This is a genomic window from Variovorax beijingensis (assembly GCF_003951285.1).
GTDB lineage: Bacteria > Pseudomonadota > Gammaproteobacteria > Burkholderiales > Burkholderiaceae_C > Variovorax > Variovorax beijingensis.
In genome coordinates this window covers 1-55,545 of record NZ_RXFQ01000015.1, presented here as the reverse complement: position 1 = coordinate 55,545, position 55,545 = coordinate 1, and the positions used below count along the sequence as shown (strand labels likewise).

Annotated in this window: 54 protein-coding genes and 2 pseudogenes (1 of these 56 only partly in view); 31 read left to right on the top strand and 25 right to left on the bottom strand. The window is 64.6% G+C overall.

Annotation, left to right across the window (positions count from 1 at the left end; all coding sequences use genetic code 11):
* The 3 genes in view from EJO66_RS23175 to EJO66_RS23165 are tightly spaced (at most 53 nt apart) and all read right to left on the bottom strand, a layout consistent with a single transcriptional unit that may run on beyond the window.
* Nucleotides 1-55, bottom strand: partial view of a VOC family protein gene (locus EJO66_RS23175; protein WP_125966293.1) — the start only. The gene continues 365 nt to the left of window position 1, outside the view; only the first 55 of its 420 coding nucleotides appear in the window; its start codon is at nt 53-55; its stop codon lies off the left edge, out of view.
* 18 nt (nt 56-73) lie between these two features.
* The gene (locus tag EJO66_RS23170; RefSeq protein ID WP_124960161.1) at nt 74-601 is read right to left on the bottom strand and encodes an SRPBCC family protein; all 528 of its coding nucleotides are present in this window, start codon (nt 599-601) and stop codon (nt 74-76) included.
* A gap of 53 nt (nt 602-654) precedes the next feature.
* Entirely contained in the window at nt 655-1,092 is a 438-nt protein-coding gene (locus EJO66_RS23165) for a VOC family protein (RefSeq protein ID WP_125966292.1), read from the bottom strand.
* Nucleotides 1,093-1,221: 129 nt separating this feature from the next.
* Between EJO66_RS23165 and EJO66_RS23160 the strand changes: the two genes are divergently transcribed.
* Complete coding sequence (locus tag EJO66_RS23160; protein WP_124960159.1) at nt 1,222-1,884, top strand: TetR/AcrR family transcriptional regulator; 663 nt, start codon at nt 1,222-1,224, stop codon at nt 1,882-1,884.
* 41 nt (nt 1,885-1,925) lie between these two features.
* Here EJO66_RS23160 and EJO66_RS23155 read toward each other — a convergent pair whose 3' ends face one another.
* Genes EJO66_RS23155 through EJO66_RS23120 form a run of 8 tightly spaced genes read right to left on the bottom strand, consistent with a single transcriptional unit; the run spans nt 1,926 to nt 9,335 of the window.
* The gene (locus EJO66_RS23155; RefSeq protein WP_125966291.1) at nt 1,926-2,243 is read right to left on the bottom strand and encodes a CcdB family protein; all 318 of its coding nucleotides are present in this window, start codon (nt 2,241-2,243) and stop codon (nt 1,926-1,928) included.
* 12 nt (nt 2,244-2,255) lie between these two features.
* Nucleotides 2,256-2,525, bottom strand: a complete 270-nt coding sequence (locus tag EJO66_RS23150; protein WP_124960157.1) for a type II toxin-antitoxin system prevent-host-death family antitoxin — start codon at nt 2,523-2,525, stop codon at nt 2,256-2,258.
* Nucleotides 2,526-2,584: 59 nt separating this feature from the next.
* Nucleotides 2,585-3,076 (bottom strand): MarR family winged helix-turn-helix transcriptional regulator, encoded by a 492-nt coding sequence (locus EJO66_RS23145; RefSeq protein WP_124960156.1) that lies wholly within the window; start codon nt 3,074-3,076, stop codon nt 2,585-2,587.
* A 40-nt stretch (nt 3,077-3,116) separates the two neighbouring features.
* Nucleotides 3,117-4,877, bottom strand: coding sequence for an acyl-CoA dehydrogenase family protein (locus tag EJO66_RS23140; protein WP_125966290.1), 1,761 nt, complete (start codon nt 4,875-4,877; stop codon nt 3,117-3,119).
* Between the two features lie 7 nt (nt 4,878-4,884).
* The gene (locus EJO66_RS23135) at nt 4,885-5,874 is read right to left on the bottom strand and encodes a Bug family tripartite tricarboxylate transporter substrate binding protein (RefSeq protein ID WP_125966289.1); all 990 of its coding nucleotides are present in this window, start codon (nt 5,872-5,874) and stop codon (nt 4,885-4,887) included.
* Between the two features lie 47 nt (nt 5,875-5,921).
* Entirely contained in the window at nt 5,922-6,686 is a 765-nt protein-coding gene (locus tag EJO66_RS23130; protein WP_125966288.1) for an SDR family NAD(P)-dependent oxidoreductase, read from the bottom strand.
* A gap of 25 nt (nt 6,687-6,711) precedes the next feature.
* Nucleotides 6,712-8,565, bottom strand: coding sequence for a feruloyl-CoA synthase (locus tag EJO66_RS23125; protein WP_125966287.1), 1,854 nt, complete (start codon nt 8,563-8,565; stop codon nt 6,712-6,714).
* Complete coding sequence (locus tag EJO66_RS23120; protein ID WP_125966286.1) at nt 8,562-9,335, bottom strand: crotonase/enoyl-CoA hydratase family protein; 774 nt, start codon at nt 9,333-9,335, stop codon at nt 8,562-8,564. Before EJO66_RS23120 ends, EJO66_RS23125 begins: the two co-directional genes overlap by 4 nt.
* A 104-nt stretch (nt 9,336-9,439) precedes the next feature.
* Between EJO66_RS23120 and EJO66_RS23115 the strand changes: the two genes are divergently transcribed.
* On the top strand, nt 9,440-10,306 hold the full coding sequence (locus EJO66_RS23115) for an amidohydrolase family protein (protein ID WP_124960150.1): 867 nt from the start codon (nt 9,440-9,442) through the stop codon (nt 10,304-10,306).
* Between the two features lie 27 nt (nt 10,307-10,333).
* Here the strand turns inward: EJO66_RS23115 and kefC are convergent, their stop codons facing one another.
* Together kefC and kefF are read right to left on the bottom strand one after the other, a co-directional pair.
* Nucleotides 10,334-12,184: a glutathione-regulated potassium-efflux system protein KefC gene (gene kefC / locus EJO66_RS23110; protein ID WP_125966285.1), complete on the bottom strand. Its 1,851-nt coding sequence runs from the start codon at nt 12,182-12,184 to the stop codon at nt 10,334-10,336.
* Between the two features lie 2 nt (nt 12,185-12,186).
* Nucleotides 12,187-12,882, bottom strand: a complete 696-nt coding sequence (kefF, locus tag EJO66_RS23105) for a glutathione-regulated potassium-efflux system oxidoreductase KefF (protein ID WP_124960148.1) — start codon at nt 12,880-12,882, stop codon at nt 12,187-12,189.
* 92 nt (nt 12,883-12,974) lie between these two features.
* Here kefF and EJO66_RS23100 point away from each other — a divergent pair, with 92 nt between their 5' ends.
* The gene (locus EJO66_RS23100) at nt 12,975-13,595 is read left to right on the top strand and encodes a ParA family protein (RefSeq protein ID WP_124960147.1); all 621 of its coding nucleotides are present in this window, start codon (nt 12,975-12,977) and stop codon (nt 13,593-13,595) included.
* A gap of 52 nt (nt 13,596-13,647) precedes the next feature.
* Entirely contained in the window at nt 13,648-14,118 is a 471-nt protein-coding gene (locus EJO66_RS23095) for a MaoC family dehydratase (RefSeq protein WP_124960146.1), read from the top strand.
* Between the two features lie 9 nt (nt 14,119-14,127).
* On the opposite strand, the gene trmL is transcribed toward EJO66_RS23095, so the two are convergent.
* A complete protein-coding gene (gene trmL, locus EJO66_RS23090) occupies nt 14,128-14,589 on the bottom strand; it encodes a tRNA (uridine(34)/cytosine(34)/5-carboxymethylaminomethyluridine(34)-2'-O)-methyltransferase TrmL (protein WP_124960145.1) in 462 nt (153 codons plus the stop codon).
* 19 nt (nt 14,590-14,608) lie between these two features.
* Nucleotides 14,609-15,287: pseudogene (locus EJO66_RS23085) on the bottom strand (ComF family protein).
* A gap of 23 nt (nt 15,288-15,310) precedes the next feature.
* On the opposite strand from EJO66_RS23085, the gene EJO66_RS23080 reads away from it, so the two are divergent.
* The 8 genes from EJO66_RS23080 to EJO66_RS23050 all read left to right on the top strand — a co-directional run bounded on the left by EJO66_RS23080 (nt 15,311) and on the right by EJO66_RS23050 (nt 21,748).
* Nucleotides 15,311-16,225 carry a class I SAM-dependent methyltransferase gene (locus tag EJO66_RS23080; protein WP_018906707.1) on the top strand — a complete coding sequence of 305 codons (915 nt, stop codon included), beginning with the start codon at nt 15,311-15,313 and terminating at the stop codon, nt 16,223-16,225.
* A gap of 168 nt (nt 16,226-16,393) precedes the next feature.
* Nucleotides 16,394-16,870 (top strand): DUF2244 domain-containing protein, encoded by a 477-nt coding sequence (locus tag EJO66_RS23075; RefSeq protein ID WP_124960143.1) that lies wholly within the window; start codon nt 16,394-16,396, stop codon nt 16,868-16,870.
* Between the two features lie 59 nt (nt 16,871-16,929).
* The gene (gene coxB / locus EJO66_RS23070; protein ID WP_124960142.1) at nt 16,930-18,108 is read left to right on the top strand and encodes a cytochrome c oxidase subunit II; all 1,179 of its coding nucleotides are present in this window, start codon (nt 16,930-16,932) and stop codon (nt 18,106-18,108) included.
* A gap of 46 nt (nt 18,109-18,154) precedes the next feature.
* Entirely contained in the window at nt 18,155-19,786 is a 1,632-nt protein-coding gene (gene ctaD / locus EJO66_RS23065) for a cytochrome c oxidase subunit I (RefSeq protein WP_124960141.1), read from the top strand.
* Between the two features lie 32 nt (nt 19,787-19,818).
* A complete protein-coding gene (locus tag EJO66_RS33080; RefSeq protein ID WP_223262351.1) occupies nt 19,819-19,935 on the top strand; it encodes a cytochrome oxidase small assembly protein in 117 nt (38 codons plus the stop codon).
* Nucleotides 19,936-19,963: 28 nt separating this feature from the next.
* Nucleotides 19,964-20,590, top strand: a complete 627-nt coding sequence (locus EJO66_RS23060; protein ID WP_124960140.1) for a cytochrome c oxidase assembly protein — start codon at nt 19,964-19,966, stop codon at nt 20,588-20,590.
* Nucleotides 20,587-20,796: a DUF2970 domain-containing protein gene (locus EJO66_RS23055; RefSeq protein ID WP_015867158.1), complete on the top strand. Its 210-nt coding sequence runs from the start codon at nt 20,587-20,589 to the stop codon at nt 20,794-20,796. The genes EJO66_RS23060 and EJO66_RS23055 overlap by 4 nt, the downstream gene beginning before the upstream one ends.
* A 70-nt stretch (nt 20,797-20,866) precedes the next feature.
* The gene (locus tag EJO66_RS23050) at nt 20,867-21,748 is read left to right on the top strand and encodes a cytochrome c oxidase subunit 3 (protein WP_124960139.1); all 882 of its coding nucleotides are present in this window, start codon (nt 20,867-20,869) and stop codon (nt 21,746-21,748) included.
* A gap of 74 nt (nt 21,749-21,822) precedes the next feature.
* Here the strand turns inward: EJO66_RS23050 and EJO66_RS23045 are convergent, their stop codons facing one another.
* The gene (locus EJO66_RS23045; RefSeq protein WP_124960138.1) at nt 21,823-22,053 is read right to left on the bottom strand and encodes a twin transmembrane helix small protein; all 231 of its coding nucleotides are present in this window, start codon (nt 22,051-22,053) and stop codon (nt 21,823-21,825) included.
* Nucleotides 22,054-22,080: 27 nt separating this feature from the next.
* On the opposite strand from EJO66_RS23045, the gene EJO66_RS23040 reads away from it, so the two are divergent.
* From EJO66_RS23040 to EJO66_RS23015, 6 genes are read left to right on the top strand one after another with little or no spacing between them, the layout of a single operon-like run.
* Nucleotides 22,081-22,890 carry an SURF1 family protein gene (locus EJO66_RS23040; RefSeq protein WP_125966284.1) on the top strand — a complete coding sequence of 270 codons (810 nt, stop codon included), beginning with the start codon at nt 22,081-22,083 and terminating at the stop codon, nt 22,888-22,890.
* Entirely contained in the window at nt 22,874-23,557 is a 684-nt protein-coding gene (locus tag EJO66_RS23035) for a hypothetical protein (protein WP_124960136.1), read from the top strand. The genes EJO66_RS23040 and EJO66_RS23035 overlap by 17 nt, the downstream gene beginning before the upstream one ends.
* Nucleotides 23,558-23,563: 6 nt before the next feature.
* The gene (locus EJO66_RS23030) at nt 23,564-24,781 is read left to right on the top strand and encodes a COX15/CtaA family protein (protein WP_125966283.1); all 1,218 of its coding nucleotides are present in this window, start codon (nt 23,564-23,566) and stop codon (nt 24,779-24,781) included.
* Nucleotides 24,778-25,683, top strand: a complete 906-nt coding sequence (cyoE, locus tag EJO66_RS23025; RefSeq protein ID WP_015867152.1) for a heme o synthase — start codon at nt 24,778-24,780, stop codon at nt 25,681-25,683. The genes EJO66_RS23030 and cyoE overlap by 4 nt, the downstream gene beginning before the upstream one ends.
* Before the next feature lie 28 nt (nt 25,684-25,711).
* On the top strand, nt 25,712-26,329 hold the full coding sequence (locus EJO66_RS23020; RefSeq protein ID WP_185738363.1) for an SCO family protein: 618 nt from the start codon (nt 25,712-25,714) through the stop codon (nt 26,327-26,329).
* Nucleotides 26,330-26,337: 8 nt separating this feature from the next.
* A complete protein-coding gene (locus tag EJO66_RS23015; protein ID WP_124960133.1) occupies nt 26,338-27,177 on the top strand; it encodes a DNA alkylation repair protein in 840 nt (279 codons plus the stop codon).
* Between the two features lie 51 nt (nt 27,178-27,228).
* Here the strand turns inward: EJO66_RS23015 and rpoH are convergent, their stop codons facing one another.
* Nucleotides 27,229-28,170, bottom strand: coding sequence for an RNA polymerase sigma factor RpoH (gene rpoH / locus EJO66_RS23010; RefSeq protein WP_124960132.1), 942 nt, complete (start codon nt 28,168-28,170; stop codon nt 27,229-27,231).
* A gap of 381 nt (nt 28,171-28,551) precedes the next feature.
* Entirely contained in the window at nt 28,552-29,433 is an 882-nt protein-coding gene (locus tag EJO66_RS23005) for a competence protein CoiA family protein (protein WP_125966282.1), read from the bottom strand.
* A gap of 33 nt (nt 29,434-29,466) precedes the next feature.
* Here EJO66_RS23005 and EJO66_RS23000 point away from each other — a divergent pair, with 33 nt between their 5' ends.
* Entirely contained in the window at nt 29,467-30,510 is a 1,044-nt protein-coding gene (locus EJO66_RS23000; RefSeq protein ID WP_164547887.1) for a hypothetical protein, read from the top strand.
* Between the two features lie 489 nt (nt 30,511-30,999).
* Here the strand turns inward: EJO66_RS23000 and EJO66_RS22995 are convergent, their stop codons facing one another.
* On the bottom strand, nt 31,000-33,351 hold the full coding sequence (locus tag EJO66_RS22995) for a hypothetical protein (protein WP_125966280.1): 2,352 nt from the start codon (nt 33,349-33,351) through the stop codon (nt 31,000-31,002).
* A gap of 630 nt (nt 33,352-33,981) precedes the next feature.
* Here EJO66_RS22995 and EJO66_RS22990 point away from each other — a divergent pair.
* Complete coding sequence (locus tag EJO66_RS22990; protein ID WP_307651175.1) at nt 33,982-34,917, top strand: sigma-70 family RNA polymerase sigma factor; 936 nt, start codon at nt 33,982-33,984, stop codon at nt 34,915-34,917.
* 149 nt (nt 34,918-35,066) lie between these two features.
* Entirely contained in the window at nt 35,067-35,516 is a 450-nt protein-coding gene (locus EJO66_RS22985; RefSeq protein ID WP_125966279.1) for a carboxymuconolactone decarboxylase family protein, read from the top strand.
* Nucleotides 35,517-35,653: 137 nt separating this feature from the next.
* Here EJO66_RS22985 and tnpC read toward each other — a convergent pair whose 3' ends face one another.
* The 6 genes from tnpC to EJO66_RS22955 form a co-directional block, all read right to left on the bottom strand.
* A complete protein-coding gene (tnpC, locus tag EJO66_RS22980) occupies nt 35,654-37,222 on the bottom strand; it encodes an IS66 family transposase (RefSeq protein ID WP_373423985.1) in 1,569 nt (522 codons plus the stop codon).
* A 64-nt stretch (nt 37,223-37,286) separates the two neighbouring features.
* Nucleotides 37,287-37,670, bottom strand: coding sequence for an IS66 family insertion sequence element accessory protein TnpB (gene tnpB / locus EJO66_RS22975; protein ID WP_132756102.1), 384 nt, complete (start codon nt 37,668-37,670; stop codon nt 37,287-37,289).
* Nucleotides 37,613-37,960, bottom strand: coding sequence for an IS66-like element accessory protein TnpA (gene tnpA, locus EJO66_RS22970; protein ID WP_125966278.1), 348 nt, complete (start codon nt 37,958-37,960; stop codon nt 37,613-37,615). Before tnpA ends, tnpB begins: the two co-directional genes overlap by 58 nt.
* A 202-nt stretch (nt 37,961-38,162) precedes the next feature.
* Nucleotides 38,163-40,772: a S8 family peptidase gene (locus EJO66_RS22965; protein ID WP_240648704.1), complete on the bottom strand. Its 2,610-nt coding sequence runs from the start codon at nt 40,770-40,772 to the stop codon at nt 38,163-38,165.
* Nucleotides 40,765-41,787, bottom strand: a complete 1,023-nt coding sequence (locus EJO66_RS22960) for an AAA family ATPase (protein ID WP_125966276.1) — start codon at nt 41,785-41,787, stop codon at nt 40,765-40,767. Before EJO66_RS22960 ends, EJO66_RS22965 begins: the two co-directional genes overlap by 8 nt.
* A 13-nt stretch (nt 41,788-41,800) precedes the next feature.
* A complete protein-coding gene (locus EJO66_RS22955; protein ID WP_125966275.1) occupies nt 41,801-42,121 on the bottom strand; it encodes a transcriptional regulator in 321 nt (106 codons plus the stop codon).
* Between the two features lie 867 nt (nt 42,122-42,988).
* On the opposite strand from EJO66_RS22955, the gene EJO66_RS22950 reads away from it, so the two are divergent.
* The 10 genes and pseudogenes from EJO66_RS22950 to EJO66_RS33230 all read left to right on the top strand — a co-directional run.
* Nucleotides 42,989-43,669 carry a hypothetical protein gene (locus EJO66_RS22950; RefSeq protein WP_125966274.1) on the top strand — a complete coding sequence of 227 codons (681 nt, stop codon included), beginning with the start codon at nt 42,989-42,991 and terminating at the stop codon, nt 43,667-43,669.
* Nucleotides 43,626-45,599 carry an integrase catalytic domain-containing protein gene (locus tag EJO66_RS22945; RefSeq protein ID WP_164547886.1) on the top strand — a complete coding sequence of 658 codons (1,974 nt, stop codon included), beginning with the start codon at nt 43,626-43,628 and terminating at the stop codon, nt 45,597-45,599. The genes EJO66_RS22950 and EJO66_RS22945 overlap by 44 nt, the downstream gene beginning before the upstream one ends.
* Nucleotides 45,596-46,552 carry a TniB family NTP-binding protein gene (locus tag EJO66_RS22940; protein WP_125966272.1) on the top strand — a complete coding sequence of 319 codons (957 nt, stop codon included), beginning with the start codon at nt 45,596-45,598 and terminating at the stop codon, nt 46,550-46,552. The genes EJO66_RS22945 and EJO66_RS22940 overlap by 4 nt, the downstream gene beginning before the upstream one ends.
* A complete protein-coding gene (locus tag EJO66_RS22935) occupies nt 46,542-47,543 on the top strand; it encodes a TniQ family protein (protein ID WP_164547885.1) in 1,002 nt (333 codons plus the stop codon). The genes EJO66_RS22940 and EJO66_RS22935 overlap by 11 nt, the downstream gene beginning before the upstream one ends.
* Nucleotides 47,530-48,417 carry a TniQ family protein gene (locus EJO66_RS22930; RefSeq protein ID WP_125966270.1) on the top strand — a complete coding sequence of 296 codons (888 nt, stop codon included), beginning with the start codon at nt 47,530-47,532 and terminating at the stop codon, nt 48,415-48,417. The genes EJO66_RS22935 and EJO66_RS22930 overlap by 14 nt, the downstream gene beginning before the upstream one ends.
* Nucleotides 48,418-48,477: 60 nt before the next feature.
* Nucleotides 48,478-48,663: a hypothetical protein gene (locus EJO66_RS22925; RefSeq protein WP_125966269.1), complete on the top strand. Its 186-nt coding sequence runs from the start codon at nt 48,478-48,480 to the stop codon at nt 48,661-48,663.
* Nucleotides 48,664-48,696: 33 nt separating this feature from the next.
* Nucleotides 48,697-48,993: pseudogene (locus tag EJO66_RS22920) on the top strand (transposase); the annotation flags it as partial.
* A gap of 340 nt (nt 48,994-49,333) precedes the next feature.
* Nucleotides 49,334-51,571 carry a type I secretion system permease/ATPase gene (locus EJO66_RS22915; protein ID WP_125966268.1) on the top strand — a complete coding sequence of 746 codons (2,238 nt, stop codon included), beginning with the start codon at nt 49,334-49,336 and terminating at the stop codon, nt 51,569-51,571.
* On the top strand, nt 51,568-53,043 hold the full coding sequence (locus tag EJO66_RS22910) for an HlyD family type I secretion periplasmic adaptor subunit (protein ID WP_125966267.1): 1,476 nt from the start codon (nt 51,568-51,570) through the stop codon (nt 53,041-53,043). Before EJO66_RS22915 ends, EJO66_RS22910 begins: the two co-directional genes overlap by 4 nt.
* Nucleotides 53,044-53,461: 418 nt before the next feature.
* Nucleotides 53,462-55,545, top strand: a 2,084-nt coding sequence (locus EJO66_RS33230; protein WP_164547884.1) for a calcium-binding protein, incomplete at its 3' end; no start/stop codon positions are given.

The window sequence follows — 55,545 nt, the reverse complement described above, 5'->3', positions numbered from 1 at the left end:
GCATGGCCTCGGCCGCGTTGCCGTCGAACGTGAGGTAGGCGTGGATGGGAGACATGGTGTTTCCTTTCGGTGGTTACTTTTCGGAGGCCGTCTTGAGGTTGGCAAGGCCGGTTTCGAAGTCCTTGCCGATCATCTGGTCCATGTTGAAGAAGATGCCCATGAGCTTTGCGACGTAGGGGCTCGGGCCGTGCATCGCCCAGGTCACCTGTGTCGCGCCGCCCTGCGGCTGCAGCGTGAACTCGGCCATGTTGCGGGCTTCGAAGGGCTTGACGAAGTCGAGCCTGATCGCGATCTTCGAAGAGGGCGTGGACTCGGCAATTTCCATGCGGCCCGCGCCCGCTTTGTCGTTGCCTTCCCATGCGTAGGTCGCGCCCTGGCCGGCGGGTGCGCCGCCGAAGCTGCGCTTCATTCCCGGGTCCAGCTTCTCGTAGGGCGACCACTCGGCCCAGCGGTGGAAGTCGTTGATCAGCGGAAAGATCTTCTCGGCCGGCGCCGCGATGCGCGCCGTGCGCTCAACGCGAAAGGTGCCGGGCCGGACGGCGGCGTAGATGAGCACGATCGCGATCAGCGCGAGGATGGCGAGGACGATTTTCTTGAGCATGAAGGTATTCCTGGAGCGGGGACGGGGGACGGGCGGAGCGTCGCGGCGATGGATTACTGGCCGGCGTGCACCACCAGCAGCCAGCCCACACCGAAGCGGTCCGTGAGCATGCCGAAGCTGGAGCTGAAGAAGGTCGGCGTGAGCGGCTGCATCACCTGGCCGCCATCGGCCAGCGCGTCGAACCACTGGCGTGCCTGGGCATCGGTGGAGGCGGTGAGGGCGAGCATGATGCCCTTGAACTCCGGCTGGCCCGAGCACCGGCCGTCGGAGGCCATCAGCTCGGTTTCGCCGATGCGCACCACCGCGTGCATCACCTTGTCGGCCGCCGGCGCGCCGCCGCCGCAGCTGGCGTCGGCATCGGACGAGGGCGGCATTTCCGGCGCCTCGCTGTAGCGCATGAGCTGCACGACTTCGGCACCGAGCGCCTTCTTGTAGAACGCGAGCGCTTCGTCGCAGCGGCCTTCGAAGGACAGATAGGACTGGACTTTCATGGCGTTTCCTTTGGACTGAGGATGAAAGGATGCGCAGAGACCTGCGCGCATACGGAATAACTAAGTTTGTGTACACCGTCCACAAAGAATAGCAGACATAATGGACACTGTCCACATGGAGATTTTTTGATGAGCCCCCGCGTCGTCCCGCCAGCCCCCAGCCCGCCCGCGGCCCGCAGCACCTACCGCCACGGCGATCTGCGCCGTGCGCTGCTCGATGCGGGCATCGAACTGGCGCGCGACGGCGGCCCCGATGCGGTGGCGCTGCGCGAAGTGACGCGGCGGGCGGGTGTGGTGCCTAACGCGGCGTACCGGCATTTCGCGAGCCGGCGGGAGCTGCTGCTGGCGGTGCGCGCGGCCGCGTTGTCGGCGGCGGCCAGCGCCATGGAAAAGGAGCTGGCGGTGCTGCCCTGCGACCAGCCGCCCGTCGACTTCGCGCGGGCGCAGGTGCGGGCGATTGGTACCGCCTATTTGCGCTTTGCCCAGGCCGAGCCGGGGCTGTTCCGCACCGCCTTCGTGGTGTCGTCGGAAGACGCCGAAGGCGAGGTGGGGCCGGGAAAGGCGGGGGCCGGCGGCAAGGACCCGTTCCAGCTGCTGGGCGCCGCGATCGACCGGCTCGTGGAAGCGGGTGCGCTCGACCCTTCGCACCGCCCGAACGCCGAATACCTGGCCTGGTCGGCCGTGCACGGCCTGGCGCTGCTGATCATCGAAGGGCCGCTCAAGGGCATGGATGCGCAGTCCAGCCATGCACTGGGGCAGCGGCTGATCGACATGGTGGAGCGGGGGCTCTAGCTCCGGGGGGGCGTCCTCGGCGGGGGCAGCGCCCGTGCAATTCAAATTCCGCTGATGACGGCGTCCAGCGCCCCGACGAGCTCGCTTGCCTGCGAACGCAGGCTGCCTTGCGAGGTGCCGAGATCTTTCACGCGAAACGGTGCGGCCAGATGCGGCAAAGCGACCAGGGCATCACCTTCCCATTGCACCTGCGGGCATAGCGCGCGAGGCAAGGCGGCAGGCATGTGCTTGCGCAAAGCGAGTGGAACGATCAGGCGCGTCGGCAATGCCGAAAGGAGATCGCTCTGGATGTCGACCATCCAGGGAATGTCTGGACGTTGAAGCTTCGAGGGATTGGGGTAGACGTCGAACTGGGCCACCGCGTGCTGTTCTCACCAGGGCCTGAACTCTTCGCCGAAGACGCCGATGCGATCGACAAGATCGTTTTGTGCGGCAATCCAGTCCTTGTACGTCTCACTGAACTCCCGCTTGCGCTGGGCCATCGACTTTTTCTGTTCCAGGGCCTCCAGCTCGGCAAAGCGCGCGGCGGACACGATCACACCGGCCACGCGATCGTTCTTCATCACGTGAACAGGCTCGCGCTCGGCTTGGCCGAGGTAGTAGCCGAATCGATTCTTGGCTTCCGTGGCGCTGATCTGCATGGGTGAATCCTCAAAGGATTAGCCATTTTAGCCATTCCTCGATGCATGCGTGGCCGGGGCTACAGATAGATCTTCTGCAGCAGCCGGATCAGCGTTTCGCGTTCGCGTACCGTGAGCCGGGCGCTGGCGTCGGCCTCGAGTTGCGTCACGGTCTGCTCGGCCTCGCGAATCAGCTTTTCGCCCGCTTCGGTGAGGTGCAGGCCCACCGCCCGGCCGTCGTGCGGATGCGGGCGGCGCTCGATGAGCCCGCGGCTGTCCAGCGTGGCGACCAGGCTCACCAGGTTGGGCGGCAGGATGTCGAGCGTGTTGCACAGCTGGCGCGAGGTGGCGCCCGGGTTGTGCGCCAGCAGCGACAGCACCGAGAAGTCGATCTGCTTGAGGCCGTACGGCGCCATGCGCTCGGCGAACACGCCGCTCACGATGAGCCAGGCGCGGCGCGCGTTGTAGCCGACCAGGGCTTCCAGCATGCGGGCGTCGAGCCGATCGGACTTGCCGTTGCCGGCCGTTGCCGGCTCAGCCTTGGCGGGACTGTTCTTGGATGGACGGGGCATGGCCCGAGCGTAACCCGTGGCCGGCCCGGCCGGGCTTCCGTCAGCCCGCGGCGGCCGGAGTTTTTGCGGCGTCGTGCGCCATGGCGACACCTTCGCAGGCGCGCTTGACGATGGCGAGCCGCATGTCGAATTCGGGCAGCACCCAGCGCCGCAGCGCCGCCGCCGGGCCTGCCCTGGCGGCGCGCTCGGCCTCCGATGCTTCGGCCGCATCGATGCGCGCCCAGGCCCAGGCCAGCATCGCGAGCATCACTGCACGCAGGTAGTCGTCGGCCACTTCGTACGGCAGCACGGGGTTGGCATGCGCGGCCATCGCGATGGTGGTGCCCAGGTAGCGCAGCTGCGCGAGCCGGCGCTGCACATCGGCATCGGCGTCGCGCGAGGCGTCGAGCGTGTCGCGCAGTTCGAGCAGCACGGCCGACATGCCGGCGCCGCCGTCGGGCAGCACCTTGCGCACCAGCAGGTCGATGGCCTGGATCTCGTTGGTGCCCTCGTAGATCATGGTCACGCGCGCGTCGCGCACGATCTGCTCGATGCCCCATTCGCGCACGTAGCCGTGGCCGCCGAACACCTGCAGGCATTCGCTCGCGCCATGGAAGGCCTGCTGCGTGCAGGCAGCCTTGAGCACGGGCGTGACCAGCGAGCACCAGCGCTGCGCGCGTTCGCGCGCCTTGGGGTCGGCGTCGTGCGCGGCCACGTCGAGCATCAGCGCGCTGCGGTAGGCGAGGGTGCGCGCGCCGTCGATCCAGGCGCGCTGGGTGTCGAGAATGCGGCGGATCGCGGGGTGCTCGGCGATCAGGTCCGCGGCCTCGGCGCCGCGGCTGGCGGGCACCACCGCGCCGGGCGCGCGCATCTGGCGGCGCTCGGCCGCATAGGCGCCGGCCTTCTGCCAGGCGGCATCGAGCAGGCCGATGCCCTGCAGCGCCACATGCAGGCGCGCCGCATTCATCATCACGAACATCGCGGCCAGGCCGCGGCCCGGCTCGCCAACCAGCCAGCCGGTGGCGTCGTCGAAGCGCATCGTGCAGGTGGGACTGCCGTGCAGGCCCATCTTTTCCTCGATGCGCTCGCAGTGCACGGCGTTGCGCGCGCCATCGGGCAGCAGCTTGGGCACAAGCACCAGCGACAGGCCCTTGGGACCCGCGGGCGCATCGGGCATCCGGCACAGCACCAGGTGCACGATGTTGGGCGTGAGGTCGTGCTCGCCGCCCGAGATGAAGATCTTGCCGCCGCTCACGCGCAGGCTGCCGTCGGCCTGCGGCATGGCGCGCGTGCGCACCTGGCCCAGGTCGCTGCCCGCGTGGGCTTCGGTCAGGCACATGGTGGCGAGCCATTCGCCGGTGGCGATCTTCGAGAGGTAGCGGGCCTTCAGTTCGTCGCTGCCGTGGTGCTTGAGGCAGGCATAGGCGCCGTGCAGCAGGCCCGGCGCCATCGTGAGGCCGTGGTTTGCCGCGCTCAGCCATTCATAAAGGATGGCTTCGAGCACGGTCGGCAGCCCCTGGCCGCCGTCTTCAGCCGCGGCCGACAAGCCGGGCCAGCCGCCGTCGACGAAGGCCTGGTAGGCCTCGCGGAACCCGGGCGGCGTGGCGACCTCGCCGTTGGCGAAGCGGCAGCCGATCTCGTCGCCGCTGCGGTTGATGGGCGCCACCGCCTCGGCCACGAAGCGCGCCGCCTCTTCGAGCACCTGGGCCTGCAGCGCCTCGTCGACTTCGGCGAAGGGCGCCAGGGCGCGCAGCTTCGAAGGTGCGTCGAGCACCGCGTTCAGGATGAAGCGGCTGTCTTCGGGGCGGGGCCGGTAATCCATGGGTGTATCAGGACTCGGCGGTGAAGCCGATCTTCTTGACCAGCGGACCCCAGCGCTCGTATTCGGACTGGAGCGATTTCTTCATGTCCTCGGGCGAGGAGCCGTGGGCGATCAGGCCGACCGACAGCAGGCCCTCGGCCACGGCCTTGTCCTTGAGCGCGGCCTGGATCGCCGTGCTCGCGGCGGCAATGACGGCGGCGGGCGTCTTGGCCGGTGCGAAGAAGCCGAACCATTCGTCAGCCACGATTTCCGGGAAGCCCTGCTCGGTGAAGGTGGGCACGTCGGGCAGGTAGGCGGCGCGCTGTGCGCCCGAGGTGGCGAGCACGCGCAGCTTGCCGGCCTTGGCGAAGGGCAGGTAGTCGCCCACGGGCGTCATGCTCGAGGCGATCTGCCCGCCCACCACGTCGTTGATGGCCGGCAGCGAGCCCCGGTAGGGGACGTGGCGCAGGTCGGTGCCGGTGTTCAGGCCCAGCAGCGCGCCCAGGAAGTGCGGCGTGGAGCCCGCGCCCGGCGAGCCGTAGCTGGCCTGGCCGGGGTTGGCCTTGGCCCAGGCGATGTAGTCCTTCAGCGTCCTCACGCTGGCCGGCACCACCGGACCGACGGCCAGGCCGTGCGTCATCACGGCGCCAATGGAAACCAGCGCGAAATCGGCAAGGCCGTAGCTCAGCTTGGTATAGATGTGCGGATAGGTCGACAGCGCCGAAGCCTGCGCGAGGCACAGCACCGAGCCGTCGGCCGGCGAGCCCTTGAGCGTGTCGAGCGCAATGCGTCCGCCCGCGCCGGGCTTGTTCTCGACCACCGCGTTGATCTTCGAGTAGGGTGTGTCGCCCAGCTTCTCGGCCACCCGGCGCGCCACGCTGTCGCCCGCGCTGCCGGCCGGAAAGCCGTAGTAGATCTTGGCCTGCTGCACGGCCTGGGCGAGTGCGGCAAGCGGATGCAGGGCGCCGAGCGCGGCTGCGCCGCCGAGTGCCTGCACGAATTGGCGTCTGTTGGTCATGGTGTTGTCTCCTGGTTTTCCTGGGCTCTGTTTGCTGGGACTGAAAATCAGCGCGGCGCCATGCGCAACGCGCCGTCGAGGCGGATCACTTCGCCGTTCAGGTGCCCGTTGGTCACGATGTGGCAGGCCAGTTCGGCAAATTCCGAAGGCTTGCCCAGGCGCGGCGGAAACGGGATCGATGCGGCCAGCGATTGCTGCACCGCTTCGGGCAGTTCCATCAAAAGCGGCGTGGCAAAGAGGCCCGGCGCCACGGTGCAGACGCGGATCGCGTGCTGCGCGAGGTCGCGCGCCATCGGCAGCGTCATGCCCACGAGGCCGCCCTTGGAGGCGCTGTAGGCCTGCTGGCCCACCTGGCCGTCGAAGGCCGCGACGGAGGCGGTGAAGAGCATCACGCCCTTCTCGCCGTTGTCCAAAGCATCGAGCCTGGCGCAGCGTGCAGCGAAGAGGCGCGCCATGTTGTAGCCGCCGACCAGGTTGATATTGACCACGCGCACGAAGTCTTCGAGCGGCGCCGGATTGCCGTCCTTGCCGACGATGCGCTTGGCGCTGCCGATGCCGGCCACGTTCATGAGGATGCGCGCGGGGCCGTGGGCGGCGGCGGCCTTGTCGAGCGCAGCATTGACGCTGTCGGTGTCGGTGATGTCGCAGACGCACGCGACGCCGCCGATCTCTGCGGCCACCTTTTCGGCGAGCTCCGCATTGCGGTCGAGCACGGCCACCCTGGCGCCCAGCCGCGCGAGTTCGCGCGCGGTGGCTTCGCCCAGGCCCGATGCGCCGCCGGTCACGAGTGCGGCTTGTCCTTCGATCTTCATGGTGTGTGTCTCCTCGGGTGGTGGTTCAGCGGGGCTTCAGGGTGAAGGGCAGGGTGTCGGCATGCAGTGCCTCGACGATCGCGGCGCGGTGCTTGAGCACGGCGCGCTGGTTGATGGAGCCCTTGTCGGTCACTTCGCCCTTGTCGATGGAGGGCGGCTCGGCCATCAGGTGCAGCCGCGCGATGCGGTTGGCGCTGCCGGTGCCCATGGCCGCCAGCTCGTTGGCTACCTGCTGGAAGTGCGCCTGCACCGGTGCGCTTTCGAGCACCTGCTGCATCGACGCGCCTTCTGGCAGGCCCGCCAGCTGCCGCACCTTCTGCGTCGGAAAGACCAGCGCGCCGACTTCCTTCAGGTTGATGCCGGTCAGCACCGCGTCCTGCACGTAGGGCGCGCCGGCCGCGATGATCTTGGCGCGCAGCGGGCCCACGCTCACGAAGGTGCCGGTGGCGAGCTTGAAGTCTTCGGCGATGCGGCCGTCGAAGCGCAGGCCGCGGTGGATGTTCGACTCGTCGATCCATTTCACCGCATCGCCGGTCGAGAAGAAGCCCTCTTCATCGAAGGCTTCGGCCGTGGCTTCGGGTGCGCGCCAGTAGCCGGGCGTGATGTTGGGGCCGCGGTAGCGCACCTCGGTCTTGCCGTCGACCTCGATCAGCTTGAGCTCGATGCCGGCCGCGGGCAGGCCCACGTCGCCCGATTTGACCTCGGGCCCCGTGACGTAGAGCGCGAACGGGCCCGACTCGGTCATGCCCAGGCCCGTGCCCATCACGATGCGTTCGCCGACTTCGGACTCCTGCGTGCGGTGCAGGCTGTCCCACACGGGCTGCGAGAGCGCGGCGCCCGAGTAGAAGAACATCTTCACGCGCGACAGCAGGTTGCGGCGCAGCACCGCGTCGGTTTCCATGGCGTGCGCGATGGCTTCGAAGCCGGTCGGCACGTTGAAGTAGATGGTGGGCGCGATCTCGCGCAGGTTGCGCAGCGTCTCGGCCATGCCGCCGGGCGTGGGCTTGCCATCGTCGATGTAGAGCGTGCCGCCGTTGTCCAGCACGATGCCCACGTTGTGGTTGCCGCCGAAGGTGTGGTTCCAGGGCAGCCAGTCGACCAGCACCGGCGGCTCCTCGCCCAGGGCGGGAATCGACTGGCGCAGCTGCTGCTGGTTGGCGCACCACATGCGGTGCGTGTTGATCACGGCCTTGGGCATCTTGGTGGAGCCCGAGGTGAAGAGGAACTTGGTGATGGTGTCGGGGCCGGTGGCGCGCATCGCGGCGTCGATGGCGGGCGTGGCCGGCGTGGCGGCCAGCGCGTCGAACGGCGTGGTGGCGCGGCCTTCGATCGTGCCTTCGGCGATCACCACTTCGGTGTCGGCGGGAACGGCGGCGGCAATGGCGCGGCCAAAGCGCGCGGCGTGGGCCGCGAACACCAGGCCCGGCGTGAGCGTGTCCAGCACGTGGCGCAGCTTCTCGAAGTCCTGGCTCACCACCGAGTAGGGCGGCGACACCGGGCAGTACGGCACGCCCGCATAGAGGCAGCCGAGCGCCATCAGGGCGTGTTCGATACCGTTCTCGCTCAGGATCGCGACCGGGCGCTCCGCGCTCAGGCCGCGGTCCAGCAGAGCTTGGCCGATGCCGCGCGCCTTGTGCAGCGCCTCGGCGTAGCTCACGCGCTGCCAGTCGCCGGTGCTGCCGTCGGCCAGCCGTTCGCGGCGGGCGATGAAGGTGCGCTCTGGCGCCTGTTCGGCCCAGTGCGCGAGGCGGTCGGTCATGCGGTCGCGGTAGGGCGCGAGCGGCGTCTCGGCCCGCAGGTACTGCGTGCCTGGCGCACCTTCGCGCAGCACGGCGCGCGTGACGCCGAAGGCCAGCGGACGGTATCGGATGGTGGTCATTCCTTGCTCACTTTGGCGCCGCGGCCTTCGAGGAAGTCCCGCACGCGCGCCTTGGCCTCGGGCGCGTTCTGCACGATGCCGGACATCAGCGCCTCGGTGAAGAAGCCGTGGTCGGCCGACTGCTCGGCAATGCGCGGCAGCGCATGCATCAGCGCGTAGTTGGTCAGCGGCGCATTGGTGGCCACGCGCTTGGCAAGTTCGAAGGCCTTGTCGAAGGCCGCACCCTCGTCGACCAGGTACTGCGCGAAGTTGGCGCGCTCGCCGTCCTCGGCGTTGTAGACGCGGCCGGTCATCATCATGTCGGTCATGCGCGCCACGCCGATCAGCTTGGGAATGCGCACCGAGCCGCCGCCGCCCACGAAGATGCCGCGCGAGCCTTCGGGCAGCGCATAGAAGGTGCTGCGGTCGGCCACGCGGATGTGGCAGGCGCTCGCCAGCTCGAGGCCGCCGCCCACCACCGCGCCGTGCAGCGCCGCGATCACCGGCACCGGGCCGTGCTGGATCAGGTCGAGCGCGCCGTGCCACAGCCGCGAGTGCTGCATGCCCTGGCCGGCGTCGCGCTCCTTCAGCTCGCTCAGGTCGAGGCCGGCGCAGAAGTGCGGACCTTCGCCGTCGAGCACCGCGGCGCGCACCGTGGAAGGCAGCGTCTCGAAGGTGTTGCGCAGCGCGAGGATCAGGCTGTCCGAGAGCGCGTTGCGCTTGGCGCCGCGCGTCAGGCGGACGATGGCCACGTCGTCGCGGATGTCGAGTTGGAGGTCGGAATTGGTCATGATTGCATTCGTGTGTGAGTTGGATTATGGTTATGATAAATAATCAATTCAAGGCACTTGAGCCCCCCGATACCTAGGGACTTACCCGTACTGGAGACAACGACATGGACCACCGGAACCTGATCGCCATCGACATCCACACCCACGCCGAAGTGAGCTGCTGGAACCCGTTCGACAACTACGGCGAGGAATACGACCGCGCCGCCGACAAGTACTTCGGCTCCAGCGGCCGGCCCACCATTGCCGAGAGCGTCGCCTACTACCGCGAACGCAAGATCGGGCTGGTGATGTTCATGGTCGATGCCGAATCGAACATGGGCCGCCGCCGCATCCCGAACGAGGAAATCGCCGAGGCCGCGCAGAAGAACAGCGACATGATGATCGCCTTCGCGAGCATCGATCCGCACAAGGGGAAGATGGGGGCGCGCGAGGCGCGCCGGCTCATCGAGGAGCACGGCGTGAAGGGCTTCAAGTTCCACCCGACGGTGCAGGCCTTCCACCCCTACGACAAGATGGCCTGGCCGCTCTACGAGGTGATCGCCGAGCACAAGCTGCCGGCCATCTTCCATACCGGCCACAGCGGCATCGGCTCGGGCATGCGCTGCGGCGGCGGCCTCCGGCTGGAGTACAGCAATCCGATGCACCTGGACGACGTGGCCATCGACTTTCCGGACATGCAGATCGTGATGGCCCACCCCAGCTTTCCCTGGCAGGACGAGGCGCTGAGCGTGGCCACGCACAAGCCCAACGTGTGGATCGACCTGTCGGGCTGGAGCCCCAAGTATTTTCCGAAGCAGCTGGTGCAGTACGCCAACACGCTGCTGAAGGACCGCATCCTGTTCGGCAGCGACTACCCGCTGATCACGCCCGACCGCTGGATGAAGGACTTCGAGGCGGCCGGCTTCAAGCCCGAGGTGATGCCGGGCATCCTGAAGGGCAATGCGGTCAGGCTGCTGAAGCTGGAGGGCTGAGCGCCCGGAGGCTGGGCCAAGGGCGGGCTACGCGTCCGCCTCTTCCTTTTCCTCGATCAGGTTCCAGTCGCGGCCCGAGCGGCGCTGCCGCTCTTCGCGTTCGCGCGCCATCTGTTCCTCGAACTGCTGGCGGCCCGCCTTGTTGGCCGCGATCAGCTTCGCGCGGTCCTTGTAGTGCGGGTAGATATCGTCGCTGAGCTTGAGGTTCCGGCGCCGAAAGCGCATGGCCGTCTCGCGCGCCTCGTGGGCCGGCCAGCCCAGCGCCTCGAGCGTGCTGCGCGCGCTGCGCAGCGACGACTCGAACACCTCGCGCTCCACATCCGTCACGCCGCGGTCGCGCAGCTGGAAGAGGTGGGTCACGTTGCGGGCCCGCGCGATGATGCGGGCCTGCGGAAAGTGCTCCTTCACCAGGTCGACGATATTGAGCGACTGCTCGATGTCGTCGACCGCCACCACGATGGCCTTGGCCGTGCCGGCGCCCGCGGTGCGCAGCAGGTCGAGCCGCGTCGCGTCGCCGTAGAACACGCGAAAGCCGAACTGGCGCAGGCCTTCCACGGTGTCGGCATCGTGATCGAGCACCGTCACGCGCAGGCCCTGCGACATCAGCATGCGGCCCACGATCTGTCCGTATCGGCCGAATCCGCAGATCAGCACCTTGGCGTCCTGCGGCTCTGAAATTTCTTCCAGCTGCGTTCCGTTGCTGCGGCTGTAGCGCGGCAACACGAACCTGTCGAGCAGCACCAGCAGGAGCGGCGACAGCAGCATCGACAGCGCCACCGCGCCGATCAGGAGCGAGGTGGTCTCGGGCGGCAGCACGTCGGGCCCCGCGGCCTGGAACACCACGAACGCGAACTCGCCGCCCTGCGCGAGCAGCAGCGTGAACACCGGCCGCTCCTGGTAGGCCAGGCCCATGGCCTTGGCCAGCGCGTAGATCACGGCCAGCTTGATGGCCATGAAGCCGACCACCAGCAGCGCCATCAGCCCCGGGCTCGCGATGAGCACGCCGAAGTCGATCGACATGCCCACCGCGATGAAGAACAGGCCCAGCAGCAGGCCCTTGAAGGGCTCGATGTCGGTCTCGAGCTCGCGCCGGTATTCGCTTTCCGCCAGCAGCACGCCGGCAAGGAAGGCGCCCAGCGCCATCGACAGGCCCACGAACTGCATCAGCGCGGCGATGGCCACCACCAGCAGCAGCGACGCCGCCGTGAAGATCTCGGGCGTGTCGCTGCGCGCGATCCAGCGCAGCAGCGGCCGCAGGGCCATCCGGCCGCCGAGGATGATGCCGGCGATCACGCCGACGATCTTCAGGCCCTCGAGCGTGCGGTCCAGCCCACTGAGCGACTGTTCGGCCGCCGTGGCGCCGGCCAGCAGCGGCAGCAGCGCCAGGATCGGAATGGCCGCCACGTCCTGGAACAGCAGGATCGAGAAGCCCGCCTGGCCGCTGGGTGTTTTCAGCAGGTTGCGTTCGCCCAGCACCTGCAGCGCAATGGCTGTGGACGAGAGCGCCAGGCCGAGCGCCGCCACCAGCGCCACCCGCCATTCGGCACCCGCGGCCCAGCCGACGGCAAACAGCACCGCGGCGCAACTCAGCACCTGAGCCGCACCCCAGCCGAAGATCGGACGGCGCAGGTTCCACAGGCGCTTGGGTTCGAGCTCCAGGCCCACGAGGAACAGCATCAGCACCACGCCGAACTCGGCGAAATGCAGCACGTCCTCCACGCTGGAGACGAGCCCGAGCCCCCAGGGGCCGATCGCGATGCCGGCCACCAGGTAGCCGATGATGGAGCCCAGGCCCAGGGCCTTCGAAAGCGGCACCACCAGCACGGCGGCGCCCAGGTAGATCAGGCTGTTGGTCAGCCAGGCGGGTGCGTGTTCCATGCTCAGGCCATGCCCTTTTCGCTGTTCTGTTCTTCGTTGGCGGCGGACGCCGCCTCGTCCAGGCCATCGGCTTCGGCCGGGCGGTCGGTTTCGGGGACGGGGCAGGCCACGCAGGCGTCGAGCTCCTCGAGTTCGGGCCATTGGGGGTAGCTGCCGAGCCGCTGGGCGAACACGCCGACGTGCGCCGCCACTTCGTCCTCGGCGGCGCTGCGCGCGCCGTGCAAGACCAGCGGCGGCAGGAAGCGCATGCCGCACAGCGCCGCGGTCTGCTCGTAGGGCGGCAGGAAGGCGTCGAAGAAATAGCGGTGGTAGCCCTGGGGGTGGTAGCTCGCCTCGGGGCTGCCCGTGGTGGCGACCAGCCAGAAGTCCTTGCCCTGCAGGGCCGCGCCGCCGGGTCCGTAGGCCCATCCGTAGCTGAGCACGTCGTCGAGCCAGAGTTTTTGCAGCGCCGGCATCGAATACCACTGGATCGGGTGCAGCAGCACCACCAGGCTGGCCTTCGCGAGCCGGGCGTGTTCGGCCTCGACGTCGATCGCGAAGTCCGGGTAGCTGCCGTAGATGTCGTTGACATCGACCCCCGGCACGCCGCGCGCGGCGGCCAGCATGCGCCGGTTCACGCGCGAGTCGCGCCAGTGCGGATGGGCCGCGAGCACGTAGATGCCGCCGGTGTCGCCGGCGGCCGATGTTGTTGTCGTCATGCCGCGAACATAGCGCAGGTTTGGCGCTTGCCGGGGCTGCGCGCACCGCGTGTCGCTACGATGCGGAGGTTTCCAGCTCTGGAGGAGATGCTATGCCGGTGGTTCTGGTCGCCAATCCCAAGGGTGGCGTGGGCAAATCGACGCTCGCAACGAACATTGCGGGCTACTTTGCGAGCCGCGGCCATGCGGTGATGCTGGGCGACGTGGACCGCCAGCAGTCGTCGCGCCTCTGGCTCGGCCTGCGCCCGCCGCAGGCGCGGCCCATCGCCACCTGGGAAGCCACCGGCGACAGCGCCGTGGTGCGGCCGCCGCGCGGCACCACGCATGCCGTGCTCGACACCCCCGCCGGCCTGCACGGCTGGCGCTTCAAGGAGGTGCTGGCGCTGGCCGACCGGGTGATCGTGCCGCTGCAGCCGAGCATCTTCGACATCTACGCCACGCGCGATTTCCTCGACCGGCTGAAGGATCAGCGCCGCGCCGAAAAGACCCGGATCAGCCTCGTGGGCATGCGCGTGAACGCCCGCACCCTGGCGGCTGACCGGCTGCACGAGTTCATCGCCAGCCTCGGCGTGCCGGTGCTGGGCGAGCTGCGCGACACGCAGAACTACGTGCAGCTCGCGGCGCGCGGGCTCACGCTGTTCGACATCGCGCCGGGCCGGGTGCAGCGTGACCTGGCGCAGTGGCAGCCGATCTGCGACTGGCTGGAAGGCTGAGGGCCGGGGCTGTCGCAAGGCCGACAGCCAGGCCGCCGGCCTTCGCGCCAGAATGCCCCGCATGACCAAAAAGACATTCCAGACGCTTCAGGATCTTGCGGCCTGCGTCGGCCAGGAAGTTGCCGTGAGCGACTGGATCACCATCACGCAGGAGCAGGTGAACCAGTTCGCCGAAGCCACGGGCGACCACCAGTGGATCCATGTCGACGTCGAGCGCGCCAAGGCCGGGCCCTTCGGCGGGCCGATCGCCCATGGCTTCCTGACGCTGTCGCTGCTGCCGCGCTTTTTCGAGACGGCGCTCGAGGTGGTCGAATCGCGCATGGGCGTGAACTACGGCCTGAACCGGGTGCGCTTCATGTCGCCGGTGCCGGTGGGCAAGCGGCTGCGCGCGCGCATGAAGCTGCTCACGGCGGAGCCGATTGCCGACGACGGCATCCAGATGACCTGGGAAGCCACGATCGAGCTCGAAGGCGTGGCCAAGCCGGCCTGCGTGGCCGAATCGGTGGTGCGCCGCTACCGCTGAGGCCTTTGCTCAGCCGAAGCCGTTCTGGCGCCAGGCCTCGAAGACGGTCACCGCCACGGCGTTCGAGAGATTCAGGCTGCGCTGTCCTTCGCGCATCGGCAGCCGCAGGCGCTGCGGTTCGGCAAAGCCCTCGCGCACCGCGGGCGGCAGGCCGCTGGTTTCCGAGCCGAACACCAGCCAGTCACCGGGCTGGAAGCGCACATCGTGCACGGCCCGCGTGCCGCGCGTGGTGAGCGCGAACATGCGCTCGGCGGCGGGCCGCTCGGCATCGAGCAGCGCTTGCCAGCCGGCGTGGCGCTTCACTTCGGCATATTCGTGATAGTCGAGCCCGGCGCGGCGCAGCAGGCGGTCGTCCATCGAGAAACCCAGCGGCTCGACCAGGTGGAGCGTGCAGCCGGTGTTGGCGGCAAGGCGGATCACGTTGCCCGTGTTCGGCGGGATTTCGGGCTGGACCAGGACGATATGGAACATGCGCCGATTGTCGCGGGGCTCAATGGGGCGGATCGGTGCGCGCGAACACCAGGGCCGTGACATGCGCCGCGCCGGCCAGCCGCAGCGCCGCGGCGGCCGAGAACAGCGAGGCGCCGCTGGTCATCACGTCGTCGACCAGCACCACGCGCCGGCCTTGCAGCTCGTGGGCGCGCAAGGGCTCCACCGCGAAGGCGCCGCGCAGGTTGCGCAGGCGCTCGGCGCGCGCGAGGCCGCTCTGCGCCGGCGTCTCGCGGGTGCGCAGGAGCAGCGCCGCGTCGGTCTTGGCGGGCGCGAGCCGGCGCGCCAGTTCGAGCGCCTGGTTGAAGCCGCGCTCGCGCAGCCGGGCCGGCGCCATCGGCATGGGCAGCACCCGGTCGCATTGCTCCAGCGCCGGCTCCACCCACGGCACGCTGCGCATCAGCGTGGCAAGCGGCCCGGCCCAGCCGGCCTCGCCATGAAACTTGAATTGAGCGATGCAATCGGGCCAGGGCCACGCATAGGCGCATGCATTCGCTGCACCGGGCCACGCCCTCGGGCACCGGCAGGGCGCAGCTGCCGCAGCGCGCGGCCGGCGGCGCGAAGCGCGTCACGCAGGCATCGCAGATGCGGCGCGAGGGCCATGCGCGGCACACCTCGCACTGGCTGGGCAGCCGCGCGAGCAGAGAGGTCAAAGGCCGATCGGCCCAACGACTGAACATGGGCTCAATATACTCACGGCCCCATGGCCACCGACCCCGCAAGAAGACCGCCGACCATCGATCCCACGGCGGCCGCACGCTGGAGCCGGCTCGCGCCCGCCGACGGCTCGCCCTGGCTGCACGAGGAAATCGGCCGCCGCATGGAAGACCGGCTGCAATGGATCAAGGCGCAGCCGCGCACCTGGGCCGACTGGGCGCCGCTGCGCGGCGGCCTCGAAGCGCACGAGCTCGTGGCCCGGCGCTACCGCGAGGCCGCCTGCTTCGTGATCGAACCCGAAGCGAACCTGGCCGCCGCGGCCGGCGAGGCGCTGGCCGCGCCCTGGTGGAGCGCGCGCCGCTGGCAGGGCAGCAAGCTGCGCTTCGATGCGCCGCCCGAGGACGGCGTGGACCTGCTCTGGGCCAACATGTCGCTGCACATGGCGGCCGACCCCGAGGCGCTCATTGCGCGCTGGCACCGGCTGGTGGCGACCGACGGCTTCCTGATGTTCTCGTGCCTGGGCCCCGACACTGTGCGCGAGCTGCGGGCGCTGCATGCGCGCCTGGGCTGGCCGGCCGCGGGCCACGAATACACCGACATGCACGACTGGGGCGACATGCTGGTGCATGCCGGCTTCGCCGAGCCCGTGATGGACATGGAGCGCATCGTGCTCACCTGGGCCACGCCCGAAGCGGCGCTGGCCGAGCTGCGCACACTCGGGCGCAATCTGCATCCGGCGCGCTTTCCGGCGCTTCGCGGCAAGGCATGGCACCAGGCGCTCAAGCACGCATTGCCCGAGCTGGCACCGGCGCAGGAGGGCGGCGGGCGCATCGCGCTGACCTTCGAGGTCATCTACGGCCATGCTTTCAAGCCCGCGCCGCGCGTGGCGCTTTCGGCCGAGAGCGCGGTGTCGCTGCGCGAGATGCGCTCGATGCTGCAGCGCGGGCGGCCCGGCGCCTGACCGGCGCGCCCGGCCAGCTGCGCATCCGCGACCGGGCGCCTGTGTCTACCCGCTACAATCCGCCGTTGCGTGAAACTCGCGGGTAGTGTTCCGCGAACGAGGTCTGTTCGATCCTGTGGAGACAAGGGGTCGGACAGTCGTCGACGCACCGATTTGCTGAACTCGCCCGTGCCGAATTCCGTGTTTCGTTTTGCCACCGTTTCAGGCCAGAACATCCACTGGTTCCTGAAGCGCAACTGCTCGGTGACGCCGAGCCAGCTGGGCTGGCTCTACGCCTCGCTGTGCGTGGTATCGCTCGGTATCGGCGCGGTCTTCTGGATGCTCGGTGCGCCGCTGGTTCTGCCTTTTGCCTGGCTCGAACTGGCCGCGGTGGGTTTCGCGTTCATGCTGTACGCGCGGCACGCAACCGATGGAGAACGGATTGCGCTGCAGGGCGGCCGGCTGGTGGTGGAGCTCGAGAACGGTGGAGACTACGAGCGCACGGAATTTCTGCCGCACCAGGTGCGGATCGAACCGCAGGCCGGCGATCGTTCGCTGATCGAGGTCTCGGGTCAGGGTCGATCGGTCAGGGTGGGGCGCTATGTACGCCCGGAGTTGCGAGCCGCATTGGCGCGCGAGATTCGCATGGCGTTGCGTGGCGCCTGAGGGCTCGCGCGGCGCTGCACGGTTGGGTTTGTTGAAAAAATTGAAGAAACGTGAACACGATGAAGAGCATTTGGCGCAATAAGTACAGGCCGGCGAATCTGTTGCTGGCGGCCGGCGCGGCTTTCAGCGGCGCGGCGCACGCAGTCAACGATCTGCCCGGCGGCCCCTCGGTGCGCCAGCTGAATCTTCCGCTGGGCGTCACCAAGATTGCGCAGGAACAGCATTTCCTGCACACGGTGATGATGATCCTGTGCACGGTCATCTTCGTTGCCGTGTTCGCGGTCATGTTCTATTCGATATGGAAGCACCGCAAGTCGGTCGGCCACAAGGCGGCCAACTTCCATGAATCGGTGGTGGTCGAGGTCATCTGGACCATCGTGCCCTTCATCATCGTGATCGTGATGGCGCTGCCCGCCACCAAGGTGCTGGTGGCCCAGAAGGACACCACCAACGCCGACCTCACCATCAAGACCACCGGCTACCAGTGGAAGTGGGGCTACGACTACCTGAACGGCGAAGGCGAGGGCCTGGCCTTCATCTCCACGCTCGACAGCTCGCAGCGCGCCATGTCCGACGCCGGCGCCAAGGGCGCCATGCCCGACGACTACCTCTTCAAGGTCGACAACCCGCTGGTGGTGCCGGTCCAGAAGAAGGTCCGCATCATCACCACTGCCAACGACGTGATCCACGCGTTTGCCGTGCCCCAGCTGGGCATCAAGCAGGACGCGATTCCCGGCTTCGTGCGCGACACCTGGTTCCGCGCCGAAACCGTGGGCGACTACTACGGCCAGTGCCAGGAGCTCTGCGGCAAGGAGCACGCCTACATGCCGATCCACGTGAAGGTGGTCTCGGCAGCCGACTACACGGCCTGGGTCGATGGCAAGCGCAAGGAGGCCGCGGCCAAGCTCGACGATCCGAGCAAGGTCTGGACCCTGCCCGACATGATGACGCGCGGCGAGAAGGTCTATGCCGCCAACTGCGCGGCCTGCCACCAGGCCAACGGCAAGGGCGCCGGCCCGATCAAGGCGCTGGACGCCAGCTCCAAGGTGGTCGACGCGGACCACAAGGTGCAGCTGCTGGTGCTGCTCAACGGCCAGAACAATGGCGCGATGCCCTCCTGGAAGCAGCTGAGCGACACCGACCTCGCGGCGGTTGCCACCTATACCAAGAACAGCTGGTCGAACAAGACGGGCCAGCTGGTGCAGCCGGCCGAAGTTCTGGCCCTGCGCGGCAAGTGACCGTGCCCCAGCGCCCCGCGACGAAGAAATTGCAAGGAACAACGAAATGAGTGCAGTCCTCGACCCCCACGGTCACGCCCACGACGGCCACGCACACGACCAGCACCACGCAGCGCCCACCGGCTGGCGCCGCTGGGTGTTTGCCACCAACCACAAGGACATCGGCACGCTCTACCTGCTGTTCAGCTTCACCATGCTGATGGTGGGCGGCGTGCTTGCGCTGCTGATCCGCGCCGAGCTGTTCCAGCCCGGGCTGCAGCTGGTGAACCCCGAACTGTTCAACCAGTTCACCACCATGCACGGCCTGATCATGGTGTTCGGCGCCATCATGCCGGCCTTCGTGGGCTTCGCGAACTGGATGATCCCGCTGCAGATCGGCGCATCCGACATGGCGTTCGCGCGCATGAACAATTTCAGCTTCTGGCTGCTGATCCCCGCCGCGCTGATGCTCGTGGGCTCGTTCTTCATGCCCGGCGGCGCTCCCGCCGCGGGCTGGACGCTCTACGCGCCGCTCACGCTGCAGATGGGCCCCTCGATGGACGCCGGCATCTTCGCGATGCACATCATGGGCGCCTCGTCGATCATGGGCTCGATCAACATCATCGTCACCATCCTGAACATGCGCGCCCCCGGCATGACGCTCATGAAGATGCCGATGTTCTGCTGGACCTGGCTCATCACCGCCTACCTGCTGATCGCCGTGATGCCCGTGCTCGCAGGCGCCATCACCATGACGCTGACCGACCGCCACTTCGGCACCAGCTTCTTCAACCCCGCCGGCGGCGGCGACCCGGTGATGTACCAGCACATCTTCTGGTTCTTCGGCCACCCCGAGGTCTACATCATGATCTTGCCGGCCTTCGGCATCATCAGCCAGATCGTGCCGGCGTTCTCGCGCAAGCGGCTGTTCGGCTACGCCTCGATGGTGTACGCCACCTCGTCGATCGCGATCCTTTCGTTCATCGTCTGGGCGCACCACATGTTCACGACCGGCATGCCGGTCACGGGCCAGCTGTTCTTCATGTACGCGACCATGCTGATCGCGGTGCCCACGGCCGTGAAGATCTTCAACTGGATTGCCACCATGTGGCAGGGCTCGATGACCTTCGAGACCCCGATGCTGTTCGCGGTGGGCTTCATCTTCGTGTTCACGATGGGCGGCTTCACCGGCCTCATCCTGGCCATCGCCCCGATCGACATCCAGCTGCAGGACACCTACTACGTGGTGGCCCACTTCCACTACGTGCTCGTGGCCGGCTCGCTCTATGCCATGTTCGCGGGCTACTACTACTGGGCGCCCAAGTGGACCGGCGTGATGTACAACGAGACGCGCGGCAAGATCCATTTCTGGTGGTCGCTGATCTCGTTCAACATCACCTTCTTCCCGATGCACTTCCTCGGCCTCGCGGGCATGCCGCGCCGCTATGCCGACTATCCGATGCAGTTTGCCGACTTCAACGCGGTGGCTTCGGTGGGCGCGTTCGCCTTCGGTCTCGCGCAGGTGTATTTCTTCTTCTTCATCGTGCTGCCGACCATGCTCGGCAAGGGCGAGAAGGCTTCGCAGAAGCCCTGGGAAGCCGCTGAAGGCCTCGAGTGGGAAGTGCCGTCGCCGGCGCCCTTCCATACCTTCGAGAATCCGCCCAAGCTCGATCCGACCGCCACCAAGGTGATCGGCTGAACGACGCCAGGCCGCCGGCTTGCATGACCACAATGACCACGCCCGAACAAAAAAGGAACAACCGCCGCATGGGGCTCACGCTGGCCTCCATCGCCGTGCTGTTCTTCATCGGATTCCTGGTCCGCATGATCTGGCTCGGCGGACGCTGAAGCAGAAGCCAACGGAGCCGTCCGCATCATGAGCCTGGGTCAACGCATCAAGCGCGCCAATGTCCGCATGGTCGGCAAGCTGGCCGTGGTGACCTGCGGCATGTTCGCGTTCGGCTATGCCCTGGTGCCGCTCTATCGCGCCATCTGCGAAATGACCGGCATCAACATCCTCGCGCTCAACGAGCTCGAGGTGCCGGGCGGCGCGAGCGGTGGCAAGAACGTGCGCGTGCCCGACAACACGCAGGTCGACACCACGCGCACCATCACGGTCGAGTTCGACTCCAACGTGCGCGGCGGCCTCTGGGACTTCAAGCCTGCCGAGCGGACAATGCAGGTGCACCCCGGCCAGCTCAACACCGTGGTCTACGAATTCCAGAACGTGCAGAACCGCCGCATGGCGGCGCAGGCCATTCCGAGCTACGCGCCGCAGCAGGCCGCGCCGTACTTCAACAAGCTGGAGTGCTTCTGCTTCAACCAGTACACGCTCGACCCGGGCGAGAAGAAGCAGTGGCCCGTCGCCTTCGTGATCGACCCGAAGATCTCCAAGGACGTGAAGACCATCACGCTGTCCTACACCTTCTTCGAAGTCGGCGGCAAGACGCCCGCGGCCCCGGTGGCCGCTGTTTCGAATGCTGCCCATGAGCCCCGCTCGTGACCGCGCCGAACACGCCGCCCAAGGCCACGCTGTGGGACACGGTGAAGGCCGTGTGCTGGTCGTTCTTCGGGGTGCGCAAGAAAAGCGCCTACCAGGACGATCTGGCCAAGCTGAACCCGCTGCACATCATCGCGGTGGCCTTTGCCGCGGTCATCGTTTTCATCGTCGGCCTGGTGCTGCTGGTGCGCTACGTGGTTGCGCCCTGAACCCGGCCCGCGTGGCCCACGACATCCAGAACCCATCGAATCGAGAGAAGAAAGAAAGCCAGGAGCTGATATGAGTTCAACCACCCACGGCACCACGCCCTACTACTTTGTGCCCGGGCCGTCCGCCTACCCGGTCATGGCCGCGACCGGCCTGTTCTTCGTGATTCTCGGCGCGGGCCAGTGGATCAACGGCCACCAGTGGGGCGCCTGGTCCCTGCTGGCGGGCATGGTCGCGTGGCTCGCCACGCTGTTCGTGTGGTTCCGCGCCGCCATCGGCGAGAGCGAAAGCGGCCAGTACGGCCACAAGATCGACCTCTCGTTCCGCTGGAGCATGAGTTGGTTCATCTTCTCCGAAGTGATGTTCTTCGGCGCCTTCTTCACCGCGCTGTGGTGGACCCGCACCCATTCGCTGCCGGCGCTCGGCAGCCTTGAGAACGCGCTGCTCTGGCCCGACTTCAAGGCCGTCTGGCCCAGCGTTGCGGCCGGCGCCACCGGTTCGCCGGCCGACATCGTCGAGCCCTTCCAGACCGTCGGCCCGTTCTGGCTGCCCACGATCAACACCGCGCTCCTGCTGAGCTCGGGCGTGACGCTCACCATTGCCCACCACGCGCTGCGTGCCGGCCATCGTGCCCAGACCATCCGCTTCATGTGGCTCACCGTGCTGCTCGGCGTGCTCTTCCTGGGCGTGCAGGGCTACGAGTACCACCACCTGTACACCGACCTGAACCTCAAGCTCAGTTCCGGCGCCTACGGTTCGACCTTCTTCATGCTGACCGGCTTCCACGGCCTGCACGTGTTCATCGGCATGCTGATGCTGCTGTTCATCACGCTGCGCCTGCAGAAGGGCCACTTCACGCCGGAACGCCATTTCGGCTTCGAGGGCGCGGCCTGGTACTGGCACTTCGTCGACGTGGTGTGGCTCGGCCTCTACATGCTGGTGTACTGGCTTTGAGCGAACCCCGCGGCATGCAGAAAAAAAGGCGCCGGAAGGCGCCTTTTTCATGGTTCTCGTGGAACGAGCACCATCTACTTGCCGAGCGGGAGCCCGGTGGGCTGGATGTAGCCGAATTTCCAGGCCAGCAGCATGCAGAGGAACAAAAACACCGACAGGCCGATCCGAAAGGTGAGCGCGCGCGCCATGCCGCCGCTCTTGGCGCGTCCGTTGCGCCCGTCTTTCAGCATGTAGAAGAGCGCGAAGGCAAGGCTCGCGAAGATGCCCACGAAAACCAGGGCAATGAAATATTTCATGACCCCCATTATCGGCCGCACGCCTCATCCACTCCAGTGACGCCGCAACCCCTTCACCCCGCCCGATCGAGGCCGAGGCGGGGCCGCTTCCTGCTGGTCACGCTGGCCGCCGTGCTGGCCCTTTCCGCCACGGTGTCGCTGGGACGCTGGCAGCTGTCGCGCGCCGCGCAGAAGGAGGCGCTGCAGGCCGAGATCGAGGCCCAGAAGCAGAAGGCGCCGCTGGTCCAGGCCGAGTTCCTGGCGCTCGAGGCGCCGGCCGGCGAGTTGCACCGGCCCGTGCGGCTGCGCGGCCTCTGGCTGACGCCCCAGACGGTCTACCTGGACAACCGGCAGATGCATGGCGTGCCGGGTTTCTACGTGCTGACGCCGTTCGCCCTGGAAGCCAGCGACCAGGCCGTGATGATCCAGCGCGGCTGGGTGCAGCGCAATTTCAACGACCGCACGCAACTGGGCGCGGTCGAGACGCCGCCGGGTATCGTCGAAGTCACGGGCCTGATCGAGCCGCCGCCGGGCCATTTGTTCGAGCTCGGCAAGCCGGCCGCGGCCGCCTCGGCACCGGAATCCGCGGGGTCTTCGCCCATCCGGCAGAATCTCGACCTGGAAGCGTTCCGCGCCGAAACCAAGCTGCCGCTGCGAACCGATGTGTCGCTGCAGCAGGTCGGCCCCGCTTCCGAGGGGTTGCAGCGCGACTGGCCGGCCCCCGCTCTGGGTCTGGAGAAGCACTACGGCTATGCATTCCAGTGGTTCGGGCTTTCCGCCCTCGTGGTCATCCTCTATGTCTGGTTCCAAATCATTTCCCCCTACCGCCGCTCGCGGCGCCGCGCACGCGATGAACGCAGCCTCTGACGAACCGCTGGGCCTGACGGTGCACTCGATGCCGTCGCCCAACCAGGCGCTCGACGGCGCCGAGGGCCGCCGCACCGTGGTCGGGCGCTGGAAGATGATTGCCGTGATGCTGATGTGCGCCGCGCCCGTCATCGCGTCGTACTTCACCTATTACGTGATCCGGCCCGAGGGGCGCAGCGTCTACGGCGAGCTCATCGATCCGCAGCGCACGCTGCCGGCATTGACCGCGACGGACCGCAACGGTGCGCCGGTCGACTTCGCCACGCTCAAGGGCCAGTGGCTGCTGGTGGCGGTGGCCGATGCGGCCTGCGATGCGCTCTGCGAACAGCAGCTCTATCTGCAGCGCCAACTGCGCGAGAGCCTGGGCCGCGAGAAGGACCGGCTCGACCGCGTCTGGCTCGTGAGCGATGCGGCGCCCGTTCCGGCGCGGCTGGACAACGGCCTGCGCGGCGCCACCGTGCTGCGCGTGCCGGCCGAGCAGCTCGCCAGGTGGCTCGCGCCGGTCCCGGGCCATGGGCTGGCCGAGCACCTGTACGTGATCGATCCGATGGGCAACTGGATGATGCGTTTTCCGGCCCGCATGGACGCCGCAGGCGCCAGCCGCGCCAAGCGCGACCTCGACCGCCTGCTGCGCGCCTCCGCCTCCTGGGACGAGCCCGGCCGCTAGCACTGCATGATGGACACCGGCTCGCTCTACGACCTCACCCCCATCGCCTGGCTGATGGCTGCCGGCGTGTTGATCGCGCTCGGCCCGCTGGTGTGGGTGTGGCGCCGCAACGCGGGCGCCGGACCGGCGCGCCGGCTGCATGCGCTCACCGTGCTGACGCTGTTCCTCACCTTCGACCTCACGCTGTTCGGCGCTTTCACCCGGCTCACCGATTCGGGCCTGGGCTGCCCCGACTGGCCGGGCTGCTACGGTAACGCGAGCCCGGTGGGCGCGCGCCACGAGATCGCCATGGCGCAGTCGGCCCAGCCGACCGGCCCGGTCACGCACAGCAAGGCCTGGGTCGAGATGGTGCACCGCTACCTGGCCACCGGCGTCGGCGTGCTGATCCTCGCTCTGGCGGGCGCCACCTGGATCGTGCGGCGGCGCCAGCGCCGCGTGCCCGCGCCGGCCGGCGGCGAGCACGCCACGCTCAGTGCATGGTGGCCCGCCCTGACACTGGTCTGGGTCTGCCTGCAGGGCGCGTTCGGGGCGCTCACGGTCACCTGGAAGCTCTTTCCCGCCATTGTCACGCTGCACCTGCTGGGCGCCGTGGTGCTGCTGGTGCTGCTGTGCATCCAGGCCGTGCGCTACCGGCAGGCCGCCGCCGACCGCCTGCCCACGCCCGTGTCGCCTGCGCTGCGCAACGGGCTGATCGCCACTTCGGCTCTGCTGCTGCTGCAGATTGCGCTCGGCGGCTGGGTCAGCACCAACTACGCCGTGCTGGCCTGCACCCAGTTCCCGACCTGCCAGGGCAGCTGGTGGCCGCCGATGAATTTTGCCCAGGGCTTCGAGATCTGGCGCCACCTGGGCGTGACCGGCAATGGCGTGCCGCTCGATTTTTCAGCGCTCACCGCCATCCACTACGTGCACCGGCTGATGGCATATGCCGTGTTCGCCGCGCTGGGCGTGCTCGCGTGGCAGCTGCGCCGCACGCCGCCGCTGCGGCCGCAGGCGCACTGGCTCGCGGGGCTTGCGCTGCTCCAGCTTGCCACGGGCCTGGGCAACGTGCTGCTCGGCTGGCCGCTGGTCGCCGCGGTCCTGCACACCGGGGGCGCCGCGGCGCTGGCCGTGGTGCTGACATGGGCGCTGTGCGAGAGCCGCCGCGGGGCCGTGGCTGCTATCGCACACGACACGGACAAGGCGCCCGGCGCCCCACACAACAACCAGAGGGAGGCCGCCGCGTGAGCACGCCGATTTCCGTGCAGCAGACAAGCACCGCCAACGTGCTGCGCCAGTTCTATGCGCTGACCAAGCCGCGCGTGGTGCAGCTGATTGTCTTCTGCGCCCTCATCGGCATGGTGCTGGCCGTGCCTGGGCTGCCCTCGTGGGCCGACGTGCAGCGCGCCGTGCTGGCCTGCATCGGCATCTGGCTGGTGGCGGGAGCGGCGGCGGCGTTCAACTGCCTGGTCGAGAAGGGCATCGACGCCAAGATGAAGCGCACCGCCTGGCGCCCCACGGCGCGCGGGCAGCTCAGCGACCTGCAGGCGCTGGTGTTCTCGGCGCTGCTGTGCGCGGCCGGTTCGGCGCTGCTGTGGTTCCAGGTCAATCCGCTCACCATGTGGCTGACCTTTGCCACCTTCGTCGGCTATGCGGTGATCTACACCGTGATCCTCAAGCCGCTGACGCCGCAGAACATCGTGATCGGCGGCGCCTCGGGCGCGATGCCGCCGGTGCTGGGCTGGGCCGCGATGACCGGCGACGTGGGCCCCGAGGCGCTGATCCTGTTCCTGATCATCTTCCTGTGGACGCCGCCGCATTTCTGGGCGCTGGCGCTCTACCGCGTCGAGGACTACCGCAAGGCCGGGCTACCGATGCTGCCCGTCACGCACGGCAACGAGTTCACGCGGCTGCAGGTGCTGCTCTACACCTTCATTTTGTTCGCGGCCTGCCTGATGCCTTTCATCTACGGCATGAGCGGCTGGCTCTACCTGGCGGTGGCGGTAGGCGTGAGCATCGGCTTCACGGGCTACGCCTTCGCGCTCTGGCGCAACTATTCCGATGCGCTGGCGCGCAAGACCTTCCGGTTCTCGCTGATCCACCTGAGCGTGCTGTTCGCGGCCCTGCTCGTCGACCACTACCTCCGCTGATTGATTGACTGATCGAATGCCCGTGCCCATGAACAAGCGAAATGCCCTGAAACTGATTGCCGGCGGTGCGGGCTGGGCCGGCATGGCCGCCACCCTGGGCCTCGGGCTTTCGGCCTGCAGCGAACCCAAGCCCAGCTTCAATGCGGTCGACATCACCGGCGCCGACTATGCCCGCGACTTCTCGCTGAAGGATGCCGACGGCAAGCTGCGTACGCTGGCCGACTTCAAGGGCAAGGTGGTCGTGCTGTTCTTCGGCTACGCGCAATGCCCCGACGTCTGCCCCACCACCATGACCGAGATGGCGCAGGTCAAGCAGCAGCTCGGCGGCGATGGCGACAAGCTGCAGGTGCTGTTCGTCACGGTCGACCCGGCGCGCGACACGCCCGAGGTGCTCAAGGCCTACATGGGCGCATTCGACCCGGGCTTCGTCGCGCTGATTCCCACGGCCGACCAGCTTGCCGCGGTCGCCAAGGACTTCAAGGTCTACTACAAGAAGGTCGAGGGCAAGACCCCCACGAGCTATTCGATGGACCATTCGGCCGCCAGCTTCGTCTACGACACCAGCGGCCGGCTGCGGCTCTATGCGCGCTATGGCGCCGGCGTGGCGCCGATGGTGTCGGACGTGAAGGCGCTGCTCAAGTCCTGACCGGCCCCATGGACGCCGCCGTTGCCCTGGCCTCCGTCGAGCACCTGAAGGCGCGCAGGGGTGCCTTCCGCATCGCGCTCATTCCGCCCGAGGTGCTGCGCGCGCTCAACGACGGGCTGCTGGAGACCGTCAACCTCAACGAATTCATGGCACTCGAGCTGCCGCAGCTTGCGCGCAGCGTGGCGGCCCACGTCGGGCTCGATCCGGCCAGCGAGCGGCTGGCCGACACCATCGCCATGCTCGGCGCGTTCAAGCCGATGCAGCGGCACGGCCACATTGCGCGCGCGCTCTACGACCTGGCGGCGCTGCATGCCGAGCGCGATGCGGTCGCCCACCGGCTGGCGACGCACGCAAGCGACGTGGCGCGCTGCTGGGCCGCGCAGTGGGTCACGCTCTCGGGCCTGCCGCTGGCGGCGCAGCTGGAGGCGGTGCGGCGTTTTGCCGCCGATCCGCATTTCGGCGTGCGGGAAATCGCCTGGATGGCTGTGCGCGATGCGGTCATCGCCTCGCTCGACGAATCGCTCGCGCTGCTGCAGCCGTGGACGGCCGATGCCGATCCGAACATCCGCCGCTTTGCCAGCGAACTCACGCGTCCGCGCGGCGTCTGGTGCGCGCAGATCGATGCGCTCAAGGCCGAGCCCTGGCGCGCGCTGCCGCTCCTCGAGCCGCTGCGGGCCGATGCCAGCCGCTACGTGCAGAACTCTGTGGCCAACTGGCTCAACGATGCGAGCAAGACCCAGCCCGAGTGGGTCGACCGGCTCTGCGCGCGCTGGATGGCCGAATCGGACACGCCGGCCACCCGGTACATCGCCAAGCGGGCGCTGCGCACGTTGGCCAAACAGGCATGAAAAAGCCCGGCATGCGGCCGGGCTTTTTCGGGTGAAACGCGGGAGGCAGGCTCAGGCGTAGTTGGCCAGCGCCTTCTTCATCTTCTTCATGGCCGCGACTTCGATCTGGCGAATGCGCTCGGCGCTCACGCCATACACGGCCGCCAGGTCGTGCAGCGTCATGCCGCCCGAACCGTCGTCGTTGACCTTGAGCCAGCGCTCTTCGACGATGCGGCGGCTGCGGTCGTCCAGCGCTTCGAGTGCGGTGGCAATGCCGTCGCTCGAGAGCCGGTCGCGCTGTTGCGACTCGAGCAGGGCGGTCGGCTCCTGCGTGGCGTCGGCCAGGTACGCGATCGGGCCGAAGGCCTCGTCGCCGTCGTCCGATGGACCCGGATCGAGCAGCACGTCGCCGCCCGACAGGCGGGTTTCCATTTCCAGCACTTCTTCGGGCTTGACGTTGAGCCGGGTCGCCATTTGCGACACCTCGTCGGGGCTCAGCGTGTCGCGGTGCGTGCCGTTGTCGGCCGCGGCCGAGTCGGCCTTGAAGCCCTGCTTCATCGAGCGCAGGTTGAAGAACAGCTTGCGCTGGGCCTTGGTCGTCGCGACCTTGACCATGCGCCAGTTCTTCAGGATGTACTCGTGGATCTCGGCCTTGATCCAGTGCATGGCGTAGCTCACGAGCCGCACCCCCTGGTCGGGGTCGAAGCGCTTCACGGCCTTCATGAGGCCGACGTTGCCTTCCTGGATCAGGTCGCCGTGAGGCAGCCCGTAGCCCAGGTATTGGCGCGAAATGGACACCACGAGGCGCAGGTGCGAGAGGATCAGCGCACCGGCCGCTTCGAGGTCGTTGTGGTCGCGCAAGCGGCGTGCGAAGCCCTGCTCTTCTTCGAGCGTGAGCATCGGCAGGCGGTTGGCGGCCGAAATATAAGCATCCAGGTTGCCCAGCGGCGGCACCATCGACCATGGATTGGCGACGGCGAGCTGGTTGGCAGAGGCTCCAGACAGCGTGGTCATCAGGGGAAACTCCTTTGTATTGGGCATATTAGCACTCGATTAGAGGGAGTGCTAAGCCAAGGGTTCCCCCTGAGTTTCTATCGCACCGATAGCCAAAGCTGTCAGCCGGACGGCGATCCTGTCGGTTTTCACTGGGCTTGGAACTTTTTTCACTGGGAATGGAACCCTGATTCTTTTGAAATCAACGACTTGGCGCCACTCTACCTCTGACGGCGCGCGCGACACATCGTTTTTGATTGTGATAGGAGCAGAGAAACGGTGACCAGGTTCCGCCCGGCTCCCCCGCTTCATGAAACTCAGTTTTTCTGCAGTGATGGCGAATTTATATTACCCGGATAAAATAGGAAGAATCTAGGTATAGAGCTTGCGCCGACGCCACGACTACGTGGCGGACGCAATTGCTCGCAGATGCGCCCGAGCAGCATCCGCTCGAAAACGAGGAATTACCCAGTTGTGGTGTGCCTCGCGGTATCGCCCATAGTGAGCTCGTGCGACCGTGCGCACTGCTGAGACGATGTCAGGGTCGAACCGCACCGCCTTGATGGCGATGTCGCCGCTGGGGAGCTCCTTGACCGAGATCCAGCGTCCGCGGATCGTCACGATCTCCTCGGGCAGGAAGTGCCGCTGCGCTGCCAGCGCAGCAGGCGAAAACGCTGGCAACTGCTCAGTCACCGCCGCGGCGTCTGGGCGAGCCGGCCAGAGCCAGCACTTGCAGGCGACGTCCTCCAGAACGGCGCGCTTGACCTGTGTCACGTCAAAAGCGGAAGGTGTGAACGCCCGCAGGTCGATCTCGAGCGCCGGCAGTTGCATGTTCTCGTATGCCTGACGCTTCTCCACGTCGCAAAAGGATGAGTAGGCGATCTCAAAAGCCACGCCGACACCCTCCGTTGTGGTCGCCAGCAGGTCGGGCCGCCGGTCGTCAATGGCAACTTCCTCTTTGATGTCCGCGCACGTCAAGAGGATGGACGACGCCTGGTTGTCTCCAAAGCCGAGAACTTGTGCGGCGGCCGCAGTCACCGGTACCACAAGGCCACCCGCGTCAAGGATCACGCGCTTGGCGAAGCGGTGCAGGTCCGATTCGTAGTTCGACGCACACGGCTCGGCATTGGAGCTGTGAGCGAAATGGTGCTCGCGCTGATCCCCTTGGCGCGCAACGACGACCTCGCCGCAGATTGCGCATCGGCAGTCGCAGGCAAGGCCGCGCTCGACCTCCGTGATGTGGACGAAGCGATTTGATGCGTGCAGTGCAAACAATGACAACATATGGGCTCCAGGAATTGAGTTGAGGTGACCCCAGTGTTGCGATCCGAACCTCCATCAACCAGCCACCAACCGGTTGCCAACGGGTTGATAACCGTGCAGGAACTGTTGCCGTGCTTTCGCGACTGGCTCGCGACCCAGCGCGATGAGGCCAAGGCACTGACGTTGCTGCGCGCTTTGGCGGACGAGTCGCTCAAGGTTGCCGGCTCCAAAGACCCGCAGCAGTTGGAGTTCGACGCGCTTGACCTTGCCCAGGCATGCGATTGGCCGGAGCGCGACGACTTCGACGCCGCATCCAAGAAGATCAAGAGCGCCAATCTGGAAAAGTACCTCTCAAGTCGGACTGCAGGCCTTGAAGCGTACTTTGCGCAGCGCGGCGTTCAGCATGCACTGCGAATCTGCAAGCGCTCACCCTCGGGTCGTCATCGCGCGCAGTGGTCTTTGGAGTCGTATTCATTGGTGCCCCCCGTGGCAACAGTCGACGCGCAACGCGACAACGAGCCTGTCGACGCGGGTTTGGGTACGGATGGCCCTCAGATCGAATACGAATACGCGGCGGCCGGCACTGTGAGGCCCTCATGGCTGGCGCGCCCGCTACTCGGGAACGGGTGGTTTCGGACAAAGTCGCTTCGGGGCCTGTTGTTTGTCTGCACTGGCCTCGCGCCGATGGTATGCGTTGCCGGATTGGTGGCGACCGTATGGCTGATGCTATTTGTGAGGCGGCCAGTCACGACGGGGGACTTGGCCCTTCTCGTCTTCGCTGGCGGGCTAAGCTGGGTGCTCTGGAACTCCCTTCGCAGCCTCTGGTGGTTGCTGGCGGATCGAATCATTCCTGTCGCGGACGTGCTGCTGGGATGGAGCGAGGCGCCAGCCCAGTTGGAGAGCTTCAAGGATGGCAACGCGCGCATCATTGGCCTGGTCCGATACAGCGCCACCTGTCCCGTATGCGCTGCTGCGGTTGAACTGCGCTATGGCGAGGGGCAAGAGGGACGCAGGCTCTTCGGCTGCTGCGTGGAGGCGCCTCAGGAGCACGTCTTTACTTTCGATCGAGTGACGAGGCGCGGCAGGCGCGTCAGATAGTTCGGCTGACTAGATTTCATCATGAAATCAACATGGTCCGTGGGTGGGGCGCCGTTGGTATATCCATCGCGCAGTTGTCGCACGTGACCTCTTCAGACTGACTGCGGACATCAGCGCAGCCGCGACCCGTTACTTCCAGTACGTAGATGCCCTACGGGTATGCCCCGCTTCAGACTGGTCGAGGCCACTAGGTCGTGGCAGCCGTCGGCATAAGCTGCTGTTCATGTAGGCGGCGACCGCTTTGGTTCGAGCTCTGCTGTCTTTAGACAGTCGGTGCGGAACGACACTGTTCTTTCGTCAACGCGCCATTGAGCTTTCGTCGGCCGGCGCGAAGGGTCGCCCGATCGGCGCTGCGGCCAGGCACGGCACGTGCAGAATGCGACCAACAATCGGAACCGGCCAGGAGCAGAAGCTCACCAAAGTCCGGTCTGGAGTGGCAGCGTTCCGCGTCCATTCCAAGTTGAAGTGAATGCAGGGTTTGCGGGGAGGCTATCGTCCGTGCCCTTTCAAACGACGCGCGGCCCCTGGCGTCAGTTCGACCGCACCAGCGGTCATCGGAGCCGCTTCCAGAACGCGTTGCCCGTAGCGGTTGTCTGTTTCGGCTGGCGCTGGCACATATTGCGTCCAACCTCCGTCGAACGTGCCGTCCTGTTTGACGTAGACCACCAGCACTTTGCAGCGCTTGGCCTGTACAGCAACTGCCGCAGCTTCAGCTTTGGCCTTGTGTACCTCCGCGAAGTCCGCAAAGCCTGTCCGCTGCAGCCACACCAGCAGCGGCTCTTCCCCTACCAGCGAGAACCATCGGTAGGGATGCCGCTCAAGGGCCGGACGTAGCTTGTCGATTTGGAGCGCCATCTGCTCGCGTGCATTGGCGTCCAGGTCGCGCACAGTCGCGTCAGCGTCCAAAAAGCGAGGACCGCGGTTGGCGTCGTTAGCCTTCAAGAAGGACTGCAGCGTCGCTGGGAACTTCTGCGCGGGCGGTGGTTTCGTCGCCCAGTCTGGGTCGGCGAAATACTCGTCAATCGGCGCGCAGGCGTCAGCCTCCAGCAGCCAAGTGGCGCCTGCCGCCAGTTGCTCAGCGTAAAACTGGTCTGCGCGGTTTTTGGTCACGTAGCTGCCGAGGTGGTCCAACTCATCGAATATCACGGCTTCATGGACCCCAGCCACACCCTGCCGGACAGACAGGTAGTGCGTCAGCTCACCAGTTGTAGGCAGAAATCGCGTCAGCACGAACAGGTCATCGATGGACATCGACACGAACGGATGCTTCCCGAGGATGGACCGAACCTCCGGGAGCCGTTTCGACATTGACGAAAACGGCGTGAATGCTTCCACCGTGAGGCCAATAGGCAGGACCACGCGGTAGTCGCCAAGTCGTAGCCGCCGCACCTCCACGTGACTGCCACCAACGAGCTGATAGACCGGCACTTCGGGCGCGGATGCGGCATATCGCAGGAACCGCTCGCACTGTTGATGCGCCTTGAGGACCAGTTCTTGGATGGTGCGGACGTGCCGTTCGAAGAACACCTCCGGCGAATGCATGGGCATGACGCCCGCCTTCACTTCCAACTGCAGAAGAACGTCGTTCTGCAGAATCAGCACATCGTTTTCCACCCAATTACCCGTATCAGGGTCTGGGTAGTAGACGCTGGTCAGAACCTCGGCTCCGGCAAGCTGCTTGCTGAAGATGCGCATAAACGCGCCCTCCGTCAGCGCGGTCTGTCGGTTCAGCCACTCCTGACGGTAGTCGGACAGCCGCCTTTGCAGGCCCCACTGCAATGCGCGGTACGTGCTGTCGCGTAGGAAGTTGGCATCGCAGGTGTAGTAACCATCGTTGAGGGTTACCAATGGCTTCACACGGCCGGGCATACGGCGGAGTGGCGTGCCGCGTAGCGCGCCTTCAGCGAAGAACTCCTTTTCCTCACCGGGAACGTAGGCTAGGTCCGCAAGCAGGTCCGGCGGCAATCCGCTGGACTTCGTGACATTGCAGATGCCGCCGAAGAACAGGTCCTCGACGGCGCTCCGCGCTGTCACTTGGCGCTCTTGGCCCTCACCATACAACCGTGCGATCGCCTCCTTGAGCTCGATGCCTTCCTTTTCTGCCAGCTCATAGGCAGCATGCATTTCCGCAAATAGCGCCTCTGCGGCCTTCATGTGTCCGAATCGAGTGGCGTCCACGGCAGCTTGAATGCCGGCTGAAACCTCCTTGGCGCCGATGCCGTACGCCGCGCGGAGCGCGTCGTCATGCGGCTCGAACACGAACTCGAAGAACTCAGCCTCGAGTGCCTGATAGCGGTGTCCGCGAATCGTGACCCAACTGGTCATCGCCTGCATCGCCATCGTGCCGGTCTCGGGACCCAAAAGGCCCTCAGGCATCCGACGAGCAGCCACCAGGCAATACATGAGTGCGTGCTTCCGAAGCTCCGTCGCAAGATTCAACACCGCATGGACGTCATCGGATTCCACTGACTTGCCGTAGTCCGCATCCTTGTGGCTGCTCAGAACCGCGTGGACGTACTCCAGCGCGAACATGATGTCGTCCAGCGCAGCTCGCGAACTTTCTTTGGGTTCGCCGGCTTCTTGGCCCTGCTCATCAGCACGAACCATCTGCCCCATCAGCAACTGGCCCCAGTGGAAGCCAATCAGCTGCTTGGGCTCGCACTTCAAGACCGCTACTCGCAAGGCCTCGGCCATCGCTTCCATTTCGGCCTGCATCTTCGTGTGGGCAGCGTCGAGGTCGTCACCAAGCTTGAGCAGGGCGCGAGCCAGCGGCGGCATCGCATCCGCGCCGTCAGGGTTCTCGGGCAAAGCATGGCCCTCAGGCCCAACGGTTTGAGTCATTGCAGCAAGCGATTTTCTGGTGAAAGATGTCCTGGATAAGTCTTGGCTGCTGGCTACGCCGCGCCAATGCTAGCTTGCACGGGATTCTGGAGCCAACTGCGCAGTAAAGTCCCTTCTGGTCCAGAAAGCTACGGTGCATGTGCATGTGCATGTGCATGTGCATGTGCATGTGCATGTGCATGTGCATGTGCATTGGCCGCTTTTGCGGCTGCGAGATTGACCCTACGGATGTCGCCTCGGGCCCATCTGAGACATTGGGCCTCGCCCCAAAGCGGTCAGTCGCGTGCCCACAGGTCGATGCAAGAGCGCCACACACGCGTGGATCCAATGGCGCGAAATCGAAATTTGCGAAGGTTCAACGACGCGCTGCGCGCAAATCGGATTGCGCGAGCGGTGCAATCGAAGGATGGCCCCCGGGGTTTTTAATGCGAAGATTCATTGGCGTTCGTATCCGTCCGGCCAAGTCATCTTGAAATCGGGGCTGACGGCAGAAAGGATCGCGTCCACCCAACTTAGGTGGACTTGATTACAGGAGCAGGGTAGCGATGAAGTATGGCATCACCCCCTACGTCGTAGACCGATGGCCGAAACTAGCCCGCGCCGAAGAGATGGCCACGCCCACCAAGGAGCTTGACCTTCGTACTAGACTTGCTCGCCATGTCGTCCGCGTCTACCGAACTGTTCTCGAACGTGCGTCCCAGGTTGATGGCTATTGGCTATCGCATGCTTTCCTCCGTACAGGAGGCGGAGGACTTGGTGCAGGACGCATGGTTGCGCTGGCATGAGGAGACGAAGTCGTCCCAGGCCCAAGTCTTGAATGCTGAAGCTTGGCTCGTGACCGTGACCACGCGGATGGCGATTGACCGTCTTCGGGCGGCCAAACTGCGGAGAGCGACGTACGCGGGCGCGTGGTTCCCCGAGCCGCTACTGGAACAGGCGCCGACCACGCCTGAGCAAGCGTGTGAGACCGCCGACAATGTGTCCATCGCCTTCTTGCTACTTCTGGACTGCCTGTCGCCGGAAGCGCGGGCCGCGTTTTTGCTGCGTGAGGTGTTTGACGCTGAGTACGAGCAAGTAGCCGAGGCCATTGGCCGAAGCAAAGCCTCCGCCCGGCAGATTGTCCATAGAGCCAAGCGAAGGCTGGAGAACGCACGCGAATCAGCGGGCATGAAGGCGCCGCCAATGCCAGCAGTGGCTCAGCTGGAACTGTTGCGACGACTCGTTCAAGCAATTTCGAGCGGTCACCTTGAGGGCATTAAGAGGCTGCTCGCAGAGGAAGCGGAGATGCTGGGCGACTTTGGCGACGTCAGGCCAAGCTTGGCGAGGCCTTTGTTTGGCGCTCAACGCATCGCTCAGCTTTACTACGCGATGCACCTTCGCCACGGTGACGCTATGCGACTTGAGCTGGCCATACTGAATGGCGAATGGTCCCTCCTGCGCTACATCGATGGTGCGCTTGACTCCGTACAGACATTTGAGTTCACCAATGTCCAGGTCTCTCGGGTTCGCATCCAGCGGAATCCGGTGAAGTTGGCAACGTTGAAGGATAAGCCACTCGTCTCCTGAGCTCCCGGCCAAACCCGCTGCCACCAGGAACCTGAGGCCTGGGGCGACATTTCTTTCCCCTGCGACTGTCACAACGCGATCACGTCAAACGTCTTGAGACCAGGTTGCTCCTGCAGCCGCATCCAGTCTCAACTTGAAGAAAGCGTTTCATGACCCGCGCAGTTTGGTTCCAAGTATCCCCGGAGGGCGCCAAGGCCATCGGTGGCCTGCATCACTTCGTCACCTCTGGCACGTCCTTGCCCAGCCAGCTTATCCATCTGGTGTTCCTGCGAGTCTCGCAGATCAATGGCTGTGCCCACTGCATCGACATCCATACCCGTGACCTGATGACTGGCGGAATGTCGGTTGAGAAAGTAGTCCTCGTGCCGGTGTGGCACGAAGCGGAGTACCTGTTCTCGGAGCAAGAGCGTGCGGCCCTCGCCTGGTCCGAGGAAGTCACCCGCGTCAGCGAAACACACGCTTCCGATGAAGCCTACGAGGCGGCGTTGGCAGTGTTCGGCGAGAAGGACTTGGTCAACCTGACCCTCACCATCGCCGCGATGAACGCCATTAACCGCATGGGCATCAGCTTCCGCATGAAGCCGCGGGCGAAAGCTTAACGGCTGCGGCGCGCCGCTCTATTGGCTGAGCTCGTGGGTTCAATTCAGTAGTGCGGCATCAACTTCCCGATCTTGCTGGCCGGCTACTGCGACGTATGCGCCAGGCGAAGTCATCTTGACGCCGGAGATGCCGCAGCTCAGGTCAGCGGCGTCCAGCGGTACGGCAGGAGATCGCGCAGTGCAGATGCTGGCTGGGTCGGCAGCCGCTGCAGTACGTCCTTGAGGTAAGCGTAGGGCTCATGGCCATTGAGCCTGGCGGTGTGCAGCAGGCTCATGATGGCGGCGGCGCGCTGGCCCGCGCGCAGGCTACCGGCGAACAGCCAGTTCTTCCTGCCCAACGCGATGGGACGGATCAGGTTCTCGATGCGGTTGTTGTCCGCGGTAAGGTCGGCGTCGTCGATGAAGCGCGTCAGCGCAGCCCAGCGCTTGAGGCTGTAGTCGATGGCCTTGGCCGTCGCACTGCCGTCTGGCACTTTCTGACGGTTGGCCATCAACCAGGCGTGCAGCAAGTCGGCCGCCGGCCTGGACTTGGCTTGCCGCAAGTGCAATCGCTCGCTCGGCCCGAGGTCCTTGGCCTCGCGTTCGATGTCGTAGAGGTTGGCGAACAGCTTGAGCGCGCCCTCGGCAAGCATGCTGCTGTGGTTGGCCCACAGCTCATGGAACTTGCGCCGTGCGTGCGCCAGGCAGCCGGCCTCGGTCACGCCGGCGCTCATCACCTGCTTGTAGCCCGCGTAGTCGTCGCAGATCAGCGTACCTCGCCAGCCGCCGCTGCCGTCTTCGGCGATGCCCAGGAAGCGCCGTGCGTTGTGCCCGGCACGGCTTTCGGCGAAGTCGAAGACCACGGCGTTGACCTCGTCCCAGACCGTGGTGCAGTAGCTCCACAAGTAGGCTCTGTGCGTCTTGCCATGACCTGGCTTGAGCATCGCCACCGGGGTCTCGTCGGCGTGCAGCACGTGGCGCCCAAGCAGGTCCTCGCGCATGGCCTGCACCAACGGCGCCAGTTCCACGCCGATGGCGCCGATCCATTCGGCCTGGGTGGAGCGCGGCACTGCGAAGCCTGCGCGGCCCAGGCTAGCCTCCTGGCGGTACAGCGGTTGGTGGTCGATGTACTTGGCCACCGCCACATGCGCCATCAGGCCGGCGGTGGCGATGCCCTTGTCGATCACGCAGGCAGGCACCGGTGCCTGGATCAGCGTCTGGCATTGGGTGCAGGCCCACTTGCCACGCACATGGCGCTGCACGCTGAAGCGTCCAGGCTCATAGTCGAGCTTCTCGGCCACGTCCTGGCCGATGCGCTTCATCTGGCAGCCGCAGCCCGGTGTGGTGCAGATGGTGTCGTCGGGTTCGTGGTGGATGTCGTGGCGCGGCAGGTGGGCCGGCAGCGCCTGGCGCTTCGGGGTCTGCTTCTCCCCTGCGGCCTTGGCTGGCGACTGCAGCTTCCCTACCTCGCGTTCCAGGGCTTGCAGGTCCTCGTCGATGACCTCTTGCAGCAGGCTCCTCTGCTCGGGACTGAAGCGTTCGGCGCTGGCGGCGAACTTCAGCCGCTTGAGCACGGCCATCTCATGGGCCATCTTGGCGTTCAGCGCCTGAGCGTGCCGTACCTCGCTCTGCAGCCGGCTGGCCAAGGCGCACACCTGTGCGAAGCTCATGCCCGAGAACGCCGGATCAGGGATTGCATCAAGGGCGTTGGCGCTGCTGCTGTCCATCAGGGCGGTGATGGTGCCAGCAGGCTTAGCCGGCCGCCATCGGCACATTCCGCAATGGACGGGCTCACACCACCTTGATCACGCCGGCCTCGCCAACACGCTGCCAGGGCAGTCCGAGCACCAAGGCGTTCAGCTGCGAGTGGGTCAGCGACAGCGTGCTGCCATCCCTGGGCCAGACAAAGCGGCCGCTGTTCAGCCGCCGCGCTGCCAGCCACACACCGATGCCGTCGTGTACCAGCAGCTTCATGCGGTTGGCCCGTCGGTTGGCAAACAGGTAGGCGTGGTGGGGCCTGGCCTCGCCGAAGACCTTGACCACGCGGGCCAACGCCGACTCGGTGCCAGAGCGCATATCCAGCGGCTCGCAGGCCAGCCACACCGCCTCCACACGGATCACCGCAGCAACTCGCGTGTCCAGATCGCGAAGTTCGTTGCGGCACTGGCCGGCCATGTGATGATCATCGTGATCGGGCCGCGGCGCAGTTCGACGCGGATGTCTGCCGACGAGGCAGCAGCCTCGGGTGACGCCATCAGCGGCAGTGCGATGAACTCGCCAGCCTTGACGGGTCTCACTTGGCCTTCGCGGGCCAATTGCCGCCAGCGGTGCACGACGTTGGCGTTGATGCCGTGCGCCATCGCTACCTTGGCCACCGACGCGCCGGGTTCATTGCATTCGGCTACCACCTGGGCCTTTGCCGCAGCGCTGTAGTGTCGCCGGGACTGTGTCTTCTCGCTTGTCATCGCGTCCACCTAAGTTACGTGGACGCGATCGTTGCCGCCGTTTCTCTTCAGTTCAAGATGACTTGGCCGGACGCATACTGGCGTTCCGCAGTCGGGCCGGTGCGGGTGGGCATTCTCTCTGTTGGTAGCAATCGCGCCCACAGCGCTCGAGCTGAGAACAGGAGCGTAATAGGCTTATCCGGTCCGCCACCCTGTACCCTGTTCACGCCGCTACTCTCACCTGCTGGCGGATGCCTTCACGCAGGCGGGTATAGATAGGTACAGCCACACCCTCACTCACTTCGAGAGTGATGGCAAGCGCGTAAGGAATCTGTTCGTCAAGGCGCGCCGTCGCGTCCGCCTTGCACGTGACCCGGAGGGTTAGGGTGTCGCCGTCCACGATTGCGGCGATGAGATCATTTGCCTCAAGCACCTCGTGCTGCACGGTGCCGCGCAAGACCTGATTGTGATCGGCATTGACGCGGCCAAGCCGCAGTGGCACCTCTTCCCATTTTCCGAGAGGCTGCACCCCAAGCCGCGCTTCGCGCAGGTTGCGATGGGCGAAGTTCATCGGCGAGAACCAAGCTAAGGTCACAACAAGGCGCCGCCAAAGGCTGCTGGCTGAAAGTTCCACCGGCACGGGCAGTCGATACTCGTGAATCTCGTTCTCACTGATGTCATCGCAGGCGACAAGGGTTCCACGTTGCTCCGTGCATTCAAGCACCCGCTGAATATCGAGCGCGCCGTAACCAAGATAGCGACCGGTGATCTCGCGAAACTTCCGGCCGTTCGCGGGGGTACGTAGCGACGCTCGGAGAAGGCCTGCCGTCCCCTCGTCATGCCTTGCGCCATGAACGAGCAACGCTTTGATGACCACGCTCGCTTTGTCGGCCGGCAACGGCCGACCGTCGACCGTCCGAAGCTCCGCGAGCGCCTCATGGACAACCGCTGCAGCGCGTGTGGCCAGCGCCGCTGCGTTGCTGGTCCCGCGCGTATACACGGTGTGGCTCAACTCGCCGGGCGCGTCGCTATCAAAAGCAACGCGTTGTCCCGGAGCCCGAAACTGAAGCGATGGGATGTAGCTATGTCCTGCTACTAGGGGCGTGTCATAGAGCTGTCTGCCTCCGGGCAGGAATACCTCAGGTTTCATCGAGCGCCTGAAGCCGTGGCCGAAGCGCGTTGCCGGGCTGAAGACATTGGGTTGGTCGATGAGGTCTGCGCGCAGGCCAGGCACATAGGCTCCCGACTCGTCGGTATGGAGAGCTCCGACTGTGATGACGTTGAGTGCTTCGGCCGGTGCCAGGAGCCGCCTCGCACTCAACTGATTGCTGATAGCCCGGACCACCGTCGCGTGGCGCTCGGCTGGCGGTAATAGCGAGAACGCGACGTGTGTCATGCCAAGATCAATGGGCCCGGTGTAGTTGCCGGCGCTCACGCAGAAGAGGACCTTGTATCTCCAGGCGAGGTAGTCGAGGAGCCTTGCCAGAGGGCTTGGCGAACGAATGAAGGGACGGTCGGGATCGCCGATCGATAGGTTGATGATCTTGACGCCGGGTGCCTGAGGCTCCAAGTCTCCGTCGCCTTCCAGCATCCGGCGAACTGCTCGTTCAATGCGGTCTTCCAGGAACGCTGTGTCCGGAACATGCTCCCGGCGATGACCAAAGCCTCTCGCATACTCGTCGGGCTGGAGCACGGGGATGTGATAGATCTGCCGGGAGAGGGCGCTACCGCCACCAGGCTGCTCGCCATGAATGATCAGCGAAGCCATCGACGAACCGTGTCGTCGCTCGCCTGTCTGATAGAGCCGCGCGAGGTCGAATGCATCATCGAGCTGCACTCGCCCACGGAGCGCCGCATGCTGGATGCTGGGGACGCCGTCCAGAATGGCCACGACCGGTGGCGCCACTTCCTCCGCGGCCTCAAACGCCACTTCTTCGGGCGTTGCCTGCCCGTCGGACGGGATCGCCTGCCCGGTAGGGCGGAAGTACATGACGCCCTGAAAGTTGAAGAGCTGGGCGTCGACATCGACCTGGCCGGCGTCAAGCGCGCCAATGAGATCCCGTACGCGGCCTGCTGGCAATCCGACCTTCACTGCATGGAAGTTGATTGGCGCCATGTCGATGAACCCGCCGAGGGGCACCCCATCAAGCTCGGCCGTCAGCCTGCGGATGGCATCTTCATTGCCGCGCCGCCTCTCGGGGCGCTGCCGGTAGAAGAGTTCGATCTGGCAGGCTACGATCGAGTCATTATCGAGCGGCTCGACGAGTTCGCGCCAGCGCTCGAGCATGCCAGTCTCGTCGAGCGTTTCCTGAATACCCCAACGGCGAATGACACGCGTCTGAGCGAAGACGTCACGCCACTTGGTGCGCCTGCGCGGCAGGGCCTGGCCTCGCTGCCACATGTCCCATAGGCCAAGCAACTCACGCATGCCTGCCTCGCTAACCATGGAAATGAAGAGCCTGCCCGAGACAGGCACCTGTCGACGCTCGCCTCTATCATTGACCTCGTAGAAGTCATCGTCAGCTTCGACTTCGGCATCCCATTCGCCCAGCCACTCCAGACCCTCGGTGCTGTCGACCGCCTGCTTGAAGTCCTTCACGCTTCCGGCGATCTCGATCACAAGGACGGTCTCGGGCTCCAGCCCGTCGACGGTCCGTTGGATACTGGCGCTGTAGCGCTGGAACTCCTCGCGGAAACTGGCCAACTGCGGTCCCAGTCGCTCGACCTGACGACCTCGCTCCGGGAAATGCGGTTTGCTGCTCGGACGCGGACGGCCCGCTTCGGGTTCAATCCGCCGGGCGACCGGGAAGACGAGGAGTGGCCGTTCAGGCATCGCGGGCGCCATTGCCGTTGGCGACGGTCTCGTTCTTCATGGTCTTGGGCTTCAGGCGGGTGCGCCACTCCTCCAGCTTTCGCTTTGTGATCGCGAGCGCGTTCCTGTCCTGGTGGTCGAGTACGGCACGACGAACAATGCCGAGACAGAACTCTTCCACCTCCGCGAAATTATGGCCAAGCATGTGCTTGGCGAGCGTCTCCGGCGTATAGCCGAAATTGACCTCGCAGCGCTTGCCGATTGCGTCGATCTGCTGAGCAAGCTGCTGGCGTGTCGGCAGAGGCAACTCTAACCGTAGCTGGAAACGGCGCCAGACTGCCCGATCGAGAAGCTCGGGGTGGTTGCTTGCTGCGACCACCACTACGTAGTCAGGCAACTCGTCGATCTGCATGAGGAGCGAACTCACCACACGCTTAATCTCGCCTGTCTCGTGGGTGTCACCCCTCTCTTTGCCAAGAGTCTCGAACTCGTCAAAGAAGAGCACACAACGCTGTGTTTTGGCAAATTCGATCAGCTGCCTAAGGCGACTCGACGTTTCGCCAAGGAAGCTACCGACGAGCGTGTCGTAGCGTGCCACAAGCAGCGGATACATCAGCTCAGAGGCGAGCGCCTCCGCGAGCGTTGTCTTGCCGTTGCCCGGCGGCCCCGCGAGCATGACGCGGCTCCGCGCGCGCAGATTGTGGGAGTGCAAGAGCTCGGCCCGATGCTGTTCCTCAACGAATTCGGTCAACTGTTCCCGAACGCGGTCAGCGAGGACCAGGCTTTCCAAATTCCGCTCCGGCGTCACATCGAAGAAAAGTTCGCGCGGCGTGGCGTGGCCGTTCTGTTTGGGGATGGCCGTGGGCTTCATGGGCACTACTGTGGGTTCAAGTGACTTAACAAGACGTGTGGCGAGAACGCGGTGGCCCTTTGAGCGTTCCTCTTCGATTAATGCCTGGGCCGTCCGGCGAAAGCCGAGCTGGTCGCCGTTGCTGGCGCTGCGGAAGAGACTTACAAGAAGATCGGCTTGGGCCATAGCTCGGTCTGCCTTACTGCGGTTGCGCCGTCACGTGCAGTGTGAGCCCGGCTTCGCACTGCAGATGACTGATTACGGCGAACAGGTTGCGCGCCTGCGGGTTACCGCGCGGACCGAACATTCGAATGAGACTCTTGGCGGACGCCCCGGTTGCGGCCCCGAGCTGCTTAAAGCCGACAGTGGCCTTGATGTAGTCGCGTAGCACCGCCTTGCCGGACTCGACATCGCCACTCAGCATGTGCTCGACTCCCTCGCGCAGGAGCGCGTCGCGGAACGGGCGGTCTGCGCGCACCCGTGCCTGAATCGTTTCCTTGAACTCGCGCGTGAGCGCCATTTGGTCTCCTGGGGCATGCGACGCAAAGTCGCGTTATGGACAACTTGTAGGTAACGCAGATGTTACCTTGAGGCAGAGTCCACTCGCCCCCGGCCTGCAATCCTTCGATGCATCGTGCGCGCGAGCGACCGTTGGACGACAGAACGGCGAGGTCGGATTGCGACATCGGGGGTTTAGCGGCTAAATGTCATTTGATATATGCGATGGAATTCAATGTCTAACGGATAAAATTGATCCCCCAAATTCGATATATCCATTGCCGGGCGAATCTTTGTATTTTTCTTCCTCGAAGAATTCGAAGCTCAGCATGCTGTTAGATGTGTCAAATCAGGTCCAAATCACCTAGACAGCCTAGAAATTTTGAGTGAACATTGAAGAAAAGATATTTCTCTCAATTCCTGATTTCTAGGTTGAATCGTGCATACGACCTTAAAACAGCGACTGTGGTCTGAATTTGGCCCCGTGATGGATGCTGTCGCACTTTGCAAGGTGCTGCACTATCGATCGACGAACTCGCTCAATGCAGCGCACGGTAGAGGACTGCTCCCGTTTTTGGTGTTCAACCTCCCAGGACGTCGCGGAATCTTTGCTTGGACAGAAGAGATCGCCGAGATGCTCGAACTGTCAGCAGAGCGCGCCGCTAACACGCAAACTGGGTCCGACGAGCCCACCCGCTCGCGCAAGAATGAGGAGATAGCTATGTAAAGAAAAACGCCGCCCAACCTTTCGGCTGGCGGCGCTTCCCTCCGTTGAAGAAATCCCCAACGGCCTAGACAACCGCAGTTTCTTCCGGCGAAGCCCCCCCTGTCAAGAATTGCCTCGACTTTTTTGAAGGTCGGGATGGTCTTCCTTTGCCTGGAGAACTCCATGGACTTTGATTCCCTTGCGCCCGCGCGCAGGGTGGTCTCGCGTTCGCCCATTCGAACCGTGCGCCGGCTGAACCTGCCGGGCATCTTCGAGGAACCGGTGGAATGCGAGTCTTCCCTTGAACGCGACTTCGTATTGCGCGCCGCACTCTGTCCGAGCGTTGTTCGGCTGCGGCATCAGCCTTTCCAGCTCAAACAGCCGTCAGGTCCCCGGTACACCCCGGATTTCCTGGTGACGCACGCTGACGGAACACGTGTCGTCGTCGAGATCAAGCTGAGAGCGCGCGTCGAGCGCTATCGAGGCGTTTTTGACTATGCGCACGCCGAGCTGAAAGCGCATCAAGTGGATTTCTTGGTACTGGACGAGATATCGATCCGGCGCGCCAAGGCGCACGAACGGGCGGCACTTGTCCTGCGGTACCGCAAATCCGGAATAGACCCGGCCACTCGTCTTCGCCTCCTTGCCTGCGTGGGCGAATGTCCGCGCGGCTTGGCAATCGGGTCGCTAGCGAAACGAAGCGCGGCATCGCGTGTTGATGTCCTGCACCTGATCGCCGCACGTGCAGTGCGGGTCTCCAGGTCACTGGCTATCGATGACTCCAGTCTTGTCTTCCCCTCAAATTCTTCGGAGCTTTCACATGAAATTCGCCTTGAGAGTTGGTTTGACGCTGCGTTGTGGTGAGCGCAGTTTGGAACTGGTCAGAGTACTGCCTGACGGGATCGTGCAACTGGAGGAAGTGCTGACGCGTCGGGTCCAGAATATGCGCGAGGCCGAACTGATCCGGCGAATTTGGGGCGGTCGGATGATGGTCGTTTTTGACCCAGAGAGCACCGGCTCGGGACAAATGATCGAGAAATTGCCGCCCGCGTTGATAGACGTGTCGGCACTCAAATTGGAGTGGCAACAGCAAATCGAGTACCGCCTTCGCTATGTCCGCGGAATACGCGCTGCGCACGTGAGCCGAGGTCAGCGCTCCCGCATCGCCAATGTGATTCGCCGTACTGCAGAGGTCAGTGGAGACGCTTCCCCGCCGTCAGCGTCAGCAGTCATGCGCTGGATCCGCGCGTATGAGAAAGCAGAAATGAACCCCGTTGCGCTAGTGGGTCTGAACAAGGTTCAGGTCCGCCAGCGTCGTCTCCCGAGGGTTGTGGAGAAGCTCATTTCGCAAACGCTGGAGGCAACCTACTTCACCCGTGATCGTCACTCCTTGCGTCATGCACATGATTGTCTGAGACGGGAGTTGAAGATGGCGGTGTGCAACGGGCAGCTGCAGGAAGCAGAAGCGAATGTCAGCTTTACGACGCTTTCACGGCGCGTCAAGGACATCGACGCATACCGCCGCATCGCCGCGCGCGAAGGCGATGGGCGAGCACGCATGGTTTGTCGAACAACCATGGATGGCGCGGGTGCGGCGTATCCGCTCCAGCGTGTCGAGGTGGATCACACTCCGCTGAACTATGTCGTTGTTTGTGTCCGCACTGGACTACCGCTCGGCCGGCCTCTGTTGACCGTCGCGATCGATGCTTTCTCGTGCTACGTACTCGGCTTCTATCTCAGCTTTTACGGCGCCGGTGTGAGCAGCGTCTCAGGCGTGCTGCGCAGCTCAGTTCTTCCGAAAGATGAGTTGACGACTGAGCTGGGGTTGGCACGTCCCTGGCTGTCTTACGGACTGGCCGATGAGTGGATTCTTGACAACGGCCTTGAGTTTCATTCCCACGCCTTCCAGCGGATGTCTTGGGAGCTTGGAATCGACATGACCTACTGCAGGGTGCGCACACCATGGCTGAAACCACACGTCGAGCGCTTCTTCGGCGAACTCAACTTTCTCACGCTGGCGCGTGGACGAGTGCATCGACAAGTCGCCAACGCAACCAGTGTCGATCCTTACAAGGATGCCGTGATCAGTTTCGATGACCTGGTCAGGGGTCTCACGATGTTCGTCGCAGAAGTGCACCCGCTGACGATCAACGAGCGCAAGTTGGCGCGGCCCTTGGATCTGTTTCAAGAGGGGTTGGAGCGGTGTCCTCCAGCTGTCTATCCGGGAAGCATGGAGAACTTGCGCCTCGTTTCCGGGTTATCGACGCACCTGACTGTTTCTCAAGGCAGCGTGGATCTCCGCGGTGTTCCTTACGGTTCGGATGAACTGTTGCCCTGGCGGAGCGAGTTCGGCGGCAACTTCAAGACGCTGTGCAAATGGGATCCCGACGACATCGGCCATCTTTACATCCAGCATCCTAAGCGCCTGACCGAATGGGTGAAAAGTCCATCTCGCCGGGCCGACTACGCAAACGGGTTGTCGTGGAATCAGCATCTGACGATCCGGCGATTCGAACGCACCGTTCTACGCACCAAGGGGACGGTGGATGATCTTTGGGAAGCGCGCATGCGACTGCACGATCATTGGATGGATGCGAGTCGCCCCAAGGACCGCAAGAGCTCATTGCTGGCTGCTCGCGCAGCAGGCCTGACTTCAGCGGGATTCCCGAGCTCTACCAAATCTAGTCCGGACAGACCGCAAGAGGCCCCTGTCGCGGAGAACATCGTGCCCATACCCGAAGGGGTGGATGGCGAAGTACCGGAGTTCGATGCTTTTGACATGGGGTTCCGGTGAGCGCGCGCGACGACAACGAAGGCGATGTGGATTGGCCCGACGAGGAGGAGCGGCAGACCATCACGAGGCGGCTTTTCACCTACACCCCCCACGCCCTGGCTGCCGCGATACCGGTTGATCGCATCATGGTCAGTCACCCCGGCTTCAAGGAAATCTTGTCGAGCTGCGACCGCGTGTTCCAGCTCAGTCGAGAATTCTCTACGCAGCAGGGTGTCGTCGTGAGCGGTCCTACAGGCTCGGGAAAGACGGCCTTGATCCGGTATTTCCGCAGCTCATTGCCGAGTTCAAACCTGTTCGAAGTCGGACATGGCGCATTGGCGGTTCGACTTTCCAAGCGGCCCACGGTTGGGCAGCTCGTCGGAAGCCTGTTGCGTCAGATTCGGTATCCCTTTCCCAACGTCAACGCGCATACGCTGGGGGTCAAACGCAATGTGCTGATCGACGCTCTCAAGCAAAAAGGGACGCGCCTCCTGTTTGTCGATGAGGCTCATCACCTGTTGCTTCAGACCCGAATGCGCATCCGTACAGAAGACGGCAATCACGTCACCGACTGCCTCAGGGAACTGATGGACGAAGTGCCCTTGGGACTTGCCTTGTTCGGTGGAGAGGATCTCGCCGATCTGACCGGTGTGGATCTCCATCTCGCAAGTCGGATCAGCGCACGCCATCTCCTTCAATCGTTCGAGGCCGGGTCCATGTGGCATGGCTTCGTCAGGGCATTCGCAAGGCAGAGCAAAGGATTCAACCTCGACCTCCTCGCCGAGAAGGCCGAAGCGGCGCGAGTGCAAAAAGCCACTGGTGGCAATCTGCGGGCGTTCAAGCGGCTCGTCACCGAGGCCGTGCTGATTGCTGCTGATGACGGTGTCACTCGGATCGGGATCGAGCACTTGCGGACGGCGTTTGATCGTGTCTACGGCAAGCACGCGAGCTTGGGCAATCCCTATGCTGAATGAGCTCCAGCCCTTGCCGGTGGCTGTGTCTCCCCAGGAGGACGAGTCCGGTCTCGGCTTTCTGCTGAGGTGTTCGCATGCCAACGGGGTGGCGCTCCCGGAGCTTGCCAACCTCGCAGGCGCGCGATCGATCCGCTGGATGACGGCCCGTGACATGGAGGCCTTCGCCTTCTTAACTGGTGTGCCCCCGGAGTGGTTGATCACGCGCCTGAAAACCCGGCGACATGTGGATCGACGACGGCGGTACTCCTATCTCGGCTGGGAATGGGGATCCATCGCTTCGTTGCGAGTCAAGCATGCGCAGGTGTGCCCGGAGTGCCTGCTGGAATGTGCGTACTGCAAGGCGGAGTGGGAGGTCACGGCCGCCCCTGCCTGCCCTACCCACCAAACGATGCTGATGGACCGATGCCCGCACTGCGGCACGGCGTTGTCATGGTTGCGTCCCACCGTGGAAATCTGCAGTTGTGGCCGATACCTTCGGCGTTCCGCGATGTCGACCAAGCCCTCCGCCCGGATTCTGGCGTGGTGCGCAGCCATGAAGGGTCGCTTGGAGCGGAATAGCGCACCGGTCCTCGCGGGCATGCGCGCCTGCGCACTGCCAAGTTGGCTTGCTCACGTCAGCCCGGACGGTGCGTCCCGTCTAATTCATGCCCTCGGCGCGTTGGGCAGAGCCGGAGAGCGGATGTCCTCGGCGCGGGCGGTGGAAATACCAAGTCCAGGTGAGATGGCGGCGGTCGTCGAGCGAGGCTTGGCTCGCGCGGACGCGATGTTGGATCGCGCCGCGGAGAAGACCCAGGCGCTGCGCCTCCTGGTCTATGAACCCGGATTGCAGAGACTGGCGAAACAAGGCGTCGAAGCAGCCGATCAAAAAACCGCTCTTCAGCTGCTGAAACTGCTCGGCAGTGAGCCGTTGGAACGTCGGCGACTTGGTCAGAAGCGTGGAGGACGGCCGTCCAAAGGACAACTGGAACTCTTTGACCATGCCGAAAGCTGACAAAGAACCGCACGGCCTGATCGGGCTGTCCATGCCGCTGCCACTCGAGTCCCCTGCCTCCTGGCTGACGCGTGCTGCCCTGTCGCAGGGGGAGACCGTTGCTGCGCTGCTGGCCCACTTGAACCTCTCCCGGATACGCGATTTCGACCTGGCTATCGCGTCGGAGGCTGGGCGAAAAGTGATGGCGCACTGTGGCTTGTCCGAGCAGTTTGCGCTTGCCACCAAGATCTTCGGTCGTCTCAAGGGACTTGGAAATACTGGAGCCAACCTGTTGCTTGCAACCCGAGAGGGGCGGCCGCGCGCTCGGTACTGTCCGCATTGTCTGTTGGCCCAACGGGAAAGTTACTTCGAGATCCATTGCCGCTTCGTTCCCTGGCGCTTCTGTCCGCTTCACCACTGCTTGCTGGAAGACGCTTGTCCGCATTGCCGACACCCGGTCGTGCTGCCATTCGACATGGTCCTTGCAGGGGCCAAGAATTCAGGTGTCGGGTATCTGAGTCAATGTCAATCATGCGCAGGGGCATTGACGGCCGCGCAAGCCGTCGCGCTTGATAGCTTGCGCCTGTCCGACTGGGATCGCACGCTGCTGAAAAACGGGCGGGCGACCCTTGCTGCCCTCCGCGACGGCGTAGTGTGCATAGACGACCAGGTGGCCACGCCTCTGTCGAACTTGAAAAGGCTTGCTAGGATGGGGGCGCTACCGATGCGGGCAGACCAGCTGACCGCGGATGCGGCGAGGCAGACATTGGCCGCCCGAGCCGCTTCGGAGAGGAGGCCAAGATCTCAAGGAGGGACGCATATCTTCCTCTTTGGTTCGAAATACCTCGGCAAATCCGGTATTGGCGAGGAGCCCTCGCACGGCCGCTCAAGCTAGCGCAGTCGCAGGAAAGAAAGGCAAAAAATCGTGGCCCAGTCAGTGCTTGATTTGACACAAATGCCTGAGTTCAAACGGCGTCTGCAGGAGCGGCTTGCAGAGATCGCCGTAGAGAACGAGCGGTTCGGGCTCCCGAAGGCCGTTGTCATTGACGAAGTGGTGTACAGGCAGTTTCCCGACGGGAGGTTGGAGCCCGTTGACAGGCGGAAAACGAGCGACGACGCAAACGGGCGGGATTCTCTTTGAGACTCTGGCCGCACGAGGACAAAGATGAAGAACGCGGCGAGGGTGGCCCTTAAGAAGGCGCTGATCGAGCGCTCTGGGCCCTGAGATGTCGCACCACCTGGGCTATCCGAATGGCGCGAGCAAGCCCGAGGCCAGCACTGCCAATCATCGCAACGGCCGCAGCGCCAAGAGCGTGCTGACCGACAACGGGCCACTGCGCATCGAAGTCCCGCGCGACCGCGCCGGCTCCTTCGAGCCGGTACTCCTCCTCCGCAAGCACGAAACCGCTTCACCGGCTTCGACGACAAGATCGTGGCCATGCACACGCGTGGCATGACGATGCGGGAGATCTAGGGCTTCCTGCTGGAGAGCTACGGGTGGAGGTGTTGCCCCAGTGTTGATTGCCATCCGGAAGTGATGTGCACTTGGCCCGCGGATACAAGGTCGGGATTCATGGAAATCACCAATCGGCGGAATCCAAAAAATTGTCGGCATCAATGTCGATCTCATTGTCTAAAAATATCGAAAAACCGTGCATTAGTTTTGAATCTCGTTTTTCTTGATCTAATTTGTTAGAACCTTTAGGCTAATTCAAGACTTCTAGTACTAAAGTGTGTCTCGATATTGCAATTGTCAGTCAGCTCCTACTCAGGTATCTTAATGTTTCAAGAACGCCTGACGAGGGATCGAAATGGGAGTGGTGGAGACAGCCGTGCAACCGCACGGGGAGGGTGGCGCGCCGCAAAAGACTCCTGAAGCAGGGGCTGTTGCGAACCCGTCTCTGGTCGCCTTGTGTACGGTGGCTCGCTTCCACCAGATCGCCGCCGATGCCGCCCTGCTGTCGCACCAACTGGGCCTGACGCCTTCCGATCCCATCGACACCGCCACGCTGCTGCGCGCTGCCAGGCAGCTCGGCCTCAAGGCCAAGTCTTCGCGCACCACATCTGAGCGCCTGTCCCTGACGCCCTTGCCCGCGCTGGCCGTGCTACGCAATGCCGACGGCAGCGAGCGCGTCGTCATCCTCGCCCAGTCCGACGCCCAGCGCGTGCTTCTGCAGGACCCCTCCGCCGCCTCGGCCGAAGCCGCCCGCCCCGTCATCGAACCCCTGGACGTCTTTGCCGCGCACTGGAGCGGTGAACTCATCCTCCTCACCAGCCGCGCCAGCCTCGCAGGAGAGCTCGCCAAGTTCGACTTCTCCTGGTTCATCCCCAGCCTCGTCAAGCACCGTAAGCTCTTGGGCGAAGTGCTCTTCATCTCCTTCATCCTGCAGCTGTTCGCGCTGGTCAGCCCGCTCTTCTTCCAGGTCGTCATGGACAAGGTGCTCGTGCACCGCGGCATGACCACGCTTGACGTGCTCGTCATCGGCCTTGTCGTCGTCGTCGTCTTCGAATCCTTGCTGAACGGCCTGCGCAGCTACATCTTCAGCCACACCACCAACCGCATCGACGTCGAGCTCGGCGCGCGGCTGTTCCGCCACCTCGTGCAACTGCCGCTGGCCTACTTCCAGGCGAGGCGCGTCGGCGATTCGGTCGCCCGCGTGCGCGAGCTCGAGAACATCCGCAGCTTCCTCACCGGCAACGCGCTCACGGTGCTGCTGGACGTCGTCTTCTCCGTCGTCTTCGTGGCCGTCATGCTGTTCTACAGCGTGCCGCTCACGCTGATCGTGCTCGTGAGCATGCCACTGTACTTCGGCCTGAGCCTGGCGGTCGTGCCCATCCTGCGCCGGCGCCTGGACGAGAAGTTTGCGCGCGGCGCCGAGAACCAGGCCATGCTGGTGGAGACCGTCAGCGCCATCCAGACCGTCAAGGCCACGGCGCTCGAGCCGGCCTTCGGCCGCCGCTGGGACAACCAGCTCGCCGCCTATGTTTCCGCCAGCTTCCGCACCCAGAATCTCGCGAGCTGGGCGCATGAAGGCGTCAACCTCATCGGCAAGCTCGTCAACGCCGCCACCCTCTGGTACGGCGCCCACCTTGTGACGAACAACGACATGACCGTCGGCCAGTTCGTCGCCTTCAACATGTTCGCCCAGCGCGTGAGCCAGCCCATCATGCGCATGGCCCAGCTGTGGACCGACTTCCAGCAGACCGGCATCTCCATGGCCCGGCTCGGCGACATCCTCAACACCCGCACCGAGGTGCCGCCCAGCACCGCCGCCCAGCTGCCCGCCCTCAAGGGCCGCGTCACGCTGGACAACCTGACCTTCCGCTACCGCCCCGAAGCCGCGCCCGTGCTGCACGGCGTGAGCCTCGACGTGCGCCCCGGCGAAGTCATCGGCATCGTCGGGCGCTCGGGCTCGGGCAAGAGCACGCTCACCAAGCTTATCCAGCGCCTCTACGCCCCCGAGCAGGGGCGCCTCTTGGTCGACGGCATCGACATCAGCCTGATCGATGCCGCGCAGCTGCGACGACAGGTGGGCGTGGTGCTGCAGGAGAACACGCTCTTCAACCGCAGCGTGCGCGAGAACATTGCCGTGGTCGATCCGGCCGCGCCGCTCGAGGCCGTGATGCACGCCGCGCAGCTGGCCGGCGCCCACGAATTCATCAGCGAGCTGCCCGAGGGCTACGACACCCTGGTCGGCGAGCAGGGCGCGAGTCTCTCGGGCGGGCAGCGCCAGCGCATCGCCATCGCCCGGGCCCTGTTCACCCACCCGCGCATCCTGATCTTCGACGAGGCCACCAGCGCGCTTGACTACGAGAGCGAGGCCATCGTGCAGCGCAACATGGCGCACATCTGCAAGGGACGCACCGTCTTCATCATTGCCCACCGGCTCAGCGCCGTGCGGCATGCGAACCGCATCATCGTGATGGACAAGGGGCGGATCGTCGAAGGCGGCACGCACGACGCCCTGTTGAACCGGCCCAAGGGCATCTATGCGCACCTGTGGGCGATGCAGGGCGGCGGCCAGCCAACGGAGGGGGCCGCGTCATGAGTGCAGACGTTTCCACCACCGCACCGGCGGCCAACGCGCCGAGCGTGCGCCACCCCGCGATCGAACTGCTCGGGCGCTACCGGGCCGTGTTCCGGGCCGCCTGGCAGCACCGCCATGAACTGGCCGGGCCGAAGCGGCTGTCCGACGAGGCGGCGTTCCTGCCTGCGGCCTTGAGCCTGCAGGACACGCCCGTGCACCCGGCGCCGCGCCGGCTGGCCTATGCGCTGATCGCGCTGTTCCTCATCGCCTTGGCCTGGGCCATCTTCGGGCAGGTCGACATCGTCGCCGTGGCGCCCGGGCGCATCATCGTGAGCGAGCGCACCAAGGTGATCCAGCCGCTGGAGGTGAGCGTGGTCAAGCGGGTGCTGGTCAAGGACGGCGACCACGTCGAGGCCGGGCAGGCCCTGGTCGAACTCGACCCCACGACGGCCAATGCCGACAAGACCAGCATCGACGAGCAGTTGAAGTCGATGCAGTCCGAAGTGCTGCGCACGCGCGCGCTGCTGCAGGCGCTCAACACGCCAACGACCTCCCGGGCACCGGAACTGGGCAAGAGCATGCCAGCCGGCTGGACCGAGGTCGACATCGCGGCAACGAAGGCTCAGCTGAGCGACGAGTGGAGCGACATCACCGCCAAGCTCGCCAAGGCTGCGTCCGAGATCAATCGCCGCCAGGCCGAGATCGCCACGGTGCGCGAGATGGTCGCCAAGCTGGAGACCACGGTGCCGATTGCGAAGCAAAGAGAAGCCGACTTCCACCAGCTGGCCAACCAGGGCTTCATGTCCAGCCATGCGAACCAGGACCGCACCAGGGAGCGCATCGAGCTGGAGCGCGACCTCGCCACGCAGCGCGCCCGGGTCGCGGAAGCCAATGCCACCCTGCGCGAGAGCGAGAACACCAGGGCGGCCTACATCGCAGAGACCAAGCACAGCCTGCGCACGCGGGAGGCGGCGGCCGAGCTCAAGCGCCAGCAGGGCACGCAGGACCTGGCCAAGGCAGGGCAGCGCGAGCGGCTGACCACCTTGAAGGCGCCGGTGGCGGGCACGGTGCAGCAGCTGGCCATGCACACCGAGGGGGGCGTGGTCACGGAAGCCCAACCGCTGATGGTGATCGTGCCGGACGGCGCGCAGGTCACGGCCGAGGTAACCCTGGAGAACAAGGACATCGGCTTCGTGAGCCCGAGCCAGGACGCGGCGATCAAGCTGGAGACGTTCCCGTACACGCGCTACGGGACGGTCAACGCCACGGTGAAGACGGTGACGGCCGATGCGGTCAACGACGAAAAGCGCGGGGCGATCTTCCCGGTGACGCTGAGTCTGAACAGCACGACCATCGATGTGGACGGCAAGCCGATCAAGCTGAGCCCGGGGATGAATCTCACGGCGGAGATCAAGACGGGGAAGCGAAGGATTATTGAATTCCTACTCAGCCCCGTGCAAAGAGCAACCAGCGAGAGCCTGAGGGAGCGTTAACAGAGACGCATTGCATGACGATCATTTGAAGCAAGAGGCCGTTATGAGTAGCTTGATAAATTTAAATTTCGAACCAGGCTTGCATTAATTAATTGATATGAATATGCCAATGAAATTTCATTTATGTCTTCTTTCTATGTTTTTTTTGTGGTCTTGCCACTCCTCTAATTCCGAGGGAAGAGTGTATATAGATTCTTCCGATTACAAATATCGAACCACAAATTCCAAAATCCCATCAGAAATTGCCAATGCTATTGTTGAAAATCGTGAATCGAAAATTCTTCTGGTTGCCTGCCCAACGGCAACGGTTTCAATGATAGCTCCGCTTCAGCAGTTGCTTTCACTTAAACCGAATATTACTGTTCACCTTGTGCGCGATGATTGTGTATAAAGTTCTTGTTTTTCGAAGGAATTTATAATGGCAGATTATCTTGGTACCGTTAAAAAAGTAATTAAAGAGGGGCTCAAAGAGGGGGCTCAAATTGGAGGCGACGCTTGGATCGCCAGTCAGGGAGAATCTGGGCTCGGCGTCGACTGGAGCCAAGGAGGTTGGCCTTTTAAGGGAGCCAATATCGGTTGGAATCTGTTGAGCTATACAAAGCCTCTAGGAGGTAGCCTCTATGAATTTGACGAGCGTGGCTACATGCGCCGGACCGATGGATATACCGGTGATCCTTATGTAGATGAATACAACGACGGTCGCAGGCAAATGAAAGAGGCAGATTGGCGCGCCCTAGAAGAAGAGTTGAAAAGGGCCATGCCGTCCAATGAATATTTGCCTTTTCTCGATCCAATTCCTGTCCCAGGCCTAGGCATTAATATGTGTTACCGGGACGCCAAAGGCTGGCGACAACCCGTTGATCCATTGATGTTGGACTTGGATGGCGATGGCTTGGAACTCAAGGCTGCCGATGGTTCAGTCCTGTTCGACCACGACGCCGACGGCGTCAAGACAGGCACCGGCTGGATTGGTTCTGACGACGGCATCCTCGTGCGCGATCTCGACGGCAACGGCCTCATCCAAACCGGTCGCGAGCTATTTGGTGTCGACACTGTCAAGCAAAATGGGGAGAAGGCGGCCAATGCTTTTGATGCCTTGGCCGACCTCGACAGCAACGCGGACGGCAGCTTCACCAGCGCCGATTTGGCCTGGGGGCAGGTCAATGTCTGGCGCGATCTCGATCAGGACGGCATCTCTGATGTGGGCGAGCTCTTCTCGCTGGACGAGTTGGGCATCACCCGCATCGGGGTGAGCGGCAGCGCCACCAACACGACCGGTGGCAGTCAGGCCGGCACGACCGTCAACGGCAACTTCATTGCGCAAAGCGCAAGCTTCACGCGCAATGGTGAAACCCACAGCGTGTCATCCGCCAATCTCTCTGCGGGTGCCATCGACCTGGACTCGAGCAACTTCCACCGGGAGTTCACCGACCACATCCCATTGACTGACATCGCCAAGGCACTGCCGACGATGCAAGGTTCCGGTCGGGTGCGTGATTTGGCCGAGGCCGTGAGCCTGAGCCCGGACTTGGCGGTGGTGCTCACGACCTTCAGTTCAGCCACGACGCGCGAGGCGCAGATGGCGCTGATCGACAACCTGATCACCACCTGGGCCAAAAGCAGCGACTTCTGGAGCAGCATCGAGGACAACCTCGGCGGCAAGGACAACATCAGCCTTGGCATCACGGTGCCAGCGGGGATGACCATCGATCAGTTCCGCAACCTGATCGGTGTGCTCGAGGCGTTCAATGGCGAACGCTTCTACGAGAAGCCCAGCACCACCCAGGCGGCGCAAGCCGTAGCGGGTTTCACCAGCAGCACCAGTACGACGACTTCAGGCGGCGTGACCCTCGTACGCCCAGCCTATCTCATCAACCCTCCCGCAGCGCAGTTGGCATTGCTTCAGCAAAGCTATGAGAATCTGAAGGAGAGCATCTATGGGGGCCTCGTTCTGCAGACCCGGCTCAAGCCCTATCTGGACGCCATCGATCTGACGATCGACGAAAGCGGAGTCGGATTCGACCTCACTGCACTGACGGCAAAACTGGATGCGCTGAAGGTCAGCGACGAACGTGCGGCTTTGATCGATCTTGTGGAACTCAATCGGTATGCGCCTGACACGCTACGCGCCGTCGGGTTCAACGGATTGAGCCTGCTTAATATCTGGATAGATGCACTTCCAGGCGCATCCCCATTGCGCGCGGAGCTTGTGAGTCTGAATGTTTATGTTGATGCGACAACGAGCGGAACGGTAAAAGATGACATTTATCTCGGCAACAGCAGCAGCAACAGTTTCAGCGCCGGTGCCGGAAATGACATCCTGGATGGTGGGGCGGGCAACGATTCCCTCATCGGCGGTGCGGGGAACGACACTCTGATCGGCGGCGATGGCAACGACTCCTTGTCCGGCAGTGCCGGCAACGATTCCCTGCAAGGCGGCGGGGGCAACGACACTCTGTACGGGGAAGCCGGCAACGATGTCCTGTACGGCGGCGCGGGCGG

Excerpts from the sequence above, each read along its gene's own strand:
- EJO66_RS23170 (WP_124960161.1), bottom strand. The coding sequence starts at position 601 with ATGCTCAAGAAAATCGTCCTCGCCATCCTCGCGCTGATCGCGATCGTG.
- EJO66_RS23165 (WP_125966292.1), bottom strand. The coding sequence starts at position 1,092 with ATGAAAGTCCAGTCCTATCTGTCCTTCGAAGGCCGCTGCGACGAAGCG.
- EJO66_RS23160 (WP_124960159.1), top strand. The coding sequence starts at position 1,222 with ATGAGCCCCCGCGTCGTCCCGCCAGCCCCCAGCCCGCCCGCGGCCCGC.
- EJO66_RS23150 (WP_124960157.1), bottom strand. The coding sequence starts at position 2,525 with ATGCAGATCAGCGCCACGGAAGCCAAGAATCGATTCGGCTACTACCTC.
- EJO66_RS23145 (WP_124960156.1), bottom strand. The coding sequence starts at position 3,076 with ATGCCCCGTCCATCCAAGAACAGTCCCGCCAAGGCTGAGCCGGCAACG.
- EJO66_RS23140 (WP_125966290.1), bottom strand. The coding sequence starts at position 4,877 with ATGGATTACCGGCCCCGCCCCGAAGACAGCCGCTTCATCCTGAACGCG.
- EJO66_RS23135 (WP_125966289.1), bottom strand. The coding sequence starts at position 5,874 with ATGACCAACAGACGCCAATTCGTGCAGGCACTCGGCGGCGCAGCCGCG.
- EJO66_RS23130 (WP_125966288.1), bottom strand. The coding sequence starts at position 6,686 with ATGAAGATCGAAGGACAAGCCGCACTCGTGACCGGCGGCGCATCGGGC.
- EJO66_RS23125 (WP_125966287.1), bottom strand. The coding sequence starts at position 8,565 with ATGACCACCATCCGATACCGTCCGCTGGCCTTCGGCGTCACGCGCGCC.
- EJO66_RS23120 (WP_125966286.1), bottom strand. The coding sequence starts at position 9,335 with ATGACCAATTCCGACCTCCAACTCGACATCCGCGACGACGTGGCCATC.
- EJO66_RS23115 (WP_124960150.1), top strand. The coding sequence starts at position 9,440 with ATGGACCACCGGAACCTGATCGCCATCGACATCCACACCCACGCCGAA.
- kefC (WP_125966285.1), bottom strand. The coding sequence starts at position 12,184 with ATGGAACACGCACCCGCCTGGCTGACCAACAGCCTGATCTACCTGGGC.
- kefF (WP_124960148.1), bottom strand. The coding sequence starts at position 12,882 with ATGACGACAACAACATCGGCCGCCGGCGACACCGGCGGCATCTACGTG.
- EJO66_RS23100 (WP_124960147.1), top strand. The coding sequence starts at position 12,975 with ATGCCGGTGGTTCTGGTCGCCAATCCCAAGGGTGGCGTGGGCAAATCG.
- EJO66_RS23095 (WP_124960146.1), top strand. The coding sequence starts at position 13,648 with ATGCCCCGCATGACCAAAAAGACATTCCAGACGCTTCAGGATCTTGCG.
- trmL (WP_124960145.1), bottom strand. The coding sequence starts at position 14,589 with ATGTTCCATATCGTCCTGGTCCAGCCCGAAATCCCGCCGAACACGGGC.
- EJO66_RS23080 (WP_018906707.1), top strand. The coding sequence starts at position 15,311 with ATGGCCACCGACCCCGCAAGAAGACCGCCGACCATCGATCCCACGGCG.
- coxB (WP_124960142.1), top strand. The coding sequence starts at position 16,930 with ATGAAGAGCATTTGGCGCAATAAGTACAGGCCGGCGAATCTGTTGCTG.
- ctaD (WP_124960141.1), top strand. The coding sequence starts at position 18,155 with ATGAGTGCAGTCCTCGACCCCCACGGTCACGCCCACGACGGCCACGCA.
- EJO66_RS33080 (WP_223262351.1), top strand. The coding sequence starts at position 19,819 with ATGACCACGCCCGAACAAAAAAGGAACAACCGCCGCATGGGGCTCACG.
- EJO66_RS23060 (WP_124960140.1), top strand. The coding sequence starts at position 19,964 with ATGAGCCTGGGTCAACGCATCAAGCGCGCCAATGTCCGCATGGTCGGC.
- EJO66_RS23050 (WP_124960139.1), top strand. The coding sequence starts at position 20,867 with ATGAGTTCAACCACCCACGGCACCACGCCCTACTACTTTGTGCCCGGG.
- EJO66_RS23045 (WP_124960138.1), bottom strand. The coding sequence starts at position 22,053 with ATGGGGGTCATGAAATATTTCATTGCCCTGGTTTTCGTGGGCATCTTC.
- EJO66_RS23035 (WP_124960136.1), top strand. The coding sequence starts at position 22,874 with ATGAACGCAGCCTCTGACGAACCGCTGGGCCTGACGGTGCACTCGATG.
- EJO66_RS23030 (WP_125966283.1), top strand. The coding sequence starts at position 23,564 with ATGATGGACACCGGCTCGCTCTACGACCTCACCCCCATCGCCTGGCTG.
- EJO66_RS23020 (WP_185738363.1), top strand. The coding sequence starts at position 25,712 with ATGAACAAGCGAAATGCCCTGAAACTGATTGCCGGCGGTGCGGGCTGG.
- EJO66_RS23015 (WP_124960133.1), top strand. The coding sequence starts at position 26,338 with ATGGACGCCGCCGTTGCCCTGGCCTCCGTCGAGCACCTGAAGGCGCGC.
- rpoH (WP_124960132.1), bottom strand. The coding sequence starts at position 28,170 with ATGACCACGCTGTCTGGAGCCTCTGCCAACCAGCTCGCCGTCGCCAAT.
- EJO66_RS23005 (WP_125966282.1), bottom strand. The coding sequence starts at position 29,433 with ATGTTGTCATTGTTTGCACTGCACGCATCAAATCGCTTCGTCCACATC.
- EJO66_RS22995 (WP_125966280.1), bottom strand. The coding sequence starts at position 33,351 with ATGACTCAAACCGTTGGGCCTGAGGGCCATGCTTTGCCCGAGAACCCT.
- EJO66_RS22985 (WP_125966279.1), top strand. The coding sequence starts at position 35,067 with ATGACCCGCGCAGTTTGGTTCCAAGTATCCCCGGAGGGCGCCAAGGCC.
- tnpC (WP_373423985.1), bottom strand. The coding sequence starts at position 37,222 with ATGGACAGCAGCAGCGCCAACGCCCTTGATGCAATCCCTGATCCGGCG.
- tnpB (WP_132756102.1), bottom strand. The coding sequence starts at position 37,670 with ATGGCCGGCCAGTGCCGCAACGAACTTCGCGATCTGGACACGCGAGTT.
- tnpA (WP_125966278.1), bottom strand. The coding sequence starts at position 37,960 with ATGACAAGCGAGAAGACACAGTCCCGGCGACACTACAGCGCTGCGGCA.
- EJO66_RS22965 (WP_240648704.1), bottom strand. The coding sequence starts at position 40,772 with ATGCCTGAACGGCCACTCCTCGTCTTCCCGGTCGCCCGGCGGATTGAA.
- EJO66_RS22960 (WP_125966276.1), bottom strand. The coding sequence starts at position 41,787 with ATGGCCCAAGCCGATCTTCTTGTAAGTCTCTTCCGCAGCGCCAGCAAC.
- EJO66_RS22955 (WP_125966275.1), bottom strand. The coding sequence starts at position 42,121 with ATGGCGCTCACGCGCGAGTTCAAGGAAACGATTCAGGCACGGGTGCGC.
- EJO66_RS22950 (WP_125966274.1), top strand. The coding sequence starts at position 42,989 with ATGGACTTTGATTCCCTTGCGCCCGCGCGCAGGGTGGTCTCGCGTTCG.
- EJO66_RS22945 (WP_164547886.1), top strand. The coding sequence starts at position 43,626 with ATGAAATTCGCCTTGAGAGTTGGTTTGACGCTGCGTTGTGGTGAGCGC.
- EJO66_RS22935 (WP_164547885.1), top strand. The coding sequence starts at position 46,542 with ATGCTGAATGAGCTCCAGCCCTTGCCGGTGGCTGTGTCTCCCCAGGAG.
- EJO66_RS22930 (WP_125966270.1), top strand. The coding sequence starts at position 47,530 with ATGCCGAAAGCTGACAAAGAACCGCACGGCCTGATCGGGCTGTCCATG.
- EJO66_RS22925 (WP_125966269.1), top strand. The coding sequence starts at position 48,478 with ATGCCTGAGTTCAAACGGCGTCTGCAGGAGCGGCTTGCAGAGATCGCC.
- EJO66_RS22915 (WP_125966268.1), top strand. The coding sequence starts at position 49,334 with ATGGGAGTGGTGGAGACAGCCGTGCAACCGCACGGGGAGGGTGGCGCG.
- EJO66_RS22910 (WP_125966267.1), top strand. The coding sequence starts at position 51,568 with ATGAGTGCAGACGTTTCCACCACCGCACCGGCGGCCAACGCGCCGAGC.